52 protein-coding genes and 1 riboswitch (2 of these 53 cut by a window edge) are annotated in these 57671 nt (G+C 35.8%); of the genes, 34 read left to right on the plus strand and 18 right to left on the minus strand.

Features of this window, described 5'->3' with window-relative positions; genetic code table 11:
* On the minus strand, positions 1-761 hold the 5' portion of the coding sequence (gene ppnN / locus GQ594_RS06335) for a nucleotide 5'-monophosphate nucleosidase PpnN (RefSeq protein ID WP_160400969.1). Its footprint begins 616 nt before the window's first position; 761 of the gene's 1377 nt are visible here — the first part of the coding sequence; the start codon lies at positions 759-761; its stop codon lies off the left edge, out of view.
* Between the two features lie 558 nt (positions 762-1319).
* Here ppnN and GQ594_RS06340 point away from each other — a divergent pair.
* Complete coding sequence (locus GQ594_RS06340) at positions 1320-3035, plus strand: hypothetical protein (protein ID WP_160416514.1); 1716 nt, start codon at positions 1320-1322, stop codon at positions 3033-3035.
* A gap of 282 nt (positions 3036-3317) precedes the next feature.
* A riboswitch (molybdenum cofactor riboswitch) is annotated at positions 3318-3444 on the plus strand.
* On the plus strand, positions 3439-4413 hold the full coding sequence (gene moaA / locus GQ594_RS06345; RefSeq protein WP_160411839.1) for a GTP 3',8-cyclase MoaA: 975 nt from the start codon (positions 3439-3441) through the stop codon (positions 4411-4413). Its footprint overlaps the riboswitch before it by 6 nt.
* Here the strand turns inward: moaA and gluQRS are convergent.
* The 3 genes from gluQRS to folK all read right to left on the minus strand — a co-directional run bounded on the left by gluQRS (position 4393) and on the right by folK (position 6400).
* A complete protein-coding gene (gene gluQRS / locus GQ594_RS06350) occupies positions 4393-5280 on the minus strand; it encodes a tRNA glutamyl-Q(34) synthetase GluQRS (RefSeq protein ID WP_160411838.1) in 888 nt (295 codons plus the stop codon). The genes moaA and gluQRS overlap by 21 nt on opposite strands.
* A 42-nt stretch (positions 5281-5322) precedes the next feature.
* On the minus strand, positions 5323-5778 hold the full coding sequence (gene dksA / locus GQ594_RS06355; protein ID WP_160400978.1) for an RNA polymerase-binding protein DksA: 456 nt from the start codon (positions 5776-5778) through the stop codon (positions 5323-5325).
* Between the two features lie 136 nt (positions 5779-5914).
* The gene (gene folK / locus GQ594_RS06360; RefSeq protein ID WP_160400979.1) at positions 5915-6400 is read right to left on the minus strand and encodes a 2-amino-4-hydroxy-6-hydroxymethyldihydropteridine diphosphokinase; all 486 of its coding nucleotides are present in this window, start codon (positions 6398-6400) and stop codon (positions 5915-5917) included.
* A gap of 223 nt (positions 6401-6623) precedes the next feature.
* On the opposite strand from folK, the gene GQ594_RS06365 reads away from it, so the two are divergent.
* Positions 6624-7982: an MmgE/PrpD family protein gene (locus GQ594_RS06365; protein ID WP_160411837.1), complete on the plus strand. Its 1359-nt coding sequence runs from the start codon at positions 6624-6626 to the stop codon at positions 7980-7982.
* A gap of 286 nt (positions 7983-8268) precedes the next feature.
* Here the strand turns inward: GQ594_RS06365 and GQ594_RS06370 are convergent, their stop codons facing one another.
* The 7 genes from GQ594_RS06370 to syd all read right to left on the minus strand — a co-directional run bounded on the left by GQ594_RS06370 (position 8269) and on the right by syd (position 14365).
* Positions 8269-9021 carry an amino acid ABC transporter ATP-binding protein gene (locus GQ594_RS06370; RefSeq protein ID WP_160411836.1) on the minus strand — a complete coding sequence of 251 codons (753 nt, stop codon included), beginning with the start codon at positions 9019-9021 and terminating at the stop codon, positions 8269-8271.
* 11 nt (positions 9022-9032) lie between these two features.
* The gene (locus GQ594_RS06375) at positions 9033-9704 is read right to left on the minus strand and encodes an amino acid ABC transporter permease (protein WP_160411835.1); all 672 of its coding nucleotides are present in this window, start codon (positions 9702-9704) and stop codon (positions 9033-9035) included.
* The gene (locus GQ594_RS06380; protein WP_160411834.1) at positions 9701-10480 is read right to left on the minus strand and encodes an amino acid ABC transporter substrate-binding protein; all 780 of its coding nucleotides are present in this window, start codon (positions 10478-10480) and stop codon (positions 9701-9703) included. Before GQ594_RS06380 ends, GQ594_RS06375 begins: the two co-directional genes overlap by 4 nt.
* A complete protein-coding gene (locus GQ594_RS06385) occupies positions 10477-11001 on the minus strand; it encodes a GNAT family N-acetyltransferase (RefSeq protein ID WP_160411833.1) in 525 nt (174 codons plus the stop codon). Before GQ594_RS06385 ends, GQ594_RS06380 begins: the two co-directional genes overlap by 4 nt.
* Entirely contained in the window at positions 10998-12359 is a 1362-nt protein-coding gene (gene purB, locus GQ594_RS06390) for an adenylosuccinate lyase (protein ID WP_160411832.1), read from the minus strand. Before purB ends, GQ594_RS06385 begins: the two co-directional genes overlap by 4 nt.
* A gap of 166 nt (positions 12360-12525) precedes the next feature.
* Positions 12526-13701: an amino acid aminotransferase gene (locus tag GQ594_RS06395; RefSeq protein ID WP_160400980.1), complete on the minus strand. Its 1176-nt coding sequence runs from the start codon at positions 13699-13701 to the stop codon at positions 12526-12528.
* Between the two features lie 130 nt (positions 13702-13831).
* Positions 13832-14365: a SecY-interacting protein gene (gene syd / locus GQ594_RS06400; RefSeq protein ID WP_160411831.1), complete on the minus strand. Its 534-nt coding sequence runs from the start codon at positions 14363-14365 to the stop codon at positions 13832-13834.
* A 760-nt stretch (positions 14366-15125) separates the two neighbouring features.
* On the opposite strand from syd, the gene rne reads away from it, so the two are divergent.
* The 6 genes from rne to metA all read left to right on the plus strand — a co-directional run bounded on the left by rne (position 15126) and on the right by metA (position 22644).
* Complete coding sequence (gene rne, locus GQ594_RS06405; RefSeq protein ID WP_160400982.1) at positions 15126-17822, plus strand: ribonuclease E; 2697 nt, start codon at positions 15126-15128, stop codon at positions 17820-17822.
* Positions 17823-17900: 78 nt separating this feature from the next.
* A complete protein-coding gene (locus tag GQ594_RS06410) occupies positions 17901-18836 on the plus strand; it encodes an ABC transporter permease subunit (protein ID WP_160411830.1) in 936 nt (311 codons plus the stop codon).
* Entirely contained in the window at positions 18829-19689 is an 861-nt protein-coding gene (locus GQ594_RS06415) for an ABC transporter permease subunit (RefSeq protein WP_160400984.1), read from the plus strand. Before GQ594_RS06410 ends, GQ594_RS06415 begins: the two co-directional genes overlap by 8 nt.
* Positions 19690-19691: 2 nt before the next feature.
* Positions 19692-20681, plus strand: coding sequence for a peptide ABC transporter ATP-binding protein (locus GQ594_RS06420; protein ID WP_160400985.1), 990 nt, complete (start codon positions 19692-19694; stop codon positions 20679-20681).
* Positions 20682-20704: 23 nt separating this feature from the next.
* Complete coding sequence (locus tag GQ594_RS06425; protein ID WP_160411829.1) at positions 20705-21517, plus strand: peptide ABC transporter ATP-binding protein; 813 nt, start codon at positions 20705-20707, stop codon at positions 21515-21517.
* A 194-nt stretch (positions 21518-21711) separates the two neighbouring features.
* Positions 21712-22644 carry a homoserine O-acetyltransferase MetA gene (gene metA / locus GQ594_RS06430; RefSeq protein WP_160400987.1) on the plus strand — a complete coding sequence of 311 codons (933 nt, stop codon included), beginning with the start codon at positions 21712-21714 and terminating at the stop codon, positions 22642-22644.
* A 120-nt stretch (positions 22645-22764) separates the two neighbouring features.
* Here the strand turns inward: metA and dtd are convergent, their stop codons facing one another.
* From dtd to rpsT, 4 genes are all read right to left on the minus strand, one after another.
* Positions 22765-23199 (minus strand): D-aminoacyl-tRNA deacylase, encoded by a 435-nt coding sequence (gene dtd, locus GQ594_RS06435; protein ID WP_160411828.1) that lies wholly within the window; start codon positions 23197-23199, stop codon positions 22765-22767.
* 7 nt (positions 23200-23206) lie between these two features.
* On the minus strand, positions 23207-24049 hold the full coding sequence (locus tag GQ594_RS06440; protein ID WP_160411827.1) for a virulence factor BrkB family protein: 843 nt from the start codon (positions 24047-24049) through the stop codon (positions 23207-23209).
* 6 nt (positions 24050-24055) lie between these two features.
* The gene (locus GQ594_RS06445) at positions 24056-24601 is read right to left on the minus strand and encodes an SPOR domain-containing protein (RefSeq protein ID WP_160400989.1); all 546 of its coding nucleotides are present in this window, start codon (positions 24599-24601) and stop codon (positions 24056-24058) included.
* 206 nt (positions 24602-24807) lie between these two features.
* Positions 24808-25071, minus strand: a complete 264-nt coding sequence (rpsT, locus tag GQ594_RS06450; RefSeq protein WP_160400990.1) for a 30S ribosomal protein S20 — start codon at positions 25069-25071, stop codon at positions 24808-24810.
* A 226-nt stretch (positions 25072-25297) separates the two neighbouring features.
* On the opposite strand from rpsT, the gene pgk reads away from it, so the two are divergent.
* From pgk to GQ594_RS06565, 24 genes are all read left to right on the plus strand, one after another.
* Complete coding sequence (pgk, locus tag GQ594_RS06455; RefSeq protein ID WP_160411826.1) at positions 25298-26461, plus strand: phosphoglycerate kinase; 1164 nt, start codon at positions 25298-25300, stop codon at positions 26459-26461.
* A gap of 73 nt (positions 26462-26534) precedes the next feature.
* Positions 26535-27614: a class II fructose-bisphosphate aldolase gene (fbaA, locus tag GQ594_RS06460; protein ID WP_160411825.1), complete on the plus strand. Its 1080-nt coding sequence runs from the start codon at positions 26535-26537 to the stop codon at positions 27612-27614.
* 187 nt (positions 27615-27801) lie between these two features.
* A complete protein-coding gene (gene rplK, locus GQ594_RS06465) occupies positions 27802-28230 on the plus strand; it encodes a 50S ribosomal protein L11 (RefSeq protein ID WP_034884321.1) in 429 nt (142 codons plus the stop codon).
* Between the two features lie 3 nt (positions 28231-28233).
* A complete protein-coding gene (rplA, locus tag GQ594_RS06470; RefSeq protein ID WP_160400993.1) occupies positions 28234-28935 on the plus strand; it encodes a 50S ribosomal protein L1 in 702 nt (233 codons plus the stop codon).
* Positions 28936-29165: 230 nt separating this feature from the next.
* Complete coding sequence (gene rplJ / locus GQ594_RS06475) at positions 29166-29663, plus strand: 50S ribosomal protein L10 (RefSeq protein ID WP_025316516.1); 498 nt, start codon at positions 29166-29168, stop codon at positions 29661-29663.
* A 58-nt stretch (positions 29664-29721) separates the two neighbouring features.
* Positions 29722-30090: a 50S ribosomal protein L7/L12 gene (rplL, locus tag GQ594_RS06480; RefSeq protein ID WP_065635704.1), complete on the plus strand. Its 369-nt coding sequence runs from the start codon at positions 29722-29724 to the stop codon at positions 30088-30090.
* Between the two features lie 246 nt (positions 30091-30336).
* Positions 30337-34365 carry a DNA-directed RNA polymerase subunit beta gene (gene rpoB / locus GQ594_RS06485; RefSeq protein ID WP_160401022.1) on the plus strand — a complete coding sequence of 1343 codons (4029 nt, stop codon included), beginning with the start codon at positions 30337-30339 and terminating at the stop codon, positions 34363-34365.
* A gap of 90 nt (positions 34366-34455) precedes the next feature.
* Positions 34456-38673: a DNA-directed RNA polymerase subunit beta' gene (rpoC, locus tag GQ594_RS06490; protein ID WP_160400994.1), complete on the plus strand. Its 4218-nt coding sequence runs from the start codon at positions 34456-34458 to the stop codon at positions 38671-38673.
* A gap of 82 nt (positions 38674-38755) precedes the next feature.
* A complete protein-coding gene (locus GQ594_RS06495; protein WP_160400995.1) occupies positions 38756-39067 on the plus strand; it encodes an antibiotic biosynthesis monooxygenase family protein in 312 nt (103 codons plus the stop codon).
* 355 nt (positions 39068-39422) lie between these two features.
* Positions 39423-40019, plus strand: coding sequence for a LemA family protein (locus GQ594_RS06500; RefSeq protein WP_160411824.1), 597 nt, complete (start codon positions 39423-39425; stop codon positions 40017-40019).
* Positions 40020-40027: 8 nt separating this feature from the next.
* Positions 40028-40930: a TPM domain-containing protein gene (locus GQ594_RS06505; RefSeq protein ID WP_160411823.1), complete on the plus strand. Its 903-nt coding sequence runs from the start codon at positions 40028-40030 to the stop codon at positions 40928-40930.
* A gap of 192 nt (positions 40931-41122) precedes the next feature.
* Entirely contained in the window at positions 41123-41701 is a 579-nt protein-coding gene (locus GQ594_RS12285; RefSeq protein WP_202112494.1) for a PTS sugar transporter subunit IIA, read from the plus strand.
* Positions 41695-41922, plus strand: a complete 228-nt coding sequence (locus GQ594_RS12290; RefSeq protein ID WP_202112493.1) for a PTS sugar transporter subunit IIA — start codon at positions 41695-41697, stop codon at positions 41920-41922. The genes GQ594_RS12285 and GQ594_RS12290 overlap by 7 nt, the downstream gene beginning before the upstream one ends.
* A gap of 215 nt (positions 41923-42137) precedes the next feature.
* Positions 42138-42647 carry a 23S rRNA accumulation protein YceD gene (gene yceD / locus GQ594_RS06515; protein ID WP_160411822.1) on the plus strand — a complete coding sequence of 170 codons (510 nt, stop codon included), beginning with the start codon at positions 42138-42140 and terminating at the stop codon, positions 42645-42647.
* Between the two features lie 3 nt (positions 42648-42650).
* Entirely contained in the window at positions 42651-42818 is a 168-nt protein-coding gene (gene rpmF, locus GQ594_RS06520; RefSeq protein WP_025316508.1) for a 50S ribosomal protein L32, read from the plus strand.
* Between the two features lie 33 nt (positions 42819-42851).
* Positions 42852-43898 carry a phosphate acyltransferase PlsX gene (plsX, locus tag GQ594_RS06525; protein ID WP_160401008.1) on the plus strand — a complete coding sequence of 349 codons (1047 nt, stop codon included), beginning with the start codon at positions 42852-42854 and terminating at the stop codon, positions 43896-43898.
* A gap of 4 nt (positions 43899-43902) precedes the next feature.
* The gene (locus tag GQ594_RS06530; RefSeq protein WP_160411821.1) at positions 43903-44856 is read left to right on the plus strand and encodes a beta-ketoacyl-ACP synthase III; all 954 of its coding nucleotides are present in this window, start codon (positions 43903-43905) and stop codon (positions 44854-44856) included.
* Between the two features lie 35 nt (positions 44857-44891).
* Positions 44892-45827, plus strand: a complete 936-nt coding sequence (fabD, locus tag GQ594_RS06535; protein ID WP_160401010.1) for an ACP S-malonyltransferase — start codon at positions 44892-44894, stop codon at positions 45825-45827.
* Positions 45828-45843: 16 nt separating this feature from the next.
* On the plus strand, positions 45844-46578 hold the full coding sequence (fabG, locus tag GQ594_RS06540; protein WP_160411820.1) for a 3-oxoacyl-ACP reductase FabG: 735 nt from the start codon (positions 45844-45846) through the stop codon (positions 46576-46578).
* A 149-nt stretch (positions 46579-46727) separates the two neighbouring features.
* The gene (gene acpP, locus GQ594_RS06545) at positions 46728-46961 is read left to right on the plus strand and encodes an acyl carrier protein (protein ID WP_034910452.1); all 234 of its coding nucleotides are present in this window, start codon (positions 46728-46730) and stop codon (positions 46959-46961) included.
* A 155-nt stretch (positions 46962-47116) separates the two neighbouring features.
* Positions 47117-48361 (plus strand): beta-ketoacyl-ACP synthase II, encoded by a 1245-nt coding sequence (gene fabF, locus GQ594_RS06550; protein ID WP_160401012.1) that lies wholly within the window; start codon positions 47117-47119, stop codon positions 48359-48361.
* A gap of 193 nt (positions 48362-48554) precedes the next feature.
* Entirely contained in the window at positions 48555-52034 is a 3480-nt protein-coding gene (gene dnaE, locus GQ594_RS06555) for a DNA polymerase III subunit alpha (RefSeq protein ID WP_160401013.1), read from the plus strand.
* 195 nt (positions 52035-52229) lie between these two features.
* A complete protein-coding gene (accA, locus tag GQ594_RS06560; RefSeq protein ID WP_160411819.1) occupies positions 52230-53189 on the plus strand; it encodes an acetyl-CoA carboxylase carboxyl transferase subunit alpha in 960 nt (319 codons plus the stop codon).
* A gap of 20 nt (positions 53190-53209) precedes the next feature.
* Positions 53210-53578, plus strand: a complete 369-nt coding sequence (locus GQ594_RS06565; RefSeq protein ID WP_160401015.1) for a diacylglycerol kinase — start codon at positions 53210-53212, stop codon at positions 53576-53578.
* Positions 53579-53636: 58 nt separating this feature from the next.
* Here GQ594_RS06565 and GQ594_RS06570 read toward each other — a convergent pair whose 3' ends face one another.
* The 3 genes from GQ594_RS06570 to metK form a co-directional block, all read right to left on the minus strand.
* Positions 53637-54479: a 23S rRNA (adenine(2030)-N(6))-methyltransferase RlmJ gene (locus GQ594_RS06570; RefSeq protein ID WP_160411818.1), complete on the minus strand. Its 843-nt coding sequence runs from the start codon at positions 54477-54479 to the stop codon at positions 53637-53639.
* Positions 54480-55007: 528 nt separating this feature from the next.
* Positions 55008-55511, minus strand: a complete 504-nt coding sequence (locus GQ594_RS06575) for a SprT family zinc-dependent metalloprotease (protein ID WP_160411817.1) — start codon at positions 55509-55511, stop codon at positions 55008-55010.
* Positions 55495-56646, minus strand: coding sequence for a methionine adenosyltransferase (gene metK, locus GQ594_RS06580; RefSeq protein WP_160411816.1), 1152 nt, complete (start codon positions 56644-56646; stop codon positions 55495-55497). The genes GQ594_RS06575 and metK overlap by 17 nt, the downstream gene beginning before the upstream one ends.
* A gap of 214 nt (positions 56647-56860) precedes the next feature.
* On the opposite strand from metK, the gene murI reads away from it, so the two are divergent.
* Positions 56861-57671: the 5' portion of a glutamate racemase gene (gene murI, locus GQ594_RS06585; protein ID WP_160411815.1), read on the plus strand. The gene runs 5 nt beyond the window's last position; 811 of the gene's 816 nt are visible here — the first part of the coding sequence; its start codon is at positions 56861-56863; its stop codon lies off the right edge, out of view.

Below are 57671 nucleotides of genomic sequence, written 5' to 3' on the forward strand. Positions count from 1 at the left end.
CCATGAGCCATTCGCACAAACGCTTCAAGGCGCTTTTCGATATCGGGCATAATAATCAATTCATTAACTAGCGCATTAGGCGGCTCTGCGGCGATGATTGACGGCTCGGTCATGCCAATAAAACGGCTCTCTTTGTAACGTTGCTGTGCATGGCCTACGGCTGCCCCTTTCATTGGTGCTTCCATCACACCCGGACCACAACCCGTACAAATATTTAACTCTCGTAAGCCCAGTTGCATGCCGACTTGACGGGCATAGTAATATTCATTTTCATTAATAGAATGGCCACCCCAACAAACAACCAAATTTGGCTCTTCGCCCACATGGAGTGCATTGGCATTACGTAAAATCGAAAAAACAAGGTTAGTGATATAAAATGAGTGATCTTTTTCAAGTTGAACATTTGCCATTAACTCTTTAATGGCACTGATTTGGCTATTTAAAAATAAAATATCTCGCAATACCGCAAAAAGATTTGCTTGAATTGAGCGAATAATCTTTCCATCAACGAAAGCGCTTTCTGGCGCATTAACGAGTTCTAATTTAACACCACGCTCTTTACTGATCACATTGATTTCAAAAGACTTAAATCTATCGAGCAGATCTTTAGTATTATCGGTCTTGCTTCCTGCATTTAATGTTGCCAATGAGCAATTTCGATATAATTGATAAAGCTCACTATTGGCTGATTTTTTTAGGATATCAACTTCAGCCTGAGCAAGTAAATCCATCGATCCTAATGGGCTAATATGGGTAATCATCGCAACCTCGACATGACGTTTTTATCAACAAAGGGATTATTATATACTCAAACCGATTGAATAAGTAAAGTTGGTAAATGTAATTAATTATAGAAATTAATCTGCTTTATTTTTGATAGATATTATAGGGTAATGCATGTTTTGAACAATTAATTGAAGTGCGAAAATACACATACTAATAATTAGACTAAACCGCCGATTATGTTCTCTTGGCTCAAAATTATTAAATAGTAATAAATATTGACCATAGAACCTTATTTAGCATCGGTTATTATATTTTATAAATATGTATAAAAAACAGTCAGGAAAGCCATTGATTTTATTAAAGTTTTTAATTTTCTATTTTTACCAAAAATAGCTATTAAAAATTTCCTAAAAGGTGAATTCTCTAGATAATACCCTTAGAATTAACAAAACTTTACAATTCTTTTAAAAAAAAACTAGCCATTTAATTTTTAGCAAGTTATGCTTTATTCAAATTACAAAATAGCTCATGAAACGAGCATTAAAACCAAAAAAACCAAATAAAACAATAAATTAATTGACAGGAAAATAAAAATGCACTACCATGGTCGGCATCTGGCATCTGGCATCTGGCATCTGGCCTGCCAAACCGATGCCCTAAATCTTATTGATTCGCACAGTGGTCAAAAACAGGCGCCACGGTTATTTTCATCACCGAAGTCATTTTGCGTAGCGAAATCGACGCCGTCATCGTGGTCTTTATTGGCGATGTCTTCGGCAGGTTCTTCAGCAGCATCCTCGGAAACATTCTCAGGAGCCTCTTCGGTTAGGTCATCGGCAACATCTTCGGCAAAATTATCGCCGATATCCAAGTGGTTATTAAAACCGCCATCATTGTTAACAAAATCGGCATTGTTCTTTGCGCCATTATTGTTATTGTCATATACGCAGGGAGTACAGGCGTTAACGGCTTATACCTCAATGACAATAGAGGGCAGTGCGCCGTATTTAACGTTTGATGGAGGGCAAACTAAATTAACTGATACAGACAGTTTATTGTCGATAAAGTTGCAGGATGGAACGGTATACACAAGGTCAACCAACCCATCCACGCCAAGCAATCCAATCAGGTTGCCATATGTGGGGAGTAACTTAAGTCATATAGAGACGATAGTACCACCATCCCAGAATTCAATCACCATGAATGATTTGGTCAGTCAGGGATATTGGCGAGATGATGATGGCGATGGACAGGGAGTAGGTGGAGTAACGGCATCGGGGAGTATATCGGTAACGTTTAAGGATAAAAACGGTAGAAAGGTTAATCGTACTGATGCATTAGATATATGTAATGCCCCTTATAAGGTAACTTTAACAAGTAGAAGAGGCACATTAAGCACGCGGTATGGGGTACCAAGAAGTAGTAGTTTTAGTGGCGCTACGGTGGATTATTATATTAATCCGAATTCATCACAGCCCGGTATTTGTTCGGTCAGACCTAATCTAATCTATGGCACAGATCGCTGGGCAGGCCCAGCTAACATATGGAGTCCAACTAAGGGCTTTTTAGTTCAGTCAACGAGTCCATCATCTTACGGTCAAAACTTTCCAACAACGGGTTCAGATGGTTTGTATTTTGATTTGGATGTAGGGGGGGTAGATGTAGCTCAGTTAACTTGGTCTTCGGTCACTCACAGTGGAATAACAGCTACAGTATCGGTGGTAGCAGCTAATGATAGATGGATTCCTAGTAATGGTAAAGGGAAACGGGTAACACGGGTAACGTTGCGTGGCCCTAAGGCAAGTAGTAGTCAAATAAGCTCAAGTAATCCAGGTCGAATTACCGTGCCATCTTTGCCACAGACCTTCGAGTTGGTCGGTAGGGATAGAAGTGGTAATGAGGTTCGTTATGGATTTGTGTTGAGGCAGTGGTTCGTCAATCGGGGTAATCAAAATAAACCTTATAGAGACCAATTAGCATGGTGTAATAGTTTGGGTTATCGGATACCTAGGGTAAGGGATTTAACCAATGCGAAGTGTGGTGTAAATAATAGTGAATTCCCATGTGTAAATGGCATAGATGGCGCAACACCTAGTTCATTAGGTAGCGATTACCAGCGTCACATCGGTGCAGGTTTTTTCACGGAGTGGGGCTACATGGACCACTACGCTGATGCGGGCTTCGTCTACTTCTACTACTGGACGAGCGACGCGGCGGGTAGCAGCCAGTTCTATGCCGACCCGGTCGACGGCAACGTGTTCAGCGGCAGTGCCAGCCTCTCCCGCTATGGCCTTTGCACCGCACCTTAGCTTTTAGCGTTTAGTTCTTAATCCTTAGGGCGCGGAAGGGGGTTACGGTGCCTGAGGGGATAATATAACAAAGAATAAAGCCCCCGCGTAAGTTGGGGCGTTTCCCTTAGGGTTGCGCCGTTGTGGCAAAGCCACAATAGCGCCGCCCCCCCGCCACATGTAAATATCCAAATCACTATATCTATTCCACCATTCAAAATCCAAAAAAGACATTATTTCTGTCAAAAATCCTTTACTTGTAAAAGCTAATTTGTTCATAGTCAAAAAATAAAGTCTATGCTAGACTGAATCAAACTCTGAAGCTCTTTTACCTAAGTGAAATAGTGATTTTATAAGGTGGATTAGCCGCGGTATAGCTCAGAAATGGCTATGCTTCCCGATTTGGATAAGGTGTTTGTTTTATATGCAATTAATGGATAATTATCAACGTCGATTTCAGTATCTGCGTTTGTCGATTACCGAGCAGTGCAATTTTCAGTGTCAGTACTGCCTGCCTAATGGCTATCAACCTAATAAAGCACATCAATTTTTAACTCTTAATGAGATTGATAATGTAGTATCAACATTTGCTGAACTTGGTGTACACAAAATTCGGTTAACAGGTGGCGAACCAAGTTTGCGTCGTGATTTTGTTGATATTTTGTCGCTGATTTCTGCATATCCAAGTATTAACGAAATTGCCATGACAACTAATGGGTCACGTTTATTAAAAAATATCCATTATTGGCATCAAGCAGGTTTGAATGCGATTAATATTAGTATTGATAGTTTTTCCCCCCATTTGTTTAAATTAATTACTGGGCAAGATAAGCTTAAAGAATTATTGCAATGTGTTGAAAAATCGTTAGAAGTGGGTATAAAAAAGGTCAAAATTAACACCGTTTTGATGAAAAACATGAATGATAATCTAACTGATTATTTATCATGGATTAAACAGCGTCCTGTTGAGTTGCGTTTTATTGAACTAATGGAAACAGGCGAAAGTGGTGATATTTTTAATCGTCACCATGTTTCAGGGCAATCAATCGAATTACAACTAATTGAGCAAGGTTGGTTGTTGCAGCCTAAAGTAGCTTTATCTGGACCCGCTAAGGTTTATACTCATTGCGATTATCAAGGTAAGATTGGGTTGATTATGCCGTATTCAAAAGATTTTTGTAAGAGTTGTAATCGGTTAAGGGTATCATCAATTGGGCAGTTGCATTATTGTTTATTTGGTGATGCGTCTGTTGATTTGCGTGATTTGCTCCAAAGTTCAGAGCAAAAACAACAATTAATTGAAAGAATTTTTGCTTCGTTAATGATAAAGCCTGAAAAACACCTATTGCATGACCATAAGGTTGGTGTTATGCCTAATTTATCTTATGTTGGTGGTTAGTAAGCGATTTTGTTTGGGAATATTGGTTATTTTCCAGTGGTTAATTGCCCAATCTAATAACTGTTTTTGCGTGGCATCTTGCCAATTTTGAGGGATTTGTTGTCCTAAAAACTGCAGTGCCTGTATTGTTAAGGATTGTGTATTACTGACCTCAATGGGTTTTGCGTGGTTTTGTTTGGAAAGCTTGTTGCCGTTATTATCTAGTACCAATGGTAAATGACAATAGCTTGGTGTTGGTAAGCCCAAAAGCTGATAGAGCGAAATCTGTTTAGCGGTGACAGGCAATAAGTCTGCACCTCGCACTATTTCGGTAATACCTTGCTGGTGATCATCAAGTACTACCACTAAATTGTAAGCAAATAAACCATCTTTGCGGTGAATAATAAAGTCTTCTTGAGCATTTTGGGCGTCGAACGTTTGAATGCCACGAATGCGATCGGTAAACTGATATACGGGTTGCGTCTGTTTTAGGCGTATGGCAAGTGGTTGGTTGGGGCTATTTAGATGTCGATCACGACAAAAACCATCATAAATCCCATAAGGTAAATTGTGAATGCGTTGCCTTGTGCAGTCACAAAAATAAGCCTGCTGTTTATCTAAAAGAGTTTGTAGAACAGCTTGATAACGTTCACTGCACGTCGATTGGTATAAGATTTCATCATCCCAGTATAAATTAAAGGCTTCTAATGTTTTTAAGATGAGTGATGATGCGCCTTTTACTTCTCGTGGTGGGTCGATATCTTCAATACGAACCAACCATTTGCCATGACAAGATTTTGCTTGTAAATAGCTACCAAGAGCGGTCACCAGTGAACCAAAATGTAATGGTCCAGATGGTGACGGGGCAAAACGACCAATATAGTGCATAGGTCAGTTGGGTAGAATAATAAAAGGTTAAGAAAGTTGGGTTTACATGCCCATTTGTTTTTCGCGAAGTTCAGCAAGTGTTTTACAGTCGATACATAAATCAGCTGTAGGTCTTGCTTCTAAGCGGCGGATCCCAATTTCAACCCCGCAAGAGTCACAATAACCAAAATCATCGTTTTCAATTTTCTTTAATGTTTTTTCGATTTTTTTGATTAGTTTTCGTTCTCTATCGCGAGCACGTAATTCTAAGCTGAATTCTTCTTCTTGCGTTGCTCGGTCAGCTGGATCTGGGAAATTAGCCGCTTCGTCTTGCATGTGCGAAACTGTTTTTCCCATTTCATCTTGTAATTGAGCAAGCCATGCTTCTAAAATAAGTTTGAAATGTTTTAATTGCTTAGGATTCATATACTCCTCGCCTTTTGCCTCTTGGTAAGGTTTAAGCCCCGCAATTGAAAGCAAGCTAAGAGAAGATGTATTTAATTTTTGTTCCTTTTTCACAGCAATCCCCTTAAGTACAGATTATTTGCAAGCGGTAAACTATAGCAATAAATTAGCTGTTGGCAAATTTTTTTTTATCTTTTTTCTGCCTATAAATAAGCAAAATAGTACAACTGTATGTTATTAATAAAGATAATTACTTATCCCACTTTTCTAATCCATTTTTAGGGCATTGGGTTACTAAATCATACAACTTATCGTTATCAGGTAAAATAAGTTCAGGACTGATATCAAAGAGTGGGTAGAGAACAAATTCTCTGTTTTTCATATGGTAGTGAGGGATCGTTAGTCTTTCGCTTTCGATCACTAAATCATCATACAGTAAAATATCAAGATCTAAGGTTCTTGCTCCCCATCGATTTTCTTTACGTACACGACCTTGGGCTTTTTCAATTGTCTGTAGTGCATCAAGTAGTTCAATGGGGGATAGGGCTGTTTTAATTTTTACAACAGCATTAAGATAATCATTCTGATCCTGCGGTCCCAGTGGCTTACTGCGGTAAAAAGGTGACACTTCTAAACATGTTGTATTAGGTAATTGCTTTAATGCCATTATTGCACGATTAGCTTGTGATAATGGATCCTCAAGGTTACTGCCTAAGGCGATATAACAGATAGACATAATTGGTCGTTTACTTTTTGATATGGCTGGTGTTTGATAAAAACGATTTTAACACATAACATCATTAGCAAAAAAGCTATATCGTTTTGTTACTTATTGTTTTTGGTTATTAATATATGACTATATAATCTTTAATTTAGTTATGATTATAGGTTATGTTAGTGGTATTAAATAGTGTTATCCATTAAAGGGTTATAGAGTGAATTTATATTGAGATCATCAAATGAATTTAGGTCAACAATTGAGTTATTTGATAAAAAAAACGCCTGTTATCCACGATGCAGTAGTTATTCAACGGGCTATTAGTGGGGTAATTGATTATTTTGCTAGTAGTTTACAAGCACGCCATGATACTGATGCTAAAAACTTACTAAGTTGGATCGATGATGAGGGGGGGAAGGCTAGAGCATGGCTTGTTGGTCAAAAAAAACTAGCAACGGCAAGACAAGCTGCATTATTTAATGGTTTTCAAGCCCATTGTTTAGATTATGATGATGTGCATTCTGAGGTGCGTGGTCACCCTTCGGCAGTGATTTTATCTGCACTTATTGCAAGTATTCGTTTAGATAATGTTGATTTAAAAATTGATGGCCGACGGTTTTTAACGGCTTATGTTATCGGCATAGAAGTAATGGCGTTATTAGGTAAAAGTGTTAATCCTGCGCATTATGAAAAAGGTTGGCACACAACTATTACTTTGGGGGGAATTGCGGCAACTGCAGCTATTTGTTATTTATATGATGAACCTTTTTTATCGCAAGCATTAACCTTAGCGGCTACTCAAGCATCAGGAATGCGTTTATTAATGGGAACACCGATTAAATTTTTACACGCAGGATTAGCGGCCGAGCATGCAATACAAGCTGTTGAATGGTTGAGGGCAGGCATACATGCAAAACAGGATTTTTTAAATGATAAATTGGGGTTTTTAGCTATCTATGGGCAAGGTAATGCAAGTCTTGACTTGTGTCATTGGGGAAAACCTTGGAAGATTGTTGAACCAGGATTATGGTTTAAAACTTATTCTTACTGCTCGGCAGCCGCTTATGTTGCCGATGCGGGTAAATTGCTTTATCAGCACCGACAATTAAATGTTGATGATATTGCCAATATTACGCTTTTTTTTACGCCCGAAAACAGTGATGCTGCATTGATTTATCGGTTGCCTTTGTTTGCCGAGCAGGGGCGTTTTTCTGCTGAGTATATTTTAGCATTAACTTTATTAGGGATACCGCTTGATTTTGAACAATTTTCGGCAACGCCAATCCCTGAACATATCCAAAAATTGATGCAAAAAATGCAGCGTAGTTATCAAATACAACTACCACCACACCCAAAAGCTTATAATGGACGTTATGTCGTCATTGATATTGTGCTTAATAATGGCAAAAAAATTTGCCAACGTATTGATATACCGAAAGGATCTCCCCAAAATCCATATAGTCAAGCTGAAATGTCATTAAAGCTTATTAATGCCATTAAAAATCAGCAAATGGCTGAAAAATTAACTCAGGATATTGAAGCATTAGCTACAGGGTTAGAGGTTAGTCGATTTTTAATGAATTATATTTTTAGGTTATAGAGGTGTGGGCTTTCTTTGTATGAATATATTTGTATGAGTATAAAAGACAATATCCAAAAATTTCGCTTTCTATATTAGAAAGTATATATTCCGTATTGTATCTCTCATTCCAGTATATTCTAATGTTTATACGCTATCTATGAATTGACTTTACCGAAATTGTTAGGGTAACGGTATTATTTTCATAGTATGACTTTGCCATTGTCTTTAATGATAAAAAGCTAATATCAAGTATCTAGGAATTACAATGCATTAAATAAAGCACAAATAGAATTAATTTGATTGGTTAAATTTCAAAATCAATCTCATCTGTTAATTGACGTAAAAAACGTTGAGTCAGTTCATGTTGCGGGTTGTCAATAATTGATTTGGCTGCCCCCTCTTCAACAATGACACCATTTGCCATAAAGATAATACGATCGGAAACATATTTAGCAAACTCCATTTCATGGGTCACAATGAGCATGGTTATTTTTTCTTTAGCGAGTTGTAGCATGACTTGTAATACTTCATGCACTCGTTCGGGATCAAGGGCTGAGGTGGGTTCGTCAAATAATAGGACTTTTGGCTTAACGGCTAATGCTCTAGCAATGGCAACACGTTGTTGCTGACCACCTGATAATGTAATGGGGTATTGATCAGCATACGCTAACATGCCTACTCGTTCTAATAATGACAGTGCTAGCTGTTTCGCTTTTTCTTTAGCTATTTTTTGTCCTGTAATTAATGGGTAAGTGATGTTTTCAATTGCAGTTTTATTTTTGAATAAATTATAGTGCTGAAAAACCATCGCCGATTGTTTGCGTAAATTTTTTTCTTCTTTATGATTATAGTGTTCACTATTAAGTGATACATCGCCAATGCGAATTTCACCTGTATTGGGTTTTTCTAATAAATTTAAGCAACGCAATAAGGTTGATTTTCCCGATCCTGATGGTCCAATAATGGCAACAACTTCGCCTTGCTTGATGTTTAGGTTAATTTCTTTTAATACTTGATTATCAGCAAAGCGTTTTGATAAATGAGATACTGAGATCATAAGGTTTTTCCTTAACGACGATATGGTAAAGTAAGTTTTTGTTCTAATTGTTTTTGTATCCAAGAATAGATAACCACAGTAAGCCAGTAAACAATGCCAACAGCTGAATAGGTTTCGAAATAAAGAAATGAATTAGCTGTTAACATTTTTCCCGCTGCTAATAATTCTTGCACACCTACAAAAAAGGCAACTGAAGAGTCTTTAAGTAATGAAATAAACATATTACCAGCATTAGGGAGTGCGTTTACCATCGCTTGAGGCAATATAATGCCTTGGTAAACTTGAATAGTATTGAGCCCTGATGTTAATCCTGCTTCTTTTTGACCTTGATCGACCGATGCTAAACTTGCACGAAAAATTTCTGCTAAATAAGCCGCATATTTTAAGCTAAAGCAGATAATTGCCGCAGTTGTTGCGCCCATTTGTTTTAAAATGGGGAAAATTTGTGGCGATCCATAATAGATAATAAATAGTAAAACAACAGACGGAATACCACGAAACAGTGAAATAAACAGAGCAAAAATCGAATCGATAATGATGATTTTTTGGTTGCGTAATAGTGCGATAGATAGCCCAAATACAGTGGCAAACAGAATCGATACGATGGCAATACATAGTGTGACAGGCAAATACGGTAATATTTGCGGAAACACACTAAAAAAGTAGTCTATATTAAATTTCATGAGGTAATGTCTTCGCCAAAATATTTAATTGAAAGATTCTTTAATGTGCCATTTGCTTGTAGCTTTTTTAGGGCTTGATTAAATTTTTCACGCAGTGCTCGACCCTTTTCATTCTTGCTGAATGGAAAAGCAACTTGCTCAATAGTAATTGGTTCGCCAACTAGCTTGAATGGCAAGTTTTTACGTTTGATTTCTGCCAGTAAAATGGGCTTTGAATTAACATATCCGTCAACACGCTGATATTCGGCGTCATACATTGCGCCATCTCTAGTTTCGTAAGTTTTGATAGTGATGTCGTTATTTGGAAACACTTTTTTTAAATTATTGATGTGATTCGAGCCTAATACTCCCGCAATAGTCTTACCTTTAAAATCAGACAATGTATTGATGTTATTATCTTTATGGGTAACAATTTGACTACCGTAAAAGCTATAAGTGTTGGAAAAATCATATTTGGCTTGGCGAACAGGGGTGACAGCTACTGCATTGGCAATGGTATCTAAACGTCCTGAATCAAATTGCCCCATTAAACCACCAAATTCTGCAATGACCCATTCGACTTTATAGCCTAATTCTTTCGCAATTGCTTCGGTAATTTCAACATCAAAACCAACTAAATTGCCATCTTGCTTGTAGCCATTTGGATAACTTTGTCCAGTAGAGCCTACTTTTATGGTAGGTTGTTCGGTAGTTTGTTTGTTGGATTGATTATCACAGCCAATTAAGGTTAGGCTAGTTAATAAAAGAACCGATAGTAAAGTTCTTATCTTTTTCATTGTGTATTACTCCTTTTTTTCCATTCGGTATAGCTTTTGTCATTTAAGATTTTTTCAAAATAGAGGGTTGTATGATCTGGCGTTAAATTTGCGTATCCTATTTTTTTATAACCTTTATTAATATAAGTTTGAGCAAGCCATGGATGATTTGCTGCAGTTCCTAAGGTAACAGCGGGTAATTTTAGTTGATGAATCAAAATCTGTTGTTCAACAAAATCCCATAGCGCATTACCATAGCCTTTGCCTTTATAAGCTGGATCGGTTGCAAACCAACCTAAATGAGGTAGCCCATAAGGTCCTGGATTATTACCCCATGGAAAGCGGATGCTTAATGTTGATAATAGTTTGCTATTTTTTTCAAATAGGTAGACGGCATTCGATTCAATGTGTTCAATAATTTGTGCTTGTGTGGCTGTTGCTGCTGCAAAGTGAATGCCCAATTGCGTGTTAGTTTGATAAGCACTATGCAATAGTTTTTGATAAGTAGGAATATCATTATATGTCATTAAGCGAAAACTCATGCTAATACTCCGCTATGTTCAGCATAGTTAATCACTTGTTCTACTTTTTCAGGTGCGGAACCAAGATAATTAATTGGATTTAACCAAGTATCAAGTTCAGATTCGGTAAACTCTTTGTTTAAATAAGGATCATCTAATAATATGTCTTTAAATGGGCGATTTTGTTCAAACGCTTTCATTGCACTTTGGTAAACTAAATTGTGGGCGGTCTGTTTACCTAATCGTTTGCCAATTTCGAACATTACTTTTTCTGACAATAATAAGCCATTTTGTATTGATAAATTGGTCAACATTCGGTCAGCATTGACCTTTAATCCTTTAAGTACGGTAAGTGCTGTTTGTAATTGCGCTGAAATGTAAAGGTTAATTTCGGGGAGTGCAATCCATTCGACACGCCAACTCATGGCATCGCGTTCATGTTCAACTTTCATCGATTCATGAATTAAAGCAACACTTTTTAATAACGGTGCAGTTAAACTTGCTAATCCTTCTAGTGCCGCTGGGTTGCGTTTATGCGGCATGGTGGTTGAACCAATCTTACCTTCTGAAAATGGTTCTTCTACTTCGTTAATTTCAGTACGCATCAAGTTATAAAATTCATTGCCAATTTTACCCAATGTACCACTAATTAGGGCGATAACTGATGCGTATTCAGAAAACCGATCACGTGCTGCTTGCCAACCAATATTTGGAGTATTTAATCCCAATATTGTTAAAGCACGGGCTTCAACTTGTGGTCCTAATTTACCCATTGAGGCATAAGTACAGATTGCACCACTGATATTACCAACCAATACCCGTTGTTTTATTTCACTTAATCGTTGTAGATGACGAATAAATTCATCCAACCAAACAGCCAGTTTAAAACCAAAGGTTGTCGGTAGTGCTTGCATGCCGTGAGTTCGTCCGGCCATAGGTAAGTATTGGTATTGTTTGGCTAATTTTTTTAGTTCAAGCGCAACAAGCTTAGTGTCTCTTTCAATAATAGAAAATGATTGTTTTATTTGTAAAACAGTTGCAGTATCTACAATATCTTGTGTTGTTGCGCCATAATGAATATATTGACCTGCCTCACCCACTTGCTTTTGTAAAGCATTTATTGTTGACATTAACGAGTGCTTAGCAACGGCTGCTTCTTGAGCAATTTTCTCTAAAGATAACTTAGTAGCATTGGCTTTTTTGACTATCGTATTAGCCACGTCAATCGGAATTACTTCAAATTCTCCCTCGGCTTTGGCTAATGCAACTTCAACGGCAACTTGTTGCTCAAGTCGATTCTGCTCTGACCATATTGACCGCATTTCAGGAGTGCCAAAGTTATTCCCTAAAACTAAAAAATCCAAAACATGTGATGCCACAAAACAATCCTTAATCAATTTTTATTTATTGATTAATTATTGATAATAATTGCGTTATCGTCTAATAATCAGTTTTTCTATTGATATAACTAAATGGCATAAAAAAACCAATAAGCCTGCGGTTTATTGGTTAGTTTGGAATGATAAATTTGATATTTAGTCGTTTTTATAGCACTTTAACAATTGATTCGCAAAGTCTAGACATATTATCTAATGTCATACCTGCAACATTAATACGACCTGAATTAACAATATAGATACCATAGTCGTTGCGCAATTTGAGCACTTGTTCTTCATTTAGACCACTAAATGAAAACATGCCATTTTGTTTGACAATAAAGCTAAAATCTTGGTTAGCACCTTTATCTTGTAAGGTTTTAACAAATAGTTGGCGCATACGGTGAATGCGTTGGCGCATATTGGTTAACTCATTAATCCATTCTTCTTTTAGTTCTTCATTGTTTAAAATGTGAGAAACGATTTTAGCACCATGTGCAGGAGGGTTGGAGTAGTTAGCCCGAATAATCGTTTTTATTTGGCTAAAGGCTCGATCGGCAATTTCGCTATTGGCAGCAATTAGGGTGAATGCGCCAACACGTTCATTATAAAGACCAAAGTTTTTTGAATAGGAACTGGCAATAAGTAATTCAGGTTGATTTTGTGCAAAGAGTCTTAAGCCGTAGACGTCTTCTTCTATACCTTGTCCAAAACCTTGATAAGCAAGGTCGAATAATGGTAACCAGCCATTTTTTAAGGCTAGATCCGAGATCGCCTGCCATTGTTCGGGTGTTAGATCGATACCTGTTGGGTTGTGACAACAGCCGTGGAATAGCACTGCTTCACCAGTAGCAACAAGGCTCAAATCGTTCATCATGGCATCAAAATTAAGGCTGTGAGTTTCAGGGTTGTAATATTGATATTCACGAACTTCAAGTCCTGCGGTTTGAAATATACTGCGGTGATTTGGCCAAGAAGGGTTGCTTATCCAAACTCGTTTTACTTTCGTTCTGCGAGCTAAAAAGTCTGCCATTATGCGTAAAGCGCCTGTTCCACCTGGTGCTTGAGCCGTTCTTGCTCGTTCATTTTCATGACCAAAGAGCAAAATTTGCGTTGCAATATTAAAGTCGTTGATACCGTCAATAGCTAAATAACTTTTAGTTGTTTCATCAGCTAATAAAAAATGTTCTGCTTTTTTTACGCTTTCTAAAATAGGTGTTTTGGTTGTTTCATCTTTATAGACGCCTACGCTAAGATTGATTTTATTGGTGCGGTCGTCTTTGTTGTAAAGATCGGCTAATCCTAAAATAGGATCAGCCGGAGCTGCTGTTAAATATTCAAACATAATTCACCTATCTGATCTAATGGCTTTTAGTTCATTATATACACATTATTTTGTAAGTTACAATTTTGATAATGACAATCTATTAAAAAATTTTTAAATAAATTAATCTTATTTTTTACCAATATATTTTTTAACAACAGGTAACTAGTTGCTGTAAAAATTGTTGTAAATCATCGGCTAATATTGTTAGCTCTCCGGTAATAAGATCTTCTTTTACAATTTCACCTGTTAGGTTGTTTAAACTAATGATTTCGGTGCTTTCATCCGTCGAGGCTATAAATACCGTTGGTGTGCGTCGTAACTTTTTTTGTTGTGATAGATGAGCAATTAGGTTTTGTTCTAAATTTGAAAAATCATCATCATTCCAAGCCTGAATTAAAACTAAATTAATGTTGTTAAACTTAGCTGGCATATTGCCTGCGTATTGTGTGCCATAAAAAACATGGCTACTTGGGTGTAGCGTAATGCCTATTAGTTGCTCAACGATAGTTAAAGATCTTGGTGGAACTAATAAAAAAGGTTGCCAATATACAGTTAATTGTTCTGTTTTTAGAATGCAAGGTGAGGGTATGGCGTGCAGTTCTTCACTTTGTGGCGCATCGTCAAATTGGTTGAGCCAACGTGAAGTAAAATTTATTAGGGCTGTTTTATCTGGGTTATCCATAAGTCGATTTTATCTCTTATTTATTTTATTGTTTATTTTATTGCTTTTATTAACAATTATTATACTAATTAAGGTAGTAGATGCGCCAGTTTATTAAAATCTTATTTTTGATTAAGTCGATAAATAAAAAAACAAAAATTGTAAAGATGTTTAAGGTTAGTAAGGCGTTTTAATATAAATTAATTGAATAATAATATAAAAAAATTATTAATTAAAAGCCTATGTGTAAACAATAAGAAGTAGCTTGCTAATAGGGTGTAAAACAGTGCGCTTAATTTACTTGCTATCCTTTGCCGAAACGTTAATAATAAGCAGGGATTTTTTATCCTTGTAATGCAGCAATGGCGTTAGACATTACAATTTATTAAAAAATAAAATAGCGTAAGTAGAGTCATTATCATTAAATAATATGTTTATTTTAAACAATCATATGAAGTTTTAGTTTGTTAACTAAAGTAGGTAAACGAGCTGAGGTTTGCAAATTAATTATAACAATAATATCAATTAATTATATAATTAATGATAGTTTAAGAAATATACAGAGCTTTTAAGTGTCAATAATGACCTAAAACTTTGTATAGATATTGTATAAATAATACTGGGTTCACATAAAATAATAACAAAAATAACACAAATAAAATAATGAATGCCGTATTGAAGTTAATTAAGTTCCGTTATTTATCATTGTTAAAATATACATTTATTACTAATAATAAGATTCTGCCTATAGTTAACTAAGATTAATGAAGAGTGTAGAATAATGAAAAGAATGCTAATCAATGCAACTCAGCAAGAAGAGCTGCGTGTTGCGCTTGTTGATGGCCAACGCTTATATGATTTAGATATAGAAAGCCTTGGACATGAGCAAAAGAAAGCCAATATTTATAAAGGTAAAATTACTAAAATCAATCCAAGTTTAGAAGCTGCTTTTGTTTCTTATGGTGGTGAGCGTGACGGATTTTTACCGCTAAAAGAGATTGCAGAAAGTTATTTCCCATCTAATATTTCTGGACGTCGTAGTATTAAACATCTACAAGAGGGGCAAGAAGTCCTTGTCCAAATTGAAAAAGAAATCCGCGGGAAAAAGGGCGCAGCTTTAACCACCTATATTAGTTTAGCTGGTAGCTATTTGGTGTTGATGCCTAATGATCCACGTGCTGGTGGGGTTTCGCGTCGTATAGAAGGTGAGGAAAGAGCTGATCTTAAACGAATTATTGATGCGATTGAAAAACCCAAAGGGATGGGGGTTATAGCTCGAACCGCAGGGGTTGGTAAAACCCAAGAAGAGTTGCAACAAGATTTAGATGCATTAGTTAACTATTGGACAGCAATTTTAAATGAAGCTAAAAGACATCCTGCTCCAAGTTTAATCCATAAAGAAAGTGATATTATCACTCGTGCTTTTCGTGATTATTTACGCGATGATGTGGGCGATATTTTAATTGATAATCCTAAAGTACTTGAAGTTGCTAAAAAACGCTTAGCTGATCTGGGACGAGTTGAGTATGTTAGTCGCCTTAAATTTTATGAGAGCGATGTGCCTTTATTTAACCATTTCCAAATTGAAGGACAGATTGAATCGGCATTCCAACGAGAAGTTCGTTTGCCGTCTGGTGGTTCTATTGTTATTGATACCACTGAAGCACTTACTGCAATTGATATCAACTCGGCTAAGTCGATTCGTGGTAGCGATATTGAAGAAACCGCCTTTAATACCAATCTTGAAGCTGCTGAAGAAATTGCTCGTCAGTTACGTTTGCGTGACTTAGGTGGATTGATTGTTATTGATTTTATTGATATGACACCAATTCGTAACCAACGTGAGGTTGAAAATCGCCTAAAAGAGGCAATGAAAACAGACCGTGCACGTATTCAAACTACACGTATTTCGCGCTTTGGTTTGCTTGAAATGTCACGCCAACGTTTAAGTCCATCTTTACGTGAAGCGACGCATCATATTTGTCCACGTTGCCAAGGCACTGGCACTGTTCGTGATAATAATTCATTATCTCTTTCTATTCTTCGATTAATTCAAGAAGAAGCGATGAAAGATAATACTGTACAAATTGATGTTATCGTTCCTGTACCCATTGCAAGTTATTTACTTAACGAAAAACGCCGCGCTATTACCAATATTGAACGAATGCATCCAGATGTGAAAATTGTGATTGCTGGCGATGAAGAGATGGAAACGCCGCTTTATAAAGTCATCCGCAAACGTGCTGGCGAAGAAACGGATGTGCTAAGTTATAATCTTCCAAAACTGATTCGTGAACTTGAAGAAGAGGAAGATGAACAACAAGCCGTTGAAGTGATTGTTGAACAAGCAGTGTTATCTGGTCCTAAAGTTGAAGCATCTGTTGCTCCAAAAGATAAAACAGATTCAAAAACTAAAAAATCAGAAGGTTTATTTGGTGGGTTGTTGGGTAAACTACGTAAATTATTTGCCTCAGAAAAAGCGGAACCAGAACCAGAAGTTAAACCAAAAACAACTAAAAGACGAGATAATCAACGTACAAATAATCGACGTCAACGCAATAATCGAAACAATAGTGCTGCTAATACTGCTACTGGTGTTGTTGCAACAACGGGTAATATTGATGAGGCTAAAGAGCAAAGTAGAAATAATAATCGCAGAGCTAAACAAAATAGTCACTCAAATACCAATTCGTCAAATTCAACAAGTAATGTAAAAGTAGATAGGTCTGCTGACGAAACGCTACCACCGAAACAGCGTGAAGTTAAACCAAGGCGCCAACAACGCGCATTGGCTAAAAGTGTTCGTGTAAAAAATAGCGATACAATAGAGCAAGCTCAAGAAGAAAGAGTAATCATTCCTTCTTTATTGTTACCAATTATTGTTTCTAAACAAACTGAAGACGATATTGTATCTGAAACTCAACCAAGACGTCAGCGCCGTGCTTCAAGGCATTTGCGAATGAATGGCCAACGTAATAAACGTCGTGTTCGTAATGTGGAACTAAAACAATCTCCAATGCCATTACCTTTTGCTGCAGCATCATTAGAGTTAGCATTAGGTCGTGTTGTTGTTGATTATAGTCAAATAACAAATGACGATTCTAGTATTGTGACACCTGTTATCCCTTCACTTTTGCTTCCTGTTATTGTTAAAAATGAAGAGGATGTAAATAGCAATAGTGTTGATAGTGTCACCGTTGATGATGTGTTTAATGATTCTACAAATGCTCAAGAAGAACTTAAACATAGTGAAAAAAATAGTAATGATGTCGATTTGGAAATTAATGACTTTCAATCAATAGGTTATTCTTCATCTGCAATGGCTAAAGCTCCCGCACCAGAATATGTGACTTCTGATATTGGAGTGAAAGCACGTGATGAGTCAGATTATTGTTTTGAAGGAAAAGGTAATGCTGGCGGTTTAAGTGCGCAAGATCATGCATATGCTGCAGCAAGTAAACCGGTGATACCGGATTAATAAATAGATAAATCAAAACACGGTGATGTTTTTATGTTACCGTGTTTTGTTTATTTATCATATCAATAAAGATAAACAATGATTATCTATATTTTTAAGAAAATAGTTACGTTTTTATTTATTATTTGCGTGCTAGCTCAGATTAGCTTCTGTTTAGTTTATTTTACCCCTCATTCAATGTCTAACTTTCATAATCTAAATTTTATTGATGCTTATATTGCTTTTTTTAAGCAGTTGTTGCAAGGTCAATTTAGATTATTAACAGGAGAAACAGTACCGTTTTTTCATACATTATTAGCAACATTTGAATTGTGTATTCTTGCTCTATTGGTTGCTTTAGTTGTTGGGCTGCCTTTAGGTGTGTTTCTTGGCTTAAGCAATATTAATTGGTTAAATAGTACGATTCGCTTAGGGGTTTTATTGCTGTATTCTTGTCCTATCGTTATGCTTGTTATTATTGTGATGTATTGGTTATCACCAACTTGGCTTGTATCAATGAATTTTGATATGTCACCGTCGGTAACGGGAACTTCTTTATTGGATATTTTTATTTCAACAAATACATCTAAATGGCCAGCACTACTTGAACAATTACATTATTTAATTTTGCCAATTATTTTTTTAGCTATTCAGCCTAGCATTATGACTATTCAATTAATCAGTCAAAATGTAAAAAATATATCGAGACAGAATTTTATTAAAATGGCAGTTATCCGCGAACGCTCACCGTTTAAAATTTTACGTCGGCATTTATTACCTAATTCTATTCCAGTGACCATTCCACAGCTGACATATAATACTACAACGTTGTTATTCTCAACGATGGTTATTGAAATTCTATTTAATCGAGTAGGGCTTGGACAGTGGGTGATGATTGCTTATCGTGATCATAATTATTTTATTATTTCTATTGCCATTTTAGCTTGTGGCACTGTTATTAGTTTATTAACATTATTAGGCGAAATTTTGGCGATTGTGATTTATCCTTTACGCCATAAGGAACATTATGTCTAGGCGAGTAAGGTTACTTAAACGTGTAAATTCATGCTTTAATCGGTTGCATAGTAATCTTTATTTGATTGTTGGCTTTTATGGTATATTGGCGATTACATTTGTGGCATTGTCAACTAAGTGGTTCTTTCATGCTCATTTAGATCCGATTTATCCTGCTTTATTACCTCCAGCTTGGTGGCCTAATGGTGATATCAATCATATATTAGGAACAAATGATAAAGGACAAGATATTTTTGGTTTTTTACTTATAGGTTATCGTTCAACTATGTCAATGACATTAAAAACAGTATTTTATGTGGTTGTCATTGGTGGGTTAATTAATTACTTAATGTTTTTTATATCGTTGATACGTCCTTTTGTATTATTTGTTTTTAAATTCTGTATGGTTGTTCCTCCGTTACTTGGTGTGATTGTTATTAGCTTATTATTTAAGGATGATATTACCAATATGTTATTGATTATTGGGCTATCATATACACCGAGATTTATTTACAATATTCATCAGAGTATTATCAATGAATGGAATAAAACTTATATTACAGCTTATAGGCTTGATGGTTTATCGTCATTTTCAATTTTAAACCATTACATTTTACCTAATATTTTACCTGTCTATTTGACCGAAATTGTTTCGTTATTTGGTTCAATTATTTTATCTATTACGACTATAACTTTTTTAGGTTTTGCTAACGATGTTTCCCGACCTGATTTAGGCATGATGATGTTTCAAATGAAAGATATTATTGCAACTAATTATTTAGCCTTTTTATCTCCTGGAATTGCGGTGTCAGCTACAATTATTTTTGTTTATTTGTTCAATTTTGGGTTGTATGGACAGCGGGCAGGAACTTAATTATGGCATTATTAGATATTCGAAATTTGACCATTGAGTTTATTACGCCAGATGGCCTTTTGCGCGCGATTGACCGTGTTAATTTGAAGTTATCTGAAGGCGAAATTCGAGGCTTGGTTGGTGAATCAGGATCAGGAAAAAGCCTTATTGCTAAGGCCATTTTAGGAGTGACTAATCATAATTGGAAAATTTCAGCTGATCGCTTTCATTTTGATAATATTGACTTATTAAAGTTAACACCTAAACAGCGTCGAAAAGTCATTAGTGATAATATTTCGATGATATTTCAAGAACCACAATCTTGCTTAGATCCTTCAATGAAAATTGGTCAACAATTGATTGAGGCGATACCAAGCCGAACTTTTAAAGGGCATTGGTGGCAAAGGTTATTTTGGCGTAAAAATCGTGCCATTGAACTGTTACATCGAGTTGGCATTAAACATCATAAGGAAATATTAAAATCTTACCCATTTGAATTGACAGAAGGTGAGTGTCAAAAAGTGATGATTGCAATTGCATTGGCTAATCAACCAAAACTACTGATAGCAGATGAGCCGACAAATGCGATGGAAGCCACAACTGAAGCGCAAATCTTTAGATTGTTGGCTAGTATGAATCAAAACATGGGTACTACTATTTTACTTATTAGCCATGATTTGCAGATGGTGACTCGATGGACAGATCGTATTAACGTACTGTATTGTGGGCAAACAGTTGAAGTTGCTGATAGTGAAGAGCTAATTAAATCACCTTATCATCCTTATACTCAAGCTTTAATTTATGCAATTCCAGATTTTGGTAAAGCGATGCCACATAAAAGTCCATTAAATACTTTACCAGGAGTGATTCCTTCTCTTGAGCGTTTACCAATTGGATGTCGATTAGGACCAAGATGTCCTTATGCGCAAAAAAAATGCATTCAAGCCCCTGAGCTAATACCGATAAAAGATCATTTCGTAGCCTGTCATTTTCCGTTAAATACTGATGAGTGACCAATAAATAATAGGAATATACAATGAATCCAATATTAAAAGTGCGTAACTTATCTAAGCAATTTAAAATACCCAAAGGATTTTTTGGTCATTTACGAATTAATGCGGTTAACCCTATCTCTTTTTCATTAAATGAGGGTAAAACCCTGGCTATTATTGGGCAAAATGGTTCAGGAAAGTCGACTTTGGCAAAAATGTTAGTGGGCATGATAGAACCGAATAGTGGTGATATTTGGATTGATAGTAATAAAGTTGAGTATGGCGATTATAACCATCGTTGCCAGTTAATTCGTATGATATTTCAACATGTAGAAAGTTCGTTTGATCCTAGATTGCGTATTGGGCAATTATTAGAAATCCCATTAAAATGCCATACTCATTACAATGTTCATGAGCGTGAAAAGTTAATTAGTAGTGTATTAAAACAAGTAGGATTATTGCCAGAACATGCTTCTTATTACCCCTCTGTGATGGCTGCAGGACAAAAACAACGTGTTGCATTAGCTCGTGCATTGATTTTAAAACCCAAGGTGATAATTTTAGATGAAGCTTTAGCGGCATTAGATATTTCGATGCGTTCACAAATTGTGAATTTACTGTTGTCATTACAGGCTGAACAAAATATTTCTTATGTTTATGTTACTCAAGATATTGGCATGATGAAACATATTAGTGATGAGATTTTAGTTATGCACAATGGTGATCTTGTTGAATATGGTAATACAGCCGAAGTGTTGGCTTCGCCATTAAGTGATATTACACAAAAGTTGATAAATAGCTATTTTGGGGAGGCACTAACGGCCGATTCGTGGCGAACTGATACGCGAGCTTTTTAAGAAACTTTTTATGTCTATAATCATCAATAATATATTTAGCTATTGTTATGATTTTATGTTAAATATCATATCTATTATTATTAAATAAAAAATCTCGACAAATCATTTAAAACAAATTATATTTAGCTGTATAGATTTCTAGACGTCTATTTTAGGTGTTTTAAAATAACTGATTGTGTTTAGGAGCTTTTGTTATGCCTATCTGTATTCCTGATTCATTACCTGCTGTTGATGTGTTGCGTAATGAAAATGTTTTTGTTATGACCTCGTCTCGGGCAAATACTCAAGAAATTCGTCCACTTAAGCTTCTTTTTCTAAACTTAATGCCTAAAAAAATAGAAACCGAAAATCAGTTTTTACGATTACTTTCTAACTCATCTTTGCAAATTAATATCCAATTATTGCGAATAGACCAACGTGAATCAAAAAATACACCAGTCGAACATTTGAATAGTTTTTATTGTGATTTTGATGATATTCGTGAACAGAATTTTGATGGATTAATAATAACTGGTGCCCCCTTAGGTAAAGTTGCATTTTCTGACGTGGTTTATTGGCCAAAATTATTTGAGATTATTTCTTGGGCTAAAGAACATGTTACATCAACAATGTTTGTTTGTTGGGCTGTTCAAGCTGCTTTGAATGTATTATATGATTTGCCTAAATTTACACGAACACATAAGTTGTCAGGCGTTTATCAACATCAAATTGTTCAGCCTAATGCGATTTTAACTCGTGGTTTTGATGATAGCTTTTTAGCTCCTCATTCACGATATGCTGATTTTCCACTTGATAAAATTAAAAATTATACGGATTTAACGATTTTAGCAAAATCTGATATCACAGGACCTTATTTAATGGCAACGGCAGATAAACGCATGGCGTTTGTGACAGGGCATCCCGAATATGATTCATTTACATTAGCGAATGAATATTTTCGTGACTTAAAAGCAGGTATTCATCCTGATCTTCCTGATAATTATTTCCCTGATAATAATCCTGATTTACAACCCAAAGCGACTTGGCGTAGCCATGCTTATCTATTATTTAGCAATTGGCTTAACTATTATGTTTATCAATTAACGCCTTTTGATTTGACCACCCGCAATTTAACCATTGATGATTAATAAACTAAGATTAGTTATAGGCTAGATACAGATATAAGAATTTAACTATTTAACTATTTAACTATTTAACTATTTAACTAAGTTGTAAAATATTATCTAAATATTTATTTAATTATATGATCAAACTTGTAACCAAAATGTTACTGGACCGTCATTAATCAATGATACTTGCATATCAGCCGCAAACTGACCAGTTTGCGTCATTATTTTTTGCTGACATTGTTCTACAAAAAACTGGTAAAGCCTATTTGCTTCATCAGGCTTAGCTCCTTTAGTAAAACTTGGACGCATCCCTTTTTTAGTATCTGCAGCTAGAGTAAATTGAGAAACAACTAGTATTTCTCCATTTGCTTGACTAACATTTAGGTTCATTTTTCCTTCATTATCACTGAAAATACGATAGCCTAATACTTTTTCACATAAACGAATTGCTTTTTGTTCGTCATCGTTTTGTTCAACTCCAAGTAAAACCAGTAAACCCTGATTAATTTGGCCAATAATTTTATTGTCGACGGCAACACTAGCTTTTTTTACTCGTTGGATTAAGGCGATCATAAGTTAATTACTCTGGTAAAGGGGGATTATTAATAATGTGCTTTTTTTGTCGGTTATAGTCAGTTAAGGTTGCTGCAAATTCAGCTCCGAATAAAACAATGCACCAAGAAAAGTAGATCCAAACTAACATGATAGGAATGGATGATACTACTCCGTAAATAAGTTGATATGTTGGAAACGAAGTAACATATAATGCGAAAATGCGTTTACCTAATTCAAATAATATTGCAGCAACAAGGGCGCCAATCATTGATTCTTTTAATGGTACTGATTCCGTTGGGATAATGCTATAAAGTAACCAAAATCCCAATATAGAAATAAAAAATGGTAGGCTACTAAGCAAAATAGTGTTTGTTGTTGCTGCTGAAAACCATTTTAAAGAAAATATGTATGAACTTACTGCTATGCTTGCACCAACTAAAATAGGACCTAAAGTTAATATTGTCCAGTATATGGTTAGGTTGTACATAAAAGAGCGTTTTTTTTGGGTTTTCCAAATATGATTAAGTGTCGTATTAATTGAGTTAATAAGTAATAGTGAGGTAACGATTAAACCAATTACACCAAAAAAAGTCATTTTTTTAGTGTTGGTTATAAATTGCTCTAAGTAATTTTGAATTGTATCACTGGCAGTAGGGACAAGATTGTTATAAATTAATTGTTTCAATGAATGGCTAACTTCTCCAAACATAGGAAAAGCAGACAATAGGGAAAAAATAACGGTAATAAGAGGTACTAGAGCCAGTATTGTTGTATAAGCCAGCCCAGCAGCAGAGGTTGTTAGGCGATCGTTGTTTATACGCTCCCATAACATTTTCGTAAAAATTTGTATTTGCTTAACTAATTTCATTGTTTTTTAGTTAGAAATAACACAGTTATTAATCCCATTGTTATTTAATGAGTTTAACGCCTTACTTGCTTCTTTTTTACTTTCATATGGCCCGACAGTGACCTTATATAATTGCCCTGAAGAGATATTGCCGCTAACGCCAGTCATTGCAAGCTTAGCTTTTAGTGTGTCAGCATTAGATTTATCTTTGAATGCACCACACTGCAAGAGCCATTTATTGGTAACTGTTGAAGTTGGTTGTACAGCTGTATTTGTTATTTGATTTTGTGTTGCTGAGCTGCCTTGTGATGCTGGTATAGCAGTATAAGTACTGTTTGCAAAACTATCTAAAATTCGCTGTCTTTCATTAGCTATTGAACTTGGTGTTGCACCATTATTTGCATTTGGTGTTTCTAACTCTTTGAGATATGTCCAACGCTCTTGAGGTTGCTCTGGTAGGGTTATAGCAGGCGGTTGGGTTTTTGCTTTTGGAGTTTCAATAACTTTCTTGGGGGTGTTATTTGAAATAAAGTAGAGAATAGTTGAAAATAATATGACTATAATGATAGCCAAAAATATCATTAGATTAGGCTTATTTCGTGACTTATTTTTTTTTGATTGGCTCTTTTTTCTAACATAATCACGCTGAACCACAATAGACTCTCTTTTATTTTATTAACATTACATAAATAATTAGTATACAAATAAAAAAAGTGGTTTACACCACTTTTTATTATTTTTCTTTAACTATGATAGTTAACAGTTAATAAATAAAACTATTAACCTAACGCTTTGATTTGCTTAATTAAATTAGCTTTATGACGAGCAGCTTTATTTTTGTGGATTAATCCACGAGCCGCTTGACGGTCAACAACTGTTTGCATATCTTTGAATGCTACTTCAGCTGTTTGTTTATCACCAGCTGCAACAGCGGCGTAAACTTTTTTAATATAAGTGCGCATCATTGAGCGGTTGCTAGCATTATGTTTACGGCGTTTTTCAGATTGAATCGCACGTTTTTTAGCTGATTTGATATTAGCCAAAGTCAACTCCCAAGTTTAGATAAAAATTACATATTAATAAGGTGGCAAAATATGCCTGATTTTCTTTCTATTGTCAATGCTGTTGTATAAAAAAATATAATTGGACATTTTTTGTCGTTAATAAATGTTTACCATTTGACCAATAAATGTGTATAACCTAAAAAGAAATTTTATGTTAGAATAAAAAAAGTTTTATTTTATTTATATTTTATAGAGAGGAAGTATCATGTCTATTATTAGAATGCAAAATCTTGATCTAAAAGGAAAACGTTTATTTATTCGTTCAGATCTTAATGTGCCAGTGAAAAATGGTAAGGTGACTTCAGATGCACGTATTAAAGCATCATTACCTACTATTGAAGAGGCCATCAAGAAAGGCGCGAAAGTAATGGTTACCTCGCATATTGGTCGTCCAACAGAAGGTGAATATAATCCTGAATTTTCATTACAACCAGTTGTTGATTACCTAAAAGAACATGTATCATTCCCTGTCCGTTTAGTAAAAGATTACCTTGATGGTGTCGATGTTAAGGAAGGTGAATTAGTTGTTCTTGAAAATGTCCGCTTTAATGTTGGTGAAGGTAAAGACGATGAAGCTTTATCTAAAAAATATGCAGCACTTTGTGATATTTATGTGATGGATGCTTTTGGTACTGCTCACCGAGCTCAAGCTTCAACTCATGGTGCAGGTAAATTTGCTCCAGTTGCTTGTGCAGGTCCATTATTAGCCGCTGAGCTTGATGCGTTAGGTAAAGCTTTAGATAATCCTGCTCGCCCAATGGTTGCAATTGTTGCTGGTTCAAAAGTGTCAACTAAATTGACTGTACTTGATTCTCTATCAAAAATTGCTGATCAAATTATCGTTGGTGGTGGTATTGCAAATACCTTTATTGCCGCAGAAGGCTATAATGTGGGCAAATCACTTTATGAAGCTGATTTAATCCCAGAAGCTAAAAAACTAATGGCTAATTGTGAAATCCCAGTTCCAACTGATGTACGTGTGGCAACTGAATTTAGTGAAACAGCTGTTGCAACTGAAAAATCAGTTCAAGATGTTAAAGAAAATGAACAAATTCTTGATTTAGGCGATAAATCAGCAGAGGTCTTAGCAAATATCATTAAAAATGCTAAAACCATTTTATGGAATGGTCCTGTCGGTGTTTTTGAGTTCCCTAATTTCCGTCGTGGAACTGAAATTGTTGCTAAAGCAATTGCAGATAGCGAAGGATTTTCAATAGCTGGTGGTGGTGATACTTTAGCTGCAATTGATTTATTTGGTATTGAAGATAAAATTTCTTATATTTCAACTGGTGGTGGTGCTTTCCTTGAATTTGTTGAAGGTAAAAAACTACCAGCTGTAGCGATGCTAGAAGCTAGAGCAAAAGCATAATATTTAGTTCAATAGAAAGGATGGGAAAGTACTCATCCTTTACTTTTTATATAGATAACTTATAGGTAACAAGATGGCTACAAAGATTTCAGATGTTGTTAAACCTGGTGTTGTGACTGGTGATGATGTTCAAAAAGTATTTCAAATCGCTCGCGAAAATAACTTTGCAATACCTGCGGTTAACTGTGTTGATACGAATACAATTAATGCTGTTATTGAAACAGCTGCAAAAGTAGGTTCTCCTGTTATTGTCCAATTTTCTAATGGTGGCGCTCAATTTATTGCTGGTAAAGGCTTAAAATTAGAAGGACAAGAATGTGCTATTTTAGGTGCAATTTCTGGTGCAAAACATGTTCATCTTATGGCTGAGAAATATGGAGTTCCAGTTATTGTTCATACTGACCATTGTGCTAAAAAATTACTTCCATGGATTGATGGATTACTTGATGCTGGTGAAACTCATTTTGCAAAAACAGGTAAACCTTTATTCTCATCTCATATGATCGACCTTTCTGAAGAAACACTGAAAGATAATATTGATATCTGTTGTCAATATCTTGCTCGTATGTCGGCAATGAAAATGACATTAGAGCTAGAGTTAGGTTGTACTGGTGGTGAAGAAGATGGTGTTGATAACAGCCATATGGACAGCTCAGCACTTTATACTCAACCTGAAGATGTGGCATATGCTTATGAACGTTTAAGCGCTATTAGCCCTCGTTTTACTATCGCTGCTTCATTTGGTAACGTACATGGTGTTTATAAACCAGGTAACGTTAAGTTAACACCGAAAATTTTAGATAACTCACAAAAATATGTATCTGAAAAATTTAATTTACCTGCTAAATCATTGAATTTTGTATTCCATGGTGGTTCAGGTTCAACACCAGAAGAAATTGCTGAAGCAGTAAGTTATGGTGTAATCAAAATGAATATTGACACAGATACTCAATGGGCTAACTGGTCAGGTATTTTAGAATACTACAAAGCAAATGAAGCATATCTACAAGGTCAATTAGGTAACCCTGAAGGTGCGGATGCGCCAAATAAAAAATACTATGATCCTCGAGTATGGTTACGTAAAGGACAAGATTCTTTAATTGAGCGTTTAGAGCTAGCATTTAAAGAACTTAATGCAGTGAATGTTCTTTAATTTGTTTTAGTTATTTAAACTAAAAGCAGAGTTGTTGCTCTGCTTTTGATTTATCCTGTTTTAAATAAATCTTGCATTTTTAATTGGATTATAGGATAATTCTGCCCTCATTTAACTTAGGGGAGCTGTCTATTTATTAATATCTATTATTAATAGAGGCGTTCGCACCCGAGCAAAGGAAACTAAAATGGCAAAAAAAGTACAAGCTTACATCAAGTTGCAAGTAGCGGCTGGTGCAGCAAATCCTAGTCCACCAGTTGGTCCAGCACTTGGTCAACACGGTGTTAATATCATGGAATTCTGTAAAGCGTTCAATGCTAAAACAGAAAGCATGGAAAAAGGTTTACCGATTCCTGTAGTAATTACAGTGTATTCTGATCGTTCATTCACTTTTGTAACTAAGACGCCTCCGGCTGCTGTTTTATTAAAGAAAGCTGCTAAAATTAAGTCTGGTTCAGGTGAACCTAATAAGAAAAAAGTAGGTAAAGTAACGAGTGCTCAAATTCGCGAAATCGCTGAATTAAAAGCTGCAGATATGAATGGTGCTACTATTGAAACGATGATGCGTTCTATCGAAGGAACTGCTCGTTCAATGGGCTTGGAAGTGGAGGGTTAATTCATGGCTAAACTATCTAAAAAAGCTAAACTTATCCGCGAAAAAGTAAATGCAACTAAACAATATGATATCAACGAAGCGATCGCTTTATTAAAAGAATTAGCTACAGCTAAATTCACTGAAAGCGTCGATGTTGCTGTTAATTTAGGTATCGATTCACGTAAATCAGACCAAAATGTTCGTGGTGCAATTGTACTTCCACATGGTACTGGTCGTAGCGTTCGCGTAGCTGTATTTACTCAAGGTGCAAATGCAGAAGCAGCTAAAGAAGCTGGTGCTGAATTAGTGGGTATGGATGATCTTGCTGATCAAATCAAAAAAGGCGAAATGGATTTTGATGTTGTTATCGCATCACCTGACGCTATGCGTGTTGTTGGTCAATTAGGTCAAATTTTAGGACCTCGTGGTTTAATGCCAAATCCTAAAGTTGGTACTGTAACTCCTAATGTTGCTGAAGCTGTAAAAAATGCTAAAGCTGGTCAAATTCGTTATCGTAATGATAAAAATGGTATTATCCATACTACTATCGGTAAAGCTGATTTTGATGCAGATAAGCTTAAAGAGAATTTAGAAGCATTACTAGTTGCATTGAAACGTGCAAAACCAGCATCTGCAAAAGGTGTATTTATTAAGAAAGTTAGTCTTTCTACTACAATGGGCGCTGGTGTTGCAATTGATCAAGCAACATTAAATGCAACAGTTTAATTATTTTTATAATTAAATAAAGAAATCGGTTGGTGTCTGGCCTTAACCAGACCCCGTCCAAGACCGTAGGTGTGGTTGAAGTTTGACTACTTAATTTTCCTACGTAGACGGTGACAGAGCCTGATAAGATATAATAGAAGGTTTCTGCTCATCGTGGTTGTGCTAGTTACATTTGTAGCTAGTTGAAATAAGTCTAGGCTTTGGCCTAGTATAATCCAGGAGCAATACCAATGGCACTAAATCTTCAAAATAAACAAGAAATTGTTGCTGAAGTTAACGAAATCGCCAAAGGTGCGCTATCTGCAGTTGTTGCGGATTCTCGTGGCGTTACTGTAGAAAAAATGACTGCATTACGTAAATCTGCTCGTGAAGCCGGTGTTTATATGCGTGTTGTTCGTAATACGCTATTACGCCGTGTTGTTGAGGGTACTCAATACGAGTGTTTAAAAGATACGTTTGTTGGTCCAACTCTAATTGCATTTTCAAATGAGCACCCAGGTGCTGCAGCGCGTATTTTTAAAGCGTTTGCTAAAGAAAATGATAAATTTGAGATTAAAGCCGCAGCCTTTGAAGGTGAGTTAATTACTGCAGCGAACATTGATCGCTTAGCAACATTACCTACATATGAAGAAGCATTAGCTCGCTTGATGTCAACCATGAAAGAAGCCGCAGCTGGCAAATTGGTTCGTACTCTTGCAGCGGTTCGCGATCAAAAAGAAGCTGCTTAATTGGCAGTTTGATTGTGAATTTTATTAATTAGAAAATGTAAATTTGGGAAACTATATTATGTCTATCACTAAAGAACAAATTTTAGATGCAGTTGCTGAAATGTCTGTTATGGACGTTGTTGAACTTGTATCAATGATGGAAGAAAAATTCGGTGTTTCTGCAGCAGCAGCTGTTGCAGTTGCAGCAGCAGGTCCAGCTGAAGCAGCAGAAGAAAAATCTGAATTTGATGTAATCTTAAAAGATGTTGGTGCTAATAAAGTAGCTGTTATCAAAGCAGTTCGTGGCGCAACAGGTCTTGGTCTTAAAGAAGCGAAAGATCTTGTTGAATCAGCTCCAGCGACAGTTAAAGAAGGCGTTAGTAAAGCTGATGCTGAAGAACTTAAAAAAGCGCTTGAAGAATCAGGTGCGGTTGTTGAACTTAAATAAGTTTATCGACAACACAGCAAATGGCTGGGGGTTTTATACCTCCAGCCTTTTTGCGCTATAATAAGTTAAAGAATTTTATTTGAAGATTATCAATAAAAAGTAATAAAGAAATAGTATATTTATTAAGCCTAATCAATTGATATTTATAGATATTTTCGATGAGGTGTCAGGTGTTATCAGTTATCGATAGTATCCCTGATGAATATTAATCATGCTAAAATAGCAGATAAGCAAGTTGAGGAACTAATGGTTTACTCTTATACCGAGAAAAAACGAATTCGTAAGAATTTTGGTAAACGTCCACAAGTTTTGGATATACCGTATCTTCTTTCTATTCAACTTGATTCGTTCCAGAAATTTATTGAGCAAGATCCAGAAGGTCAATATGGTTTAGAAGCCGCTTTTCGTTCAATATTTCCAATAAAAAGTTATAGTGGTAACGCTGAGTTACAATACGTGAGCTTTAAAATGGGCGAACCTGTGTTTGATGTTAAAGAATGTCAAATTAGAGGGATCACTTACTCAGCACCATTGCGCGTAAAATTACGTTTAGTTATTTATGATAAAGATGCACCAGAAGGAACAGTAAAAGATATTAAAGAACAAGACGTCTATATGGGCGAAATTCCTTTAATGACAGATAATGGTACATTCGTAATTAATGGTACTGAGCGCGTTATTGTTTCACAGTTACATCGTAGCCCTGGTGTGTTCTTTGATAGTGATAAAGGTAAAACGCACTCTTCTGGGAAAGTTTTATATAATGCTCGGATTATTCCTTATCGTGGCTCTTGGCTTGATTTTGAATTTGATCCTAAAGATAATCTTTTTGCTCGAATTGACCGCCGTCGTAAGCTTCCTGCAACAATTATTTTACGTGCTCTAGGTTATGAAACTGAAGAGATTTTAGATATTTTCTTTGAAAAAACTAATTTCGAAATTGGGAAATCTAAATTAAAAATGGATCTTGTCCCTGAGCGTTTACGTGGTGATACAGCATTATTTGATATTGAATCAAAAGGTAAAATATATGCTGAAAAAGGCCGTCGTATTACAGCTCGTCATATTCGTGAATTAGAAAAAGATAAAGTTAGTAAAATTGATGTACCTGTTGAATATATTGTTAACAAAGTTCTTGCTAAAAATTATATTAACGAAGAAACAGGTGAAGTGATTGCTTTTGCCAATACACCAATCTCATTAGAACTATTGGTTGAATTATCTAACGCTGGATATAAAAAAATAGAGACATTATTCACTAATGATTTAGATCATGGTGCATTTATTTCTGAAACATTGAATGTTGATTCAACGCGAGATCGATTAGGTGCATTGGTTGAAATTTATCGAATGATGCGTCCTGGTGAGCCACCAACAAAAGAAGCGGCTGAAGCATTATTTGATAACTTATTCTTCTCTGATGAACGTTATGATTTATCGGCAGTTGGTCGAATGAAGTTTAATCGTTCTTTAGGTCGTGATGATATTGAAGGCGAAAGCGTCTTAACTAAAGATGATATCGTTGACGTAATGAAGAAATTAATTGCTATTCGTAATGGTCACGGTGAAGTCGACGATATTGATCACTTAGGTAATCGTCGTATCCGTAGCGTTGGTGAAATGGCAGAGAACCAATTCCGTATTGGTTTAGTTCGTGTTGAACGTGCAGTGAAAGAGCGTTTATCTTTAGGTGACCTTGATTCACTCATGCCACAAGACATGATTAATGCGAAACCAATTTCGGCTGCGATTCGTGAATTCTTTGGTTCAAGCCAGTTATCGCAATTTATGGATCAAAACAATCCATTATCTGAAATTACGCATAAACGTCGTATTTCTGCATTAGGTCCGGGTGGTTTAACACGTGAACGAGCTGGATTTGAAGTTCGTGACGTACATCCAACTCATTATGGACGTGTTTGTCCAATTGAAACACCGGAAGGTCCGAACATCGGTTTGATAAACTCACTAGCGGTTTATGCTCGTACTAATGAGTATGGATTTTTAGAAACGCCATATCGTCGAGTTATTGACGGTGTTGTTACTGATGAAATTAATTATTTATCAGCTATTGATGAAAGTGAATTTGTCATTGCACAGGCTAACTCAAATCTTGATGAGAATGGTCGTTTTAAAGAAGATTTAGTAACTTGTCGTTTAAGTGGTGAGTCTGGCTTATATAGTCCTGAACAAATCCATTATATGGACGTATCAACGCAACAAATTGTATCTGTTGGTGCTTCATTAATTCCATTCTTAGAGCACGATGATGCGAACCGTGCCTTAATGGGTGCGAACATGCAACGTCAAGCAGTGCCAACGCTAAAAGCCGAAAAACCATTTGTTGGTACAGGTATGGAGCGAGCGGTAGCGGTTGACTCAGGTGTTACTGCAGTTGCGCGTCGTGGAGGTACAGTACAATATGTTGATGCATCACGTATTGTGGTTAATGTTAATGCTGATGAAATATATGCAGGCGAAACTGGGATAGATATTTATAATCTAACTAAATATACCCGTTCTAACCAAAATACATGTATCAATCAAATTCCGTGTGTGGAATTAGGCGAAAAAGTTGAGCGTGGTGATGTGCTTGCTGATGGTCCATCAACCGATTTAGGTGAATTAGCATTAGGTCAAAATATGCGCGTGGCATTTATGCCATGGAATGGTTATAACTTTGAGGATTCTATTTTAGTTTCTGAAAAAGTGGTACAAGATGACCGTTTCACTTCGATTCATATTCAAGAGCTATCTTGTATTTCTCGAGATACTAAATTAGGTGCAGAAGAAATTACTGCGGATATTCCAAATGTGGGCGAAGCAGCACTTTCTAAGCTTGATGAATCAGGTATTGTTTATATTGGTGCTGAAGTTCAAGGCGGTGATATTTTAGTTGGTAAAGTAACACCTAAAGGTGAAACTCAACTAACACCAGAAGAAAAATTACTTCGTGCTATTTTTGGTGAAAAAGCATCTGATGTTAAAGATACTTCATTGCGTGTACCAAATGGTGTTTCGGGTACAGTTATTGATGTCCAAGTCTTTACTCGAGATGGTGTACAAAAAGATAAACGTGCACTAGAAATCGAAGAGATGCAGCTTAAACAAGCGCGAAAAGACTTAACAGAAGAACTAAAAATCTTAGAAGCAGCTTTATTTGCTCGTATCCGTGATGTATTAATTTCAGGCGGAATTAAAGCAGATAAATTAGATGCATTACCTCGTGAAAAATGGTTAACAATCGGTATTGCAAACGAAGACAAACAAGCTCAACTAGAGCAACTTGCTGAGCAATACGACGAAATTAAAGCCGAGTTTAACAAAAAACTAGAAGCTAAGCGCATGAAGATCACTCAAGGTGATGATTTACAACCTGGTGTACTCAAAATTGTGAAAGTTTATTTAGCTGTTAAACGTCAAATTCAGCCTGGTGATAAAATGGCTGGTCGTCATGGTAACAAAGGGGTTATTTCTAAGATTAATCCAATTGAAGATATGCCATATGATGACAAAGGTCGCCCAGTTGATATCGTATTAAATCCGCTAGGTGTCCCTTCTCGTATGAATATTGGACAGATCCTAGAAACTCACTTAGGTATGGCAGCAAAAGGAATCGGTCAAAAGATCGATACGATGCTAAAAGAACAGCAAGAGCTAGCAAAATTACGTGAATTCATTCAAAAAGCGTATGATCTTGGTTTAGGGGCTGCTCAAAAAGTGAATGTGGCTGAATTTACAGATCAAGAAGTCATGAATTTAGCTCAAAACTTGCGTAATGGTATGCCACTTGCTACTCCAGTATTTGATGGCGCTAAAGAGCAAGAAATTAAATCACTACTTGAACTTGGTGATCTACCAACATCTGGGCAAATTACCCTATATGACGGTCGTACAGGTGAACAATTTGAACGTCCAGTTACAGTAGGTTACATGTACATGCTTAAATTGAATCACTTAGTTGACGATAAAATGCATGCTCGTTCTACTGGTTCATATAGTTTGGTGACTCAACAACCATTGGGTGGTAAAGCTCAATTTGGTGGTCAACGTTTCGGTGAAATGGAAGTGTGGGCACTTGAAGCATATGGTGCTGCTTATACCTTACAAGAAATGTTAACGGTTAAATCAGATGATGTGAATGGCCGTACTAAAATGTATAAAAATATTGTAGATGGTGATCATCGTATGGAACCTGCGATTCCGGAATCCTTTAATGTATTGTTAAAAGAGATTCGTTCGCTAGGTATCAATATTGAGTTAGATGAAGAGTAATTTTTGCTAACTTAAATGATTTCTATTTATAGGGATAACTTATTAGCAATAATAAGTTATCTAATTGGTTTAACTCCATAGGAGTCAATTGTGAAAGACTTACTAAAGTTTCTAAAAGCACAAACAAAAACAGAAGATTTTGATGCCATCAAGATAGGTCTTGCCTCTCCTGATATGATTCGCTCATGGTCTTTTGGTGAAGTTAAAAAACCTGAAACAATCAACTACCGTACTTTCAAACCAGAACGAGATGGATTGTTTTGTGCGCGTATTTTTGGACCCGTAAAAGATTACGAATGTTTATGTGGAAAATATAAACGTTTAAAACACCGTGGTGTGATCTGTGAAAAATGTGGTGTTGAAGTAACTCAAGCTAAAGTCCGTCGAGAACGTATGGGACACATTGAACTTGCGTCACCAACAGCACATATCTGGTTTTTAAAATCATTACCGTCTCGTATTGGTTTATTACTTGATATGCCTCTTCGTGATATTGAACGAGTCCTTTATTTTGAATCATTTATGGTTCTTGATGGAGGCATGACAAATCTTGAACGAGGTCAGATCTTAACTGAAGAGCAATATTTAGACGCACTAGAAGAGTTTGGTGATGAATTTGATGCTCGCATGGGCGCAGAAGCTATTCAAGAGTTATTACGAAATATTGATGTTCAAGCGGAATGTGAAGCTTTACGTGATGAATTATCAACGACTAATTCAGAAACTAAACGCAAAAAGTTAACTAAACGTATCAAAATTATTGAAGCATTTATTCAGTCTGAAAATAAACCTGAGTGGATGATTCTAAATGTATTACCGGTTCTGCCACCAGATTTACGTCCATTAGTTCCACTTGATGGCGGGCGTTTTGCAACATCAGATCTTAATGACCTTTATCGTCGAGTGATTAACCGTAATAACCGTTTAAAACGTTTATTAGACTTAGCTGCACCAGATATCATTGTACGTAATGAAAAACGAATGTTACAAGAATCTGTTGATGCATTACTAGATAATGGTCGTCGTGGACGAGCTATTACTGGTTCAAACAAACGTCCATTAAAATCACTTGCCGATATGATCAAAGGTAAGCAAGGTCGTTTCCGTCAAAACCTATTAGGTAAACGTGTTGATTATTCTGGCCGTTCAGTTATTACTGTAGGTCCATACTTGCACTTGCATCAGTGTGGTTTACCTAAAAAAATGGCATTAGAATTATTCAAACCATTTATTTATGGCAAATTAGAGCGCCGAGGCTTCGCTACTACAATTAAAGCAGCGAAAAAAATGGTTGAGCGTGAGGACGCAGTTGTTTGGGATATCTTAGATGAAGTTATTCGTGAACACCCAGTATTACTAAACCGTGCACCAACATTACATAGATTAGGTATTCAAGCATTTGAACCGATTCTAATTGAAGGTAAAGCAATTCAATTGCACCCATTAGTTTGTGCGGCCTTTAACGCCGACTTCGATGGTGACCAAATGGCGGTTCACGTTCCATTAACGTTAGAAGCTCAACTAGAAGCACGTGCGTTAATGATGTCGACTAATAACATCCTTTCACCTGCGAGTGGTGAGCCTATTATTGTTCCTTCACAGGACGTAGTTTTGGGTCTTTACTATATGACTCGTGATAAAGTCAATGCAAAAGGTGAAGGCATGGTATTAACAGGCCCTAAAGAAGCAGAAAAACTGTATCGTTTAGGCCTAGTTGAACTACACGCTAAGGTTAAAGTTCGTATTACTGAAAGCCATCATAATAATGTGGGTGAGTGGGAAGAAACCACTTCAGTTATTGATACAACAATTGGACGCGCAATTTTATGGTTAATCATGCCTAAAGGTATGAGTTTTTCTGTTATCAATCAACCGCTTGGTAAAAAAGCGATCTCTAAGATTTTAAATATCTGCTATCGCCAATTAGGTATGAAAGAAACGGTAATTTTAGCCGACCAAATTATGTATACTGGATTTGCATACGCTGCTCGTTCAGGTGTGTCAGTTGGTATTGATGATATGGAAATCCCTGCGAAGAAAATACAAATCATCAATGAAGCTGAAATTGAAGTTGCTGAAATTCAAGAGCAATTCCAATCAGGTCTGGTAACCGCTGGTGAACGTTATAATAAAGTTATCGATATCTGGGCAGCAGCTAATGAACGTGTTGCTAAAGCGATGATGGATAACTTATCAACAGAAAAAGTGATTAATCGTGACGGTGAAGAAGAAGTACAATCTTCTTTCAACAGTATTTACATGATGGCTGACTCAGGTGCTCGTGGTTCGGCAGCTCAGATTCGTCAGTTAGCTGGTATGCGTGGTTTGATGGCAAAACCTGATGGCTCGATTATCGAAACACCAATTACAGCAAACTTCCGTGAAGGACTAAACGTACTACAGTACTTTATCTCTACCCATGGTGCACGTAAAGGTCTTGCTGATACAGCATTAAAAACAGCAAACTCTGGTTACTTAACCCGTCGTTTAGTTGATGTTGCGCAAGATTTAGTGGTTATTGAAGATGATTGTGGCACCTTAGAAGGTGTTGTCATGACACCTGTTATTGAAGGTGGTGATGTTAAAGAACCACTACGTGAACGCGTTTTAGGTCGAGTAACTGCTGAAGATGTATTAAAACCAGGTAGTGCGGATATCTTAATTCCACGTAATACACTACTTGATGAACACTACTGTGATTTACTTGAAGCGGAATCAGTCGATAGTGTCAAAGTTCGTTCGGTTGTATCATGTGATACTGACTTTGGTGTTTGTGCGAAATGTTACGGTCGTGATCTTGCACGTGGTCACTTGGTTAATAAAGGTGAAGCAATCGGTGTTATCGCCGCTCAATCAATTGGTGAGCCAGGTACACAGTTAACCATGCGTACGTTCCATATCGGTGGTGCGGCATCTCGAGCAGCGGCTGAATCAAGTGTTCAAGTTAAAAACAAAGGTAGTATTAAATTAAGTAATGCTAAATTTGTGACTAACCCAGATAAAAAATTGGTTATCACCTCTCGTAATGCTGAGTTAACGATTATCGATGAGCTTGGTCGAATGAAAGAAACTTATAAAGTTCCTTATGGTTCGATTTTAAGTAAAGGTGATGGCGTAACTGTTGACGCTGGTGAAACAATTGCTAACTGGGATCCGCATACTATGCCAGTTATCTCAGAAGCAAAAGGTTTTGTCCGTTTTGTTGATATGATCGATGGTCAAACTATTACACGTCAAACTGATGAATTAACTGGTTTATCATCTATCGTGATTTTAGATGTGGCTGAGCGCACAGGTGTAGGTAAAGATTTACGTCCTGCAATCAAACTTGTTGATGCTAAAGGGAACGATATTTTCCTTACGGGTACAGAAATGCTTGCACAATATTTCTTACCAGGTAAAGCATTAGTACAGTTAGAAGATGGTGCTGAGATTAATATCGGTGACACACTTGCTCGTATTCCACAAGCATCTGTTGGTACTAAAGATATTACTGGTGGTTTACCGCGTGTTGCTGACTTATTTGAAGCACGTAAACCGAAAGAATCAGCTATCTTGGCTGAAATTGACGGTATTATTTCATTTGGTAAAGAGACCAAAGGAAAACGTCGCTTAATTATTACTCCATTAGATGGCAGTGAACCATATGAAGAGATGATTCCAAAATGGCGTCAACTTAACGTATTTGAAGGTGAACAAGTTGGACGTGGTGATGTAATTTCTGATGGACCTGAATCAGCACATGACATTTTACGTTTACGTGGAGTCAATGCAGTAACACGTTACATTGTTAACGAAGTTCAAGAAGTTTATCGTCTACAAGGTGTAAAAATCAATGATAAACACATTGAAGTTATCGTTCGTCAAATGTTACGTAAAGCAACGGTTATTCATCCGGGTGGTTCTCGTCTACTTGAAGGTGAGCAACTTGAAGTTTCACGCTTGAAGATTATCAACCGTGAACTTGAAGCACAAGGTAAAGAGCCAATTGTTTATTTGCATGACTTACTAGGTATTACTAAAGCTTCGTTAACAACTGAATCGTTTATTTCTGCGGCTTCGTTCCAAGAAACAACTCGCGTCTTAACCGAAGCAGCGGTAGCAGGCAAAAATGACGAATTACGTGGCTTAAAAGAAAACGTGATTGTTGGTCGATTAATTCCGGCGGGTACGGGTTATGCTTATCATAAAGAGCGTTTACGTAAACGTGCGATGCCATCAACAGATGATATCCAACCAACGATTTCAGCAGAAGAAGCAACCGCTAACTTAGCTGAGTTACTTAACTCTGCTGAAGAAAATCAATAACCTCTGAGGTTTAATTAACAAATAGCACGCATGGCGTGCTATTTTTTTATATGATGCTTAATAAACATAAAAGGAGTTTTATATGTATATTGTCATGAATCGTTTTAAAGTAAAACGAGGTAGCGAAGATACTTTTATTGAAATATGGCGTAATCGTGATAGCCATTTAAAAGAAATGAAAGGATTTAGTCGTTTTTATTTTTTGCAAGGTAAAACAGAAGAAAATTACACCTTATTTTCTTCATTTGCCGAATGGGAATCTAAGGCTGATTTTGAAGCTTGGGTAAATTCAGATAACTTCAAACATACTCATCGTAATACTAAGAATCGACCGAATAACAGCGATATCTATTTTGAGCCAGCACAGCTAGAGTGTTTTGACGTTATACTATAATAAATAAGGTATTGAACTTGATCGAAAAGCAAAAAAGCTAATTTATCTATTTATCATTTACTTAGTCATTCCAACGACGTTTTGTGAGCAATAATAAATTGATTTGGACACGAATATAGTAATAACAAAAGAGTCTAAAATCTAATAGTAAGATTTGAGTTTTATATAGAAATAATTGATTTTATTTAAAATAAACACGAGAAAAACTTTAATAAAATCAATACATTTCCTGACTGATTTCTAGTTAATAAAATATAGTCAAGCACAAGTGTGTAAAGGTTTTTATATTCCTTGACAGAGACATTTCCTCTTGCTTAAACTGTTTGTAAAATAAACAGCAATGTGAGGCATACTGATGAAAACCAAATCGTTATTAATCATTGTAGTGTTAGTTGTTGTTGGAGCGTTTATCTATTTTACAAGTTACAATGGCATCCAAACTAAGGATGAAAACGTGGCAGCCTCATGGTCTGAAGTGCTTAATCAATACAAACGTCGGGCTGATTTAGTCCCGAATTTAGTCAATACCGTAAAAGGTTACACCTCACACGAAAAAGAAGTTTTAACCCAAGTAACTGAAGCGAGAGCAAAAGTCGGAACGATTCAGATTAATGCTGATCAGTTAACCGACCCTACTTTATTCTTAAAATTCCAACAAGCACAATCAGAATTGAGTACAGCATTAAGTCGCTTAATCGCAGTAAGTGAAAATTATCCAGAACTGAAAGCCAACACCCTTTATCAAGATTTAATGAGTCAGCTTGAGGGTAGTGAAAATCGTATTACTGTTGCTCGTGGACGATATATTGAAGCGGTACAAACATTTAATATTTATATCCGTAAGTTACCGACTAAATGGGTTGCTGATAGTCTAGGGAAACAACCAAAACAGCAATTTACGGTTGATGATGAAAAGCAAATATCTAATCCACCGGTAGTGAATTTTGGCTAATTATTATCGTGAAAAAATATTTCCTATGTAGCGTATTATTTATAGTCAGTTGGTTCAGTTATGGGCTGACTGACATTCCCCAATTTTCTCATCGTGTCATCGATACCACTAGAACATTAAGCGAATCACAAAAAAAGGCATTAGAAGCAGGCCTAATCGACTTTGAACAACCAAGGTCAGATGGTGCACAAATAGCCGTGTTAATGATCGATAAACTCGATAATGAAACCGTAGAGCAATATGCGGATAGAGTCTTTATTCAATGGAAAATCGGCAAAAAAGGGCAAGATAATGGTATCTTATTACTGATTGTAAAAGATGATAAACGGATGCGCATTGAAGTAGGTTATGGTCTTGAAGGCACTATTACCGATTTAGTTGCCAGCCATATTATTCGAGAACAATTAGCGCCACAATTTCAACAAAATAACTATTATCAAGGTATTGATAATGCATTATTGGTGCTGAAACAGAAAATTGATAATCCTAACCTAAAAGTGACTGATGATCAGGAGCAAAATCTCAATACATTATTGGCGGGAGACTTTGGTTTCAAGCTAATTAACTATGGACTCGTGTCATTTTTTATCTGTTTCTTATTAATCAGTTTATTTATCACTAGAGTCAGTGCTAAACGAAGTATAGGCACAGGTTTACTCAATGGTCTGTCTATTGGAGGGTTCACCTTATGGCAAGGCTATCCGATACATATCGCATTACCCCTATTATTTTTGGCTTTCGTTGTCAGTACGATTATGAGCGGTATTTTAACTGCTAGAGGTGGTAGCGGTGGTGATAATAATCGCCGTGGTGGTTTTGGTGGGTCGGGTGGTGGATTCGGTGGTAGATCAGGAGGCTTTGGTGGTGGTGGTGGTCGCAGTGGAGGCGGTGGTGCATCCGGTAGTTGGTAATTCAATGAATTCCCCTCAAAGTATCCAATTAAATATCAATGGCTAAAAATTAGTTAGGAAATGCGTTGATTTTATTAATGTTTTTTGTGTTTTTAATGTATGTAGAAGGGTAAGCAGATTTCCCCTGTCAATCTTAAACTAGGCGCGTTTTTTAGTGGAAAATAACTTTAGCTGTAGTAGCTCAAATTTAAAATGACAGAAGATGAAATTAGCTATTTAGCAATTCACATTGGCGTGGCATTAAAACGTAATTATAACGAAGGTCATGAAAGGTATGCTCAAATTTTATTAGTTAGTGAACTGGGTAATTCTACTCTAAGAATGATTGAGTCAAAAATTAAGCGAGATTTTCCTCATATTCAGATTAACCGTGTTCTTTCTTATAGAGAGTATGAGCAGCTTTTAGATATTGAAGAAGATTTTGTCGTATCAACAGTTCGTTTAACAGAAAAAAATAAACAAATAGTTAAAATTGCACCATTTCCCACACTTTATCAACTTGAACAGTTGGGAAGGCTTGCAATGATTGATCGAACTATGCCTTATATTATTGAGCGATTTTTTGATGAAAAATTTTTTCTTATTATCGATAAACCTATTACACAAAAAAGCCTTTTAAAAAAGGCGTGCCAACGACTTGAACAATCAGGTTATGTCGATGAAAATTTTTATCCTTCGGTTATTGAACGCGAAGCAATTGTTTCAACATTATTAGGTGAAAATATCGCTATTCCTCATACTGTTGGCCTATTAGCAAAAAAACAATGGTAACAACGATTTCGGTGCCACAAGGTATTGCATGGAATAGAAATGAAATTGCACATGTTATTTTTTTGTTAGCAATTAGCAAAGATGAATATGAAGATGCTATGAGAATCTATAATTTATTTGTTAATTTTGTTAAGGAAAGAGCGACTAAACGTTTGTTAAATAGTAAAAATTTTGATGACTTTAGGGCCATTGTTAAAGATAGTTTTGGGCGATTATCATAGTATGTTTATAGGCCATAAAAATGTATGGTCTAAATTAAACTGTTTTACAATAATAAAATTACATAAATTTAAAATATATTAAGGTAATGCCAATATTTAAATTATATTATGATCTAGCATTGACGAAAACCTTATTTAAAGGTAATATGCGCGCCTTATGTATTGTGTTCTTTTTAAGAGACATAAGAATAACTTTAAGGTAGAATGCATATTCTATGCAAAATAAATTGCCATTAACAATTGACCCAATTAAGGCAGCACAAAAAAAGCTTGATTATGTTGGATATTATCCAATGCAAAGTGCGACAAGGGTTGAACGTCCAAAAAGTAATATTGAGTGTAGCTTATCTTTTTATTATGATGAGCAAAGGCTCTGTGTTATTGCAATTGATGCAAAAATCACGTTAGAGCAGATATGCCAACGTTGTTTTAAACCTTTTGTCACAGAAGTTCATGTGATGAATAAATTTAGTCCTGTTAAGAGCGATGCTCAAGCAGAGACACTACCGGAACATTATGAACCTGTTCTTATGAACGAGTTTGGTGAAGTAGATATATTAGCGTTACTTGAGGACGAAATTATTCTCTCGTTACCAATTGCGCCGGTACATGATAGTAAACACTGCGAAGTGTCAGAGGCTGATATGGTATTTGGTGATATTCCACTTGAAAATGAAAAACCAAATCCATTTGCAATTTTAGTTAGTTTAAAGAATAAGGGGTAATCCATGGCTGTTCAACAGAATCGTAAAACTCGTGCAAAACGTGGTATGCGTCGTTCTCATGATGCGTTGACCGTTGCTAATATTTCAGTTGATGAATCAGGTAAAACACATTTACGTCATCACGTAACCGCTGATGGTTATTATCGTGGTCGTAAAGTAATTTCTAAATAATTACTCTAAAATTAGAAATTATTAGGTGACATTTTGGATAGTCTAACCATTGCGTTAGATGCTATGAGCGGGGACTTAGGTCCTCGTGTTGTTGTTCCTGCTGCAATACAAGCACTAAATTGTTATCCAAACCTTTCTATTTTTCTGGTGGGCGATCCAACAGAAATTGGTCTTTTTTTGTCAAAAGAAAATACAAAGCTTATTTCTCAATATCAAAAAAATGAGCGCTTAATTTTGATCGAATCAACGTCCGTTATTACTAATGATATGAAGCCTTCTTATGCAATTCGTCATAGTCAAGGATCATCAATGAGAATAGCACTTGAACTGGTTAAAGATAACAATGTTCAAGCTTGCGTCAGTGCTGGTAATACCGGTGCACTAATGGGGCTTTCTAAATTACTTTTACACTCTTTAACTGGTATTGATCGTCCAGCTTTAGTTGCTACTATTCCAGCCTTAAATAATCAAAATACAGTTGTGTTGGATTTAGGCGCTAATGCTGAATGCGATAGTGATATGCTTGTGCAATTTGCCATAATGGGGCAAATTTTAGCTAAGACTGTGCTTAAAATTGAACATCCTCGGGTTGCATTGCTTAATATTGGTGAAGAAGATATTAAAGGATTGGATAAAATACGTGCGGCTGCTTCTATTTTAAAGTCAAATGATCAAATTAATTATATTGGCTATTTAGAAGGTAATGAACTTCTAACTGGTAAAACGGACGTATTAGTTTGTGATGGTTTTGTTGGTAATGTGACGTTAAAAACAGTAGAAGGATTAGTTAAAATTTTTATGTCTTCATTTAAGTCATCCTTTGGTCATAATTCATTATTAATGAAGATATTGAGTAAGTGGTTACAAAAAAAGGTGTCAAAAAATTTTGGTTATTTAGATCCCGGACGATATAATGGAGCTTGTTTGCTTGGGCTTAAAAGTATTGTGATTAAAAGTCACGGTAGTGCCAATCAAAAATCATTTTTTGCAGCAATTGAACAAGCTATTTTAGCTATACAAACCAATATACCTGAGAAGATTGCAACGCGCCTTTCTTCTGCACTACCCAAGAGCGAATGATTAGATGTATACAAAGATATTAGGAACAGGGAGTTATCTTCCAAAACAGATAAGAACTAATGCTGATCTAGAAAAGATGGTTGATACCAACGATGAATGGATCACAACTCGTACTGGCATTAAAGAAAGACGCATTGCCGCTCCTGATGAAACTGTAACGAGTATGGCTTATCAAGCAGCGATTAATGCTATTAAGATGGCTGATATCGATAAGAATGATATTGGTATGATTATTGTTGCAACAGCGACTTCAGTTAATGCTTTTCCAAGCAGTGCAACAGAGTTACAAGCTAAATTAGCAATAGGTGATGTTATCGCATTTGATGTGTCTGCTGCTTGTTCGGGATTTGTTTATGCGCTAGATATTGCTGATAAATATGTTAAGAGCGGCGCGATTAAATATGCTTTGGTTGTTGGTTCTGATATGTTAACACGTGGTGTTGACCCAAATGATCGAGGAACCATTATTATTTTTGGTGATGGTGCTGGAGCTGTTGTTGTTGGTGCTTCAGAAGAACCTGGTATTATCGCTTCACATCTTCATGCCGATGGTCGTTATGGTGACTTATTAAAATATCCATATGTTGATCGTCGCGATATGCATGATCCTGTTTATATGACCATGCATGGTAATGAAGTATTTAAGATTGCGGTTAAAGAGCTTTCAAATTTAGTTGATGAACTTTTAACTGAAAATGCGTTTAACAAAGCGGATTTAGATTGGCTAGTACCGCATCAAGCTAATTTAAGAATTATTTCTGCAACTGCAAAGCGTCTAGATATGGATATGAGCAAAGTAATTGTTACATTAGATAAACAGGGTAACACTTCAGCAGCTTCTGTTCCGTGTGCCTTAGATGCAGGTGTGCGAGATGGGCGAATTCAACGAGGTCATCTAATTTTATTAGAGGCTTTTGGCGGTGGATTTGTTTGGGGATCTGCTCTAATTAGATTTTAAGTTATGCTTTATTTTTTATAATCAAGGATTTAATAATGACCAAATTTGCAATGGTATTTCCAGGACAAGGCTCACAAGCTGTCGGTATGTTAAAAGAACTTGCCGATGATTTTCCGATTGTGAAATCAACATTTGATGAAGCCTCTGAAGTACTCGGTTATAATTTGTGGGATTTAGTACAAGAAGGTTCTGCAGAAGAATTAAATAAAACTTGGCAAACACAACCTGCATTGCTTGCTTCATCCGTTGCGATATTTAGGGTATGGCAAAGTGTTAATGGTGCTCAACCAGATTTTATGGCTGGGCATAGTTTAGGTGAGTATTCTGCATTAGTTTGTGCAGGTGTGATTGATTTTAAAGATGCCATTAAATTAGTTGAGTTACGTGGTAAATTAATGCAAGAAGCGGTACCAAGTGGTACGGGTGCTATGTATGCTATCATTGGACTTGATAATGATTCAATTCGTAATGCATGTGAGCGAGCCGCTCAAGGTCAAGTTGTTGCACCAGTTAATTTTAATTCACCTGGACAAGTCGTTATTGCTGGTAATAAAGAGGCAGTTGAACGTGCCGGTGTATTATGTAAAGAAGCTGGCGCAAAGCGAGCATTACCTCTTGCTGTTAGTGTACCTTCTCATTGTGCATTAATGAAACCTGCTGCAGATAAATTAGCCATTACATTAAATAATGTTGAATTCAGTGCACCAAAGTTTGCTGTTATCAATAATGTTGATGTAAAAGTTGAAACATCTGCAGAAAAAATTAAAGCGGCATTAATCGCTCAACTTTATAGCCCTGTGCGTTGGACTGAAACTGTAGAATATATGGCAAAACAAGATATAACGCTTTTAGTTGAAATGGGACCAGGTAAAGTATTAACGGGCTTAACTAAACGTATTGTTGATACACTTTCTGGTATTGCAGTTAATGATAAAGCATCACTAGAAGCAGCATTAGAAAATACAAAGTAAAAAGAAAGAGGTTGTTATGAATCTATCAGGGAAAATTGCTTTAGTTACTGGTGCAAGTCGTGGTATTGGTAAAGCTATTGCGGAAAAACTTGTCTCTTGTGGGGCAACGGTTATTGGTACAGCAACCACAGACAGAGGCGCAGAGGCTATTAGCCAATATTTGGGCTCAAATGGTAAAGGTTTAACTTTAAATGTAACTGATGAAGCATCGATTGAATCTGTGATTAATACAATAAAAACGGAATTTGGCGATATTGATATTCTTGTCAATAATGCAGGTATTACCCGTGATAATTTATTAATGCGAATGAAAGAAGATGAATGGCAAGATATTTTAGATACCAACTTAACGTCTGTTTTCCGTTTATCTAAAGCATTAATGCGCACAATGATGAAAAAACGTTATGGAAGAATTGTGACTATTGGGTCTGTAGTGGGTACAATGGGAAATGCTGGACAAGCTAATTATGCAGCAGCTAAAGCAGGATTAATTGGATTTAGTAAATCATTAGCACGTGAAGTTGCGTTACGTGGCATTACCGTTAACGTGGTTGCACCAGGTTTTATTGCAACGGATATGACTGATGCGCTAACTGATGAGCAAAAGGCTCTAACTTTATCTCAAGTTCCTGCTGGTCGTTTAGGGGAACCTACAGAAATTGCTAATGCCGTTGCCTTTTTGGTTTCCGATGAAGCATCTTACATTACTGGCGAAACTTTACATGTCAATGGTGGCATGTATATGGTGTAATTGGCTAGAATAGTGTAGAATAGGTCAATATTTTAGTTTTTGAGTAAAAAATAAGCAGTTGGGTTGAAAAATGATTGGCATCTTTTTCAACATTTTATAAACTTACATTCACCGTCAATTTTGGCGATTTTTATAGGAAAAAAAAGAGTATGAGCACTATTGAAGAGCGAGTTAAGAAAATTATTGTTGAGCAACTTGGTGTGAAAGAGGAAGAAGTTAAAAATGAATCTTCTTTTATCGAAGATCTTGGCGCTGACTCTCTTGATACAGTTGAATTAGTTATGGCTTTAGAAGAAGAATTTGATACTGAAATTCCTGATGAAGAAGCTGAAAAAATTACAACTGTTCAATCAGCAATTGATTATATTACTGCAAATCAATAAGGTTAGCAGAGTTTTTATGATAGGCGGTCAAATGATCGCCTAGTTCGTATTTATATATTAAATTTTAAAATTAGCTTAAGTGCGAATGATAATAAAACTCGAAATTAGCATTTCATTGATTCAAATTTCATTTCAATCCTTTCCTGGAGGACAATGTGTCTAAACGCAGAGTTGTTGTTACTGGAATGGGCATGATATCTCCTGTAGGTAATACAGTTGAATCCACTTGGCAGGCTTTACTAGCTGGACAAAGTGGTGTTGAACTCATAGAACACTTTGATACAGCCCCTTTCGCAACGCGCTTCGCCGCAATGGTTAAAAACTTTAATGGTGAAGATTATAATATTTCACGTAAAGATGCTCGTAAAATGGATTACTTTATCCAATATGGTATTGCTGCGGGTATGCAAGCAATGCAAGATGCTGGCATTGAGATTACCGAAGAAAATGCAGAACGAATTGGTTGTGCTATAGGTTCTGGTATCGGTGGACTTGGGTTAATAGAAGAAAACCATAGTGCATTAGTTAATAGCGGACCACGTAAAATTAGTCCTTTTTTTGTGCCGTCAACTATTGTTAATATGATTGCTGGTCACTTATCTATTATTTATGGATTAAAAGGTCCTAGTATCACTATTGCAACAGCATGTTCTTCTGGTGTGCATAATATCGGTCACGCGGCACGCATGATTGCTTATGGTGATGCTGATGCAATGTTAGCTGGTGGGGGCGAAAAGGCAAGTACTCCACTAGGTATTGGTGGTTTTGGTGCTGCGCGTGCTTTATCAACTAACAATGATAACCCTAAAGCAGCTAGTCGACCATGGGACAAAAATCGCGATGGTTTTGTTCTTGGTGATGGTGCAGGAATTATGTTTTTAGAAGAGTATGAGCATGCTAAAAAACGTGGTGCTAAAATTTATGCTGAAATTGTCGGTTTCGGTATGAGTGGTGATGCTTATCATATGACTTCACCGCCTGAAAATGGTAGTGGTGCTGCATTAGCAATGAAATGTGCAATTCGTGATGCAGGAATTACGCCGGAACAAGTGGGTTATATTAATGCTCATGGTACATCAACGCCTGCTGGCGATAAAGCTGAAACTCAAGCGGTAAAGAGTATTTTCAAAGAAAATGCCAATAAAGTGATGGTAAGCTCAACTAAATCTATGATTGGTCACTTACTTGGAGCAGCTGGCGCTGTTGAGTCAATTTTTACTGTCCTAGCATTGCGTGATCAGGCTGTACCACCAACGATTAATTTAGATAATCCTGATGAGGGATGTGATTTAGATTATGTACCACATACTGCTCGTCAAGTTCAAAACTTAGAATATGCACTTTGTAACTCATTTGGTTTCGGTGGAACTAATGGTTCGGTATTATTTAAAAAAATCTAAGTTTTTGTTATCCGTCGATAATGTTTTATCGGCGGTATATCTTTGATATAGGCGTTTTCATTTATCAAAATAATAATGGATCCTACCATTGTTTTTTATCCAATTAGTGTTTGCCATTAAAGAGATAAGAATATTCCTACTGCCTATGTTATAATCTCGTATAATTTTTTAAGCATAATCATTTCTGGTAATTATGGCGGAACCAAAATTTATTCATCTTCATTTGCATAGTGATTTCTCAATGATTGATGGAATTGCTAAAGTAGGTGCATTAATAAATGAAGTGAGCAAGTTGCAGATGCCAGCATTTGCAATCACCGATTTTACTAATCTTTGTGGACTGGTTAAGTTTTATGGCTCAGCAATGTCAAAAGGCATTAAACCTATCATTGGTGCAGATCTCGCTATTAGAAGTTCTCAATTGCCTGATGATATTTACCGTCTAACTCTATTAGCTGCTAATAATCAGGGATATCAAAATCTTACTTTATTGATTTCTAAAGCCTATCAGCGAGGATATCTTGGAGATTTGCCTGTAGTTGATAATGAGTGGTTAATTGAGCATCGAGAAGGCTTAATTGTGTTAGCGGGGCGAGATAGTGATATTGGTATCGGTATTATTCGCAATAATCAAACTATTATTGATGATGCTATTCATTTTTACCTTCAAAATTTTAATGAGTACTTTTATTTCGAGTTAGTACGTACTAATCGAGTAAATGAAGAGTTGTTTATTCATCGTGCTATAAAACTGGCTGAACAATATTTATTACCGGTTGTTGCAACTAATGACGTTCGATTTTTAAAGTCTTCTGATTTTGAAGCTCATGAAATTCGAGTTGCAATTCACGATGGGAATACTCTTGAGGATCCATCACGGCCTAAGAATTATTCAGCAGATCAATATTTACGTTCTGAGCAGGAAATGTGTGAGCTATTTTCTGATATTCCTGAAGCGCTTGAAAATAGCGTTGAAATAGCAAAACGTTGTAATGTGTCTATACGGTTAGGTGAGTATTTTTTGCCTAAATTTCCGACTGGAGATATGACTACTGAAGACTTTTTAGTATATAAATCGCGTCAAGGATTAGAAGAAAGGTTAGAGTTTTTATTTCCGGATTCTGAAATTAGAAAACAAAGAAGGTCAAAATATGATGAGCGTTTAGAAACGGAATTGACGGTTATTAACCAAATGGGTTTTCCCGGTTATTTTCTCATCGTAATGGAATTTATTCAATGGTCTAAAGATAATGATATTCCTGTTGGGCCTGGGCGGGGATCTGGAGCTGGTTCCCTCGTTGCGTATGCATTAAAAATTACCGATTTAGATCCTCTAGCATTTGATTTACTTTTTGAACGTTTTTTAAACCCTGAACGTGTTTCAATGCCTGATTTTGACGTCGATTTTTGTATGGAAAAACGCGATCTGGTTATTGATCATGTTGCCGATATGTATGGACGAGATGCAGTATCTCAAATTATTACTTTTGGAACTATGGCTGCCAAAGCGGTAATACGCGATGTTGGTCGAGTCCTTGGGCATCCTTATGGGTTTGTTGATCGTATTGCGAAATTAATACCATTAGATCCAGGTATGACTCTAGCTAAAGCTTTTGAAGTCGAACCTCAGCTTCAGGAGTTATATGATAATAATGAAGAAATTAAATCATTAATTGACGTAGCTCGACAATTAGAAGGTGTAACCCGAAATGCAGGTAAGCATGCAGGGGGAGTTGTAATTTCACCAACTAAAATTACTGATTTTTCACCGATTTATTGCGATCCAGAAGGTCATCATCCAGTTACTCAATTTGATAAAAATGATGTTGAATATGCAGGGCTTGTTAAGTTTGACTTTTTAGGGTTAAGAACATTAACCATTATTGATTGGGCAATCAAAATGATTAATGAGCGCCAGCTACGAGAAAGTAAAGAAAAAGTCGATATAACTCGAATTCCTTTAGATGATGAAAAGTCTTTTGAATTATTATTAAAAGCCGAAACTACAGCAGTGTTTCAGCTTGAATCTCGAGGAATGAAAGACTTAATAAGACGTTTAAAGCCCGACTGTTTTGAGGATATGATCGCTTTAGTGGCTTTATTTCGTCCTGGACCATTACAATCAGGTATGGTTGATAATTTTATTGACCGAAAGCATGGTCGCGAAGAGGTTTCTTACCCTGATATTAAATATCAACATGAATCATTAAAACCTATTTTAGAGCCAACTTACGGCATTATTTTATACCAAGAACAGGTTATGCAAATTGCACAAACCCTATCGGGTTATACACTGGGTGGCGCTGATTTACTACGTCGAGCTATGGGGAAGAAAAAGCCTGAAGAGATGGCAAAACAACGTTCTGTTTTTAAAGAAGGTGCAGAAAAACAAGGCATTGATGGCGAACTTTCGATGCGAATATTTGATTTGGTTGAAAAATTTGCTGGATATGGTTTTAATAAATCTCATTCAGCAGCTTACGCGCTTGTTTCTTACCAGACTTTATGGTTAAAAACTCATTTCCCTGCAGAATTTATGGCTGCTGTTATGACTGCCGATATGGATAATACTGATAAAATTGTTGGTTTAGTTGATGAATGCTTAAGGATGGGATTAAAAGTTAATCCTCCTGATATCAATAGTGGCCTTTATCACTTCCATGTAAATGATAAAGGTGAGATCGTTTACGGGATTGGTGCAATAAAAGGTGTTGGTGAAGGACCTATCGAGGCGATTGTTGAAGCTCGTAATAGTGGTGGTTATTTCAAAAATATTTTCGAACTTTGTGCTCGAACAGACATGAAGAAAATTAATCGTCGAGTTCTTGAAAAACTGACTATGGCTGGAGCTTTTGATAAACTAGGCCCTCATCGAGCGGCAATTTTACATAGTATTAATGATGCAATGCAAGCGGCGGATCAATATGCTAGAGCTCAAAATATTGGTCAAGAAGATATGTTTGGTGTTTTGGCTGAAGAACCCGAACAAGTTGAACATGCTTATGCTGCGGTTCCTGAATTACCTGAGCAGGTTTTGCTTGATGGTGAACGTGAAGCTTTAGGGCTTTATTTAACTGGGCATCCTGTAACTCAATATTTAAAAGAATTAAATCGTTATACAGGTGGATTACGAATAAGTGAGGCTTCTCCTACTGGATGGGGAAAATTGGCAACCTTTGCGGGCATTGTTGTAGATGCAAGAATAAGAATTACCAAAAAAGGTAATAAAATTGGTTTATTTACTTTAGATGATCGTTCTGGTCGTATTGATGGCATGTTGTTTTCGGATGCCTTAGATAAATTTGGACATTTATTAGTAAAAGATAAAATTCTTATTGCTTCAGGTCAAGTTAGCAATGATGATTTTAATGGCGGATTTAAAATGTCTGTACGAGATCTTGTTGATTTGAAAGATGCTCGAGCTAAATATGTAAAAGGATTATCCATTACTTTAACTGAGAATGAAACTAATCAAGCAATATTACAGCGATTACAACAATTATTTGAGCCTTATAAGAATGGATGTGTGCCGATTCATTTATATTATCACCGAGATGATTTAGTTGTTAGAATACAATTTGGTACAACATGGAGAATTATCCCAGAAGATTCTTTAATTGTTGAATTAAAAACATTACTTGGTCTCGATCGTATCGAATTTGAGTTTGAATAAATAAAGCTTCATTTTAATAAATGTAGATAACTAGATTTTGGAAAAGTTGCAGTCTATTAATATAAATATAGGTGACTTTAATGAGTATTACATAGTAGAATTGGCTTAATTTTATCTTAAGAATTAAGCCGTATACTATGTTAGATAGTGTATTTTTTAAAATACCGAATAAATTAAGAGGCAATTACAAGCGTTATGAACAATTTTTTGGAATTTGAAAAGCCGATCGCGGAATTAGAAGCAAAAATTAATTCCTTAAAGAATATTGATTCGCAACAAGTTGAATTAGATATTAATTTAGATAAAGAAATCAAACAATTAAATAAAAAAAGTCGTGAATTAACAAAAAAAATATTTGCTAATTTAACTCCTTGGGAAATTGCGCAACTAGCTAGACATCCGAACCGCCCTTATACTTTGGATTATATAAAGGAAATTTTTACTGATTTTGATGAATTAGCTGGTGATAGAGCTTATGCGGATGATAAAGCAATTGTTGGTGGAGTAGCACGTATTGATGGGCGAACAGTAGTGGTTCTTGGGCATCAAAAAGGACGAGAAACAAAACAAAAAATTTATCGTAACTTTGGTATGCCAGCACCAGAAGGCTATCGTAAAGCGTTAAGATTAATGCAATTGGCTGAACGCTTTAAATTACCAATAATTACTTTTATTGATACTCCAGGTGCTTATCCTGGCATTGGCGCTGAAGAACGTGGTCAAGCGGAAGCTATTGCACGTAACTTGAGAGAGATGTCCCGCCTTAAGGTGCCTACTATTTGTACAGTCATTGGTGAGGGAGGATCTGGAGGTGCACTAGCTATTGGTGTTGCAGATAAAGTTAATATGCTTCAATATAGTACTTATTCTGTCATTTCGCCTGAAGGTTGTGCTTCTATCTTATGGAAGAGTGCTGACAAAGCATCCGTTGCAGCCGAAGCAATGAATATGACGGCAGATAAATTATTAAAGCTAAATCTTATTGATTCAATCGTACCTGAACCACTTGGCGGTGCTCATCGTGATTATACTGCTGTATCTACTTCACTGAAAACACAACTACTTAGTGATCTTGATGAACTTGAAAATATGCAATTATCAGTATTGCTGGAAAGAAGGTTTCAACGTTTAATGAACTATGGTTATGTAAGATAATATTACTTTGGAATATAATTATGGAAAAAGCGACGGGATTGCGACGTTTAATTAATGCAACCAAATATTCTTTGAAAGGTTTTAAATCAGCAATTAAATATGAAACAGCTTTTCGACAAGAATTAATTCTGTTAGTTATAGCTTATATAGTTGTAATGCTAATCGATTTTTCTATTTATGAACGTATTTTATTACTTGGATCGATTGGAGTTGTGATGATTACTGAGCTAATAAATAGCGCAATTGAGTGTGTGGTTGATCGCATTGGGTCTGAAAGACACGACTTATCTGGCCGAGCAAAAGATTATGGCTCGGCTGCTGTATTTTTGTCTTTATTATTAACTATTATTTTGTGGATTTATCTATTTTCTTGTCACTTTTCATCATAACTTTATATTTAGATATCGATTTTCCAGAAAATTTTTGGTAATAGTTTAATAGTAAACACTATTCAGGAACTAGCTCTCTAATGATGCAGTTTCCTGTTTTTTCAATGTCTAATATCGTTTTTAGCCATGGCAAAATTGTACGCATTTGTTCGTGTAATTTCCATGGTGGATTAATTACTATCATTCCTGAAGCCGTCATGCCTTTTTGATTATTATCTGGTTTTATTGCCAGCTCAAATTGTGAAACTCGTTTTATGCCTGAGTTAACAATATTATCAATCATTTTTTGCGTTTGTGTACGAGATACCACAGGATACCAAATTAAGTAAACTCCTGTTGCAAAACGTTTATATGCTTCTAATAATGCTACAGGTATTTTTTGATAATCGTCTTTAATTTCATAAGAAGGATCAATCAATACTATTCCACGACGAGATTGCGGAGGTAATTTTGATTTTAATTGGACAAAGCCATCTTCACGTAAAACTTTTGTTCGTTTATCTTTGCTAAATTCTTGCTTTAGTAAAGGATAATCAGTTGGATGTAACTCAGTAAGGTTGAGTTTGTCTTGCTTACGTAATAATTGTTTTGCTATTAGTGGTGAGCCAGGATAATATTTCAATTCATCAAAAGGGTTGTAACGTTTAAGTATCGATATATAAGTATTAATTAATTCTGGAATATTAGATTGTTGCCATAACAAATTAATTCCAGATAGATATTCGCCTGTTTTTTCAGAGTGCTCACTTTTTAATAAATATCGGCCTGCACCTGAGTGTGTGTCTAGATATAAAAAAGGCTTTTCTTTTTCTTTTAATGATTCAATGCATAGTGTCAATACTATATGTTTTAAAACATCTGCATGATTACCTGCATGATAACTATGGCGGTAGCTTAGCATTCGAAATTTACTCTCTTTTGTTCGTTTTTTGTATATAAAAGATTATTAATCCTAAACAAAGAAGATAAGGCATCTTCATTAATTCTTCAATGAGATCTTTTCGCTCTTTTTGTTATAACTAAAAATTCATGTCTAATACGGCGGTGTCGGCTATACCTAAGAATAAAAAAGCAAAGAATATATGCCAAAATGGTATTTTTTTACATTTGTAGCAATGAGAAATTTCCCGGTGAATTATGGGTAAACATATAGTTAGTATTGGAACTGCTATTAATATACTAGCAATAAGCTTATAATAAAAACGTGGTACCTCAGGAAAAAAGTCTCGTCTCCAGCTAATTCCATAACCCAAAAGCATGAGCCACTAGAAAATTGTCCAAATCCAAAATCTATTAAGTTTAGAATGTTCAGATACTTGTTTTACATAATAATAGGTATAACAGCACATAAATAATAAAAAGAGTGATAATTAATAACGAAATTTTGTAAAAATAAAAATCTAACTTACACATACAGTATTTCTTAGAATTAAATAGTGTCTTTAATTTTGAGCATAGTACCGCATTTGCGACATAAATAACTAGTTTTATTATTTTGTATTTTGTTGTGTCTTATCGAAGTTAAATGATGTTGTTGACAATTACAGTAGTATAAATAAGTATTGCGTTGAACGGGAAAATGGTGAGTTGTAGTTGGATTTTTTCCTAATATTTCCGACATAATATATTTCCATTCTTTACCGTGTGGTTTTACTTTACCAAACTCTTTAAAAACAAGGAGATGAGCTAGTTCATGAGGCACAACTTCCTCAATAAATTGAGTCCCATTATTTAGCAACATAATCGAATTAAGCTGAATTTCCCAGAGTGTTAGAAGGGCACTACCAGCAATACTGCCTTTAGTTTTATAAACAATTTTAGGATCTCTATATTGGGAATGTAGGCGTTGATTGGCTTGTAATAAGTGACCTCTTAAACAAGCCATTACCTGATTATGTAAATAAATTGGTATGCGTTTATAATCCTGCTGCATCACGTAGTAGTGCCGCTTTATCAATTTTTTCCCAAGGGAATACATCTCGACCAAAATGACCATAACTTGCTGTTTGTTTATAGATTGGTTGAATTAGATCAAGCATTTGAATCAATCCATAAGGCCTTAAATCAAAAAATTCTTTAATAAGTGATACAATTTTATCGTGATGGATTTTTTCTGTGCCAAAAGTATTAACATAGATTGATGTAGGATTAGCAATACCAATGGCATAGGATATTTGTAATTCACATCTGTCAGCGAGTCCTGCTGCAACAATATTTTTGGCAACATAACGTGCGGCATAAGCTGCTGAGCGGTCAACTTTTGATGGATCTTTTCCAGAAAAAGCGCCACCACCATGATGTGCAGCACCACCGTAAGTATCCACAATGATTTTTCTTCCAGTTAGTCCACAGTCACCCATTGGCCCACCAATAACAAATCGCCCTGTTGGGTTAATAAAGTATTTTGTTCTTGATGTTAACCATTCAGGTGGTAATGTTGGTTTAATGATTTCTTCCATGACTGCTTCATGTAATGCTTTTTGTTCAATATCTTCTGAATGTTGGGTTGATAAAACGATTGTATCAACACCTTTTATCTGACCGTCTTGATAAATTAATGTGACTTGACTTTTGGCATCAGGTCTTAGCCAAGGAAGTATGCCATTTTTTCTAACTTCTGCTTGGCGGCGCATTAAATCATGAGCATAACTTATAGCCGCAGGCATTAAATTTGGCATTTCATTTGTAGCATAACCAAACATTATACCTTGGTCACCAGCACCTTGTTCTAGAGGATCGTTTCGATCAACTCCTTGATTGATATCTGGAGATTGTTTGCCAATAGCATTAAGCACCGCACATGAATTTGCATCAAATCCCATTTCTGAACTGGTATAACCAATATCATTAATTGTTTTTCGAGTTAATTCTTCAATGTCTACCCAAGCTGAAGTAGTGATTTCACCGCCAACTAGAGCCATACCTGTTTTTACGTATGTTTCGCAAGCAACACGTGCTTTTGGATCTTGTTCTAAAATTGCATCAAGTACCGCATCAGATATTTGATCGGCAATTTTATCTGGATGACCTTCCGAAACAGATTCTGAAGTAAATAGAAATTCTGACATAAAATACCCTCTCAACTTAATTCTTACATAATGCTTGAAATATATTACTCAGATTTAATGTATATTTATCTTAGCAGTTTTACCGTCTAGACGTCTAGTCCATAATTTATAGAGTAAAATATAATATTAGCTTTAGTAAAAAACTTGCATTAATTTTTAATCAATTTACGATATGACGCGTTTATAATTTGTTATTTAATATCCTATAGCTAAGATGAATATCGTAAAACAATCGCCTTCAGTGTTAGTGTTTGATTCAGGTATTGGTGGTTTATCTGTTTATAATGAAATTTATAATAAAATACCTAATGCACACTATATCTATGTGTTTGATAATGAAATGTTTCCTTATGGAGATAAATCATCAAATTTTTTAATTAATAGAGTGAATTCTGTAATTGAGGCTGTTACTAAATTTTATCCAATTGATTTAGCAGTTATTGCTTGTAATACAGCTAGTACTATTTGTTTGCCTAATCTGCGCTCTAAATTTTCTTTTCCTATTATTGGAGTTGTACCAGCGATTAAACCTGCTAGCTTACTTACTAAAAATAAATGTATAGGATTATTAGCAACAAAAGCAACTGTTGAAAGAACTTATATAACCGATTTAATAGAGCAATTTGCCTCGCATTGTACTGTTAAATTGTTAGGATTATCGGAATTAGCACTCATAGCCGAAAATAAATTACAGGGTATTACTGTAGATATGAAACAATTAAAAGAATTAATGCAACCTTGGCTTAGGTTACAAACAATTCCGGATACAATAGTTCTAGGTTGTACGCATTATCCTTTCATTAAAACAGAATTACAGATGATTTTTCCTCAATCAAACTTAATAGATTCAGGTCATGCGATTGCAATACGGGTTTGTAATTTGCTAAATGATAAATATAAACTGGACCGAATAATTCCTTCTACGTCTAAAAATATTGTATTAAGCACAGTTTATACTCAGTCTGTAGAAAAGTTGATTAAAAAGTTATCTGACTATAATCTTCATAAATATCATGCTATTAATA

The sequence above is a fragment of the Gilliamella sp. Pra-s52 genome, from assembly GCF_009795805.1.
Taxonomy (GTDB): Bacteria; Pseudomonadota; Gammaproteobacteria; order Enterobacterales; family Orbaceae; genus Gilliamella.

What these genes read in the sequence shown, in the direction of transcription:
- folK (WP_160400979.1), bottom strand. Translation starts at nt 6,400, where the DNA reads ATGTCTATCTGTTATATCGCCTTAGGCAGTAACCTTGAGGATCCATTA.
- acpP (WP_034910452.1), top strand. Translation starts at nt 46,728, where the DNA reads ATGAGCACTATTGAAGAGCGAGTTAAGAAAATTATTGTTGAGCAACTT.
- GQ594_RS06565 (WP_160401015.1), top strand. Translation starts at nt 53,210, where the DNA reads ATGGAAAAAGCGACGGGATTGCGACGTTTAATTAATGCAACCAAATAT.
- moaA (WP_160411839.1), top strand. Translation starts at nt 3,439, where the DNA reads ATGCAATTAATGGATAATTATCAACGTCGATTTCAGTATCTGCGTTTG.
- dnaE (WP_160401013.1), top strand. Translation starts at nt 48,555, where the DNA reads ATGGCGGAACCAAAATTTATTCATCTTCATTTGCATAGTGATTTCTCA.
- GQ594_RS06575 (WP_160411817.1), bottom strand. Translation starts at nt 55,511, where the DNA reads ATGCAGCAGGATTATAAACGCATACCAATTTATTTACATAATCAGGTA.
- GQ594_RS06530 (WP_160411821.1), top strand. Translation starts at nt 43,903, where the DNA reads ATGTATACAAAGATATTAGGAACAGGGAGTTATCTTCCAAAACAGATA.
- fbaA (WP_160411825.1), top strand. Translation starts at nt 26,535, where the DNA reads ATGGCTACAAAGATTTCAGATGTTGTTAAACCTGGTGTTGTGACTGGT.
- GQ594_RS12290 (WP_202112493.1), top strand. Translation starts at nt 41,695, where the DNA reads ATGGTAACAACGATTTCGGTGCCACAAGGTATTGCATGGAATAGAAAT.
- rplJ (WP_025316516.1), top strand. Translation starts at nt 29,166, where the DNA reads ATGGCACTAAATCTTCAAAATAAACAAGAAATTGTTGCTGAAGTTAAC.
- GQ594_RS06495 (WP_160400995.1), top strand. Translation starts at nt 38,756, where the DNA reads ATGTATATTGTCATGAATCGTTTTAAAGTAAAACGAGGTAGCGAAGAT.
- GQ594_RS06420 (WP_160400985.1), top strand. Translation starts at nt 19,692, where the DNA reads ATGGCATTATTAGATATTCGAAATTTGACCATTGAGTTTATTACGCCA.
- rpmF (WP_025316508.1), top strand. Translation starts at nt 42,651, where the DNA reads ATGGCTGTTCAACAGAATCGTAAAACTCGTGCAAAACGTGGTATGCGT.
- GQ594_RS06380 (WP_160411834.1), bottom strand. Translation starts at nt 10,480, where the DNA reads ATGAAAAAGATAAGAACTTTACTATCGGTTCTTTTATTAACTAGCCTA.
- accA (WP_160411819.1), top strand. Translation starts at nt 52,230, where the DNA reads ATGAACAATTTTTTGGAATTTGAAAAGCCGATCGCGGAATTAGAAGCA.
- rplK (WP_034884321.1), top strand. Translation starts at nt 27,802, where the DNA reads ATGGCAAAAAAAGTACAAGCTTACATCAAGTTGCAAGTAGCGGCTGGT.
- dtd (WP_160411828.1), bottom strand. Translation starts at nt 23,199, where the DNA reads ATGATCGCCTTAATCCAACGAGTAAAAAAAGCTAGTGTTGCCGTCGAC.
- rplL (WP_065635704.1), top strand. Translation starts at nt 29,722, where the DNA reads ATGTCTATCACTAAAGAACAAATTTTAGATGCAGTTGCTGAAATGTCT.
- GQ594_RS06410 (WP_160411830.1), top strand. Translation starts at nt 17,901, where the DNA reads ATGATTATCTATATTTTTAAGAAAATAGTTACGTTTTTATTTATTATT.
- GQ594_RS06395 (WP_160400980.1), bottom strand. Translation starts at nt 13,701, where the DNA reads ATGTTTGAATATTTAACAGCAGCTCCGGCTGATCCTATTTTAGGATTA.
- metA (WP_160400987.1), top strand. Translation starts at nt 21,712, where the DNA reads ATGCCTATCTGTATTCCTGATTCATTACCTGCTGTTGATGTGTTGCGT.
- rpoB (WP_160401022.1), top strand. Translation starts at nt 30,337, where the DNA reads ATGGTTTACTCTTATACCGAGAAAAAACGAATTCGTAAGAATTTTGGT.
- GQ594_RS12285 (WP_202112494.1), top strand. Translation starts at nt 41,123, where the DNA reads ATGACAGAAGATGAAATTAGCTATTTAGCAATTCACATTGGCGTGGCA.
- GQ594_RS06340 (WP_160416514.1), top strand. Translation starts at nt 1,320, where the DNA reads ATGCACTACCATGGTCGGCATCTGGCATCTGGCATCTGGCATCTGGCC.
- rne (WP_160400982.1), top strand. Translation starts at nt 15,126, where the DNA reads ATGAAAAGAATGCTAATCAATGCAACTCAGCAAGAAGAGCTGCGTGTT.
- syd (WP_160411831.1), bottom strand. Translation starts at nt 14,365, where the DNA reads ATGGATAACCCAGATAAAACAGCCCTAATAAATTTTACTTCACGTTGG.
- gluQRS (WP_160411838.1), bottom strand. Translation starts at nt 5,280, where the DNA reads ATGCACTATATTGGTCGTTTTGCCCCGTCACCATCTGGACCATTACAT.
- GQ594_RS06570 (WP_160411818.1), bottom strand. Translation starts at nt 54,479, where the DNA reads ATGCTAAGCTACCGCCATAGTTATCATGCAGGTAATCATGCAGATGTT.
- GQ594_RS06415 (WP_160400984.1), top strand. Translation starts at nt 18,829, where the DNA reads ATGTCTAGGCGAGTAAGGTTACTTAAACGTGTAAATTCATGCTTTAAT.
- GQ594_RS06500 (WP_160411824.1), top strand. Translation starts at nt 39,423, where the DNA reads ATGAAAACCAAATCGTTATTAATCATTGTAGTGTTAGTTGTTGTTGGA.
- metK (WP_160411816.1), bottom strand. Translation starts at nt 56,646, where the DNA reads ATGTCAGAATTTCTATTTACTTCAGAATCTGTTTCGGAAGGTCATCCA.
- yceD (WP_160411822.1), top strand. Translation starts at nt 42,138, where the DNA reads ATGCAAAATAAATTGCCATTAACAATTGACCCAATTAAGGCAGCACAA.
- GQ594_RS06375 (WP_160411835.1), bottom strand. Translation starts at nt 9,704, where the DNA reads ATGAAATTTAATATAGACTACTTTTTTAGTGTGTTTCCGCAAATATTA.
- rplA (WP_160400993.1), top strand. Translation starts at nt 28,234, where the DNA reads ATGGCTAAACTATCTAAAAAAGCTAAACTTATCCGCGAAAAAGTAAAT.
- fabD (WP_160401010.1), top strand. Translation starts at nt 44,892, where the DNA reads ATGACCAAATTTGCAATGGTATTTCCAGGACAAGGCTCACAAGCTGTC.
- pgk (WP_160411826.1), top strand. Translation starts at nt 25,298, where the DNA reads ATGTCTATTATTAGAATGCAAAATCTTGATCTAAAAGGAAAACGTTTA.
- GQ594_RS06425 (WP_160411829.1), top strand. Translation starts at nt 20,705, where the DNA reads ATGAATCCAATATTAAAAGTGCGTAACTTATCTAAGCAATTTAAAATA.
- fabG (WP_160411820.1), top strand. Translation starts at nt 45,844, where the DNA reads ATGAATCTATCAGGGAAAATTGCTTTAGTTACTGGTGCAAGTCGTGGT.
- GQ594_RS06440 (WP_160411827.1), bottom strand. Translation starts at nt 24,049, where the DNA reads ATGAAATTAGTTAAGCAAATACAAATTTTTACGAAAATGTTATGGGAG.
- GQ594_RS06385 (WP_160411833.1), bottom strand. Translation starts at nt 11,001, where the DNA reads ATGAGTTTTCGCTTAATGACATATAATGATATTCCTACTTATCAAAAA.
- GQ594_RS06370 (WP_160411836.1), bottom strand. Translation starts at nt 9,021, where the DNA reads ATGATCTCAGTATCTCATTTATCAAAACGCTTTGCTGATAATCAAGTA.
- GQ594_RS06365 (WP_160411837.1), top strand. Translation starts at nt 6,624, where the DNA reads ATGAATTTAGGTCAACAATTGAGTTATTTGATAAAAAAAACGCCTGTT.